Consider the following 57671-nt stretch of genomic DNA (forward strand, 5'->3'; position numbering starts at 1 on the left):
GCTTATGGCAACGGGTGGCACCGGTGGCACCTACTATCCCTTGGGCGGCGCTATGGCCGAAACTTGGAGCAACCATATCGAAGGTTTAAAAGTAACTGTCCAATCCACTGGCGCTTCTGTGGAAAACATACGTTTGCTTAGTAACAAGCAAACCGAGTTGGCTATGGCTATGAACGGACCTGCCCAAGCAGCCGTACAGGGCCTAGGTGATTTTAAGGAAAAAGTTACTAATGTCGCTGCGATCGGCGTGATTTATCCGGAGGTTATGCAGGTAGTTACCCCACAAGCAAGTGGTGTTCAAACCATCGCCGACCTTAAGGGCAAACGCGTTTCCATTGGCCCTCCCGGCAGCGGCACAGCATCCGCTGCAGTAAAAATCTTAGCGGCTTACGGTATTGACGCTGATAAGGACATCACTAAGTTCCAAGATACTTTCGCGGACGCTGCCGACAAACTGAAAGATGGTCAACTGGATGCAGCTTTCGCCGTGTTGGCGGTACCCGCTGCAAATATCATTGAGATTTCCACCGCCACCCCGGTAGACATTGTAGATATCGATGGTGACGGATTGCAAAAGCTACTTGACAGTGAGCCTGCATTTGCGCCTTACGAAATTCCTGCCGGCACCTATGAGGGCCAAGATGAATTAGGTAAAACTGTTGCACAATGGGCTGTTCTCTACACCCAAAAAGAACTGTCTGACGACTTAGCATACAATCTGGCCAAGGTAATGTATGAAAATACCGATGAAATCGCTGCCGGTCACGCCCGGGGTAACCAAATCACTCTGGATAACGCCATCAAGGGTATCAAACCGGTACCATTCCATCCGGGTGCAGTGAAGTATTACAAAGAAAAGGGCATTTCTGTAGAGTAACATGCAGAGGAACTTGGATAAGAACTTAATGAGCACCCTTCGTGGTGCTCATTCTCTTAAAACCGCCATTTTACTAATTTTGGTACTATTGGCTCCGCTTTACTTCACTCTATCCCAATATACGGTTTTTTCTATACGTAACCATGATACCGGCAAAATAATTTATCAAAAGGCGCTCAGAATCTCTGACGTTTTTAGACTACACTACATTCATTCCGTTACTAATCAACCAGTTGACGAATACTTTTATGTTAAAAACCACCATACCCTCGGTATGAAGGAAATGCATTACGACTCATTTGGTGCTAACCTGCCGGTGGGTCCGGAAAAATTAAGAAATGAAACCACCCATTTCAGCAAGGAAGAAGATTACTATAAGGTTACTTATGAGAACAGAGAGTTTGAACTTGTACCGCTGCGGGTTGGGCAGGTGGTGGCAAACCATACACTGATATTTTCCGACCAGCATCGAATGCCCTTTTTAGATATTGCACCGGGTGGTGCTTATGTAGAATTCTATGTTTCACCATTTTAGATTAATTTTTGAAGAAAGGGGGAGAAGGCTTGACTTCTAAGGACAATGAAACGAACGTTGAACAACCCATCAACCAAATATCGCCAAACAACATCGAAGAGGAAGTGCCGGATGTCCAAGCAATTCTGGAGAAAGTCGATACTGCGAGCCAATTTCGAAAAGAGCTGCCAACTATTGCTCGATGGCTCGTCTTTGTGCTGGGCGTCACACTAAGTTTATTTCAGCTCTATACAGCATATTTCGGTACGCTAATCACTAACCAGCAACGGGGATTTCATGTAGCGTTTGCCTTGGCGCTAGTCTTCCTATTATATCCTGGAAACAAAAAAATAGGCGCAAAGGTAACGTGGAGTAGTTGGGCATATACATTAGTATTTGTGGCTATATCAATTTACCTTTATTTAGCCGAAGAAATGACTTTACTGATTACCGGCAGTGTCATTATTGTCTTGTTATTAGTACAGTTTTCCAAGTACTTTGATAGAAAATACCGTGGCATTCCCCTCCCGGACCTGATTTTAGCAGCGTTGGGTATGGCAGTGGGTATGTATCAGTTCTTCTTTTACGAAAGTATTATTGACCGGGTTGGTATTTATAACAACACCGATTATCTATTTTCCATATTAGGAGTACTGTTGGTGATGATAGCAGCTGAGAGGGTGATAGGTGCGCCGATTTCCGTCTTGGCAGCGGCCATGTTGGCTTACGCCTATCTTGGTAATCATATGCCCCAAGGATTTCTGTCTCATCGCGGTTTTGGTATTGAAAGGATATTTACACATTCATTCCTGAGTATGGAAGGAATCTTTGGTATTCCCATCGCTATTTCTGCTCAGTTCATCTATCTATACTTAATGTTAGGAGTAATTCTTAGCAAGACGGGATTGGAAGAATATTTTACCGACCTGGCCATGTCCATGACCGGTTGGATGGTTGGCGGTACTGCCAAGGTAGGCATTTTAACAAGCGTGTTTTCCGGCATGATTACCGGTAGTTCCGTAGCAAATACAGTGGGTAATGGCGCCTTTACCATACCAATGATGAAACGGTCAGGCTACCGGCCCGCTTTTGCAGCCGCAGTAGAGGCTGCATCGTCAACCGGCGGTCAGATTACACCGCCAATTATGGGGGCCGCAGCATTCCTAATGATAGAATTTACAGGACTAAGCTATTATGAGATTATCAAAGCGGCGACCATCCCGGCTATGTTGTTTTTTATTGCACAATTTATCGTAATCCATTACGAATCAAAACGGCTCAACATACTTGGTGTAGACCGGGGTGATCTACCTAGTGTCGTGTCACTGATTTTAACCAGGGGTTACCTACTACTTCCCATTATTGTGATTTTTGTAATCTTGGGCATCGGTCAGTCAGCAATGCGGGCTGCCTTAATGGGAATTTTTGCAGCGTTGGCCATGAATATTATCACCATGATTGTGGCCTACTTTTTAAGCCGCTATGGACAATTAAAGTATAAAGTGACCATACCAATATTTTTTGAAATAATGGAAGAGTCCGCCCGTACTGCCTTGCCGGTAATTGCGGCCTGTGCCGCAGCTGGTATAATTGCCGGTGTAGTAACCCTGACCGGTTTGGGCCTTAATGTTACCGGCGCCATTCTGGATTTGGCCCGTAATAATCTGTTATTAACCATGTTTTTTGCCATGATTGCCAGCATCGTACTGGGAATGGGTCTACCCACCACAGCCACCTATGTAATTACGGCAACTATGACTGCCCCGGCACTGTTGGCCTTTGACAGTGTACCGCTGATCGCGGCACATATGTTTGTATTCTATTTTGGCATTATGGCAGACATTACACCACCAATTGCTCTGGCATCTTATGCCGGTGCCGGATTAGCTAATGCAAACCCTTTTGATACCGGCATTCAGTCAGTTCGCATAGCCATCGGCGGTTTCCTAGTACCTTATATGTTTGTACTATCACCTGAGCTGGTCATGGAACATGCCTCCATCGGAGCATTAGTGCTGTCGCTGGCTACCGCTATTTTAGGGATGTACTGCATTGGTATCGCATCTATCGGATATATTGAGAAGCGGGTCAATGTACCGGTAAGAATACTGTTAGGCGCCGCAGGTTTAAGCCTCCTCTACTCAGGTTGGTTCACTGACTCGTTTGGTCTAATAGTTTTAGCTTCAGTTTTTATTCACCAAAAGGTAAGCACCAGAGAAGTGCGACGTCAAAAGAAACTGCAAAAACAAGAAAAACAAATTCCCGGATTATAATAAAACTCACTTGATAAAAAAATCGTCTATTCTCCTTTGGTTTTTGGAAAAGCAGCAGTTTAACGTTAAACTGCTGCTTTTATTTGTCTTATATCAGCTACTCCTACTGTATAAGTAAAACTTAAGCTTCCTTGTTGGGCTTTATTAAAATAAAAAAGGACACCCCCGAGGCAGGAGCGTCAAAGTGTTTTATATGTTATTCCCACTATTATTATTACTATTTTTACTGATATTATGTGAAATATATCACATTTAGCGAAGAATTGTAAAAATAAAATTCCCCAGCATAAGCTGAGGAATTGTTTTGTAATATCCAGTTGTGAACACTAGAACGTTGTGATACATCTAATTAACTTATTTGGTCGGGGTGATAGGATTTGAACCTACGGCCTCTGCGTCCCGAACGCAGCGCTCTACCAAACTGAGCCACACCCCGGCAGAAGTTACGCAATTTATTATAATGGATGCTGCCGTTAAAGTCAATGTAAGGTTATGGGCATTAAATCAATGACATTAGAAGAAATGGTGTGAAAGAGCTATTTGTGCTCCCACTTCAATCAAGCCAAAGGAATAATAAGGCGCAGCCGTCACCAATCCTTATTTCATCCCCGGAAATCCGTTTTGGCGCAATGCTTCAAAAAGAAATACCGATACGGCATTAGCCAAGTTCATGGAACGAGCATCATTCGCCATCGGTATACGAATACAATGCTCCGTATTAGCATTAATAATTTCTTGGGGCAATCCCTTTGTTTCCTTACCGAAAACCAAAAAGTCATCCCAGCGGTATCGCATATCCGTATGATATTTACTGCCTTTTGTAGTTGCATAAAAGAAGCGGCCTTGAGGAAATTTTTCCTGCAGTTCAGCAAAACTATCGTAATAAAATATGTCCATAAGGTGCCAATAATCCAATCCTGCCCTTCTTAAATGTTTATCATCAGTAGAGAAGCCCAAAGGTCGCACTAAATGCAATACAGAATCGGTAACCGCACACGTACGGGAGATGTTACCGGTATTCTGAGGTATTTCCGGTTCAACTAAAACAATATTCATTGCAAAAACTCCTTTGTTAGCTAAAGAATTTCCGTACTAACTTTTATACATTCCAGTCCCTGATGGCTATCTACAAAATTTGTTACATTAGAAAGGACCGAATGAATATGTGCGGTACTGTTGGCCACCACACAAACGGCGATGGTAGCATGTTGTTTAACGTCTTGGTGCTCAATCTCGGATGCCGAAACGTTAAACCTTGAACGCAGACGATTCAGCAGGCTTGACAGCACCCTTCTCTTGTCCTTAAGACCGAAAGCGCCGGCAATACGCAATTCAAATACTGCCACCCCTATTACCATATAGCTTATCCCCCATTAATATTTTTCTAGTATAACATAGTTTTATCATAAATTGGTTATATATGTCTCCGACAACAATCAAACAAAAGCCGGTTTCTTTACTTTAAGGTTATCGCTTTTAGGGATTGCCTCCCATCAAATTCTGGCAAACTTTGCTAAAAATACCTCTTTGCTGCCAGAACACATAGGGATATGGAACGTAAAGGCTACTGCCATAGCTGCATATTACTTTGCGCATCTCAATTTGACTCCCCTCGCTGTTTCTGATACATTTATAAACAAACTGAGAAGAAACGAGGGAGCTGAATGGGAAAGAGTGCAGCAGAAAAGATAATTTCCCGGCACCTAGTAACAGGTAATCCTGTTGCCGGAGAACAGATTGCCATTAAGATCGATCAAACATTAACACAAGATGCAACAGGTACTATGGCTTACTTACAATTTGAAGCAATGGGAATTCCACAAGTAAAAACCGACCTATCGGTTAGCTATATTGACCATAATACTTTACAATCAGGCTTCGAGAATGCTGACGATCATTTATATCTACAAACGGTGGCAGCCAAACACGGGGTGTATTTCTCCCGCCCGGGTAATGGCATCTGCCATCAAGTCCATCTGGAGCGGTTTGGCAAACCGGGTCACACGCTGCTGGGTTCAGACAGCCATACACCTACCGGCGGCGGGCTCGGGATGCTTGCCATAGGTGCCGGGGGACTGGATGTCGCCGTAGCTATGGCCGGCGGGCCTTTTTATCTAACTATGCCGGAAATCATAAAAGTGGAACTTACCGGCGGGCTTTCACCGTGGGTAACCGCTAAAGATATTATCCTTGAAGTATTAAGACGTTTATCCGTCAAGGGCGGCGTTGGTAAAATTATCGAATACGCCGGTGACGGTGTCAAAACTCTTTCAGTACCAGAACGCGCCACTATCACCAACATGGGCGCGGAATTAGGGGCAACTACCTCAATATTTCCAAGTGATGAAGTTACCAAGGAATTTCTAAAAGCACAAGGCCGCGAAGAATGCTGGCAGGAGATATTGGCCGACGAAGATGCGGCTTATGCATCAAGTGTTACCATTGATTTGGGTACCCTCGAGCCCTTGGCGGCCCAACCCCATAGCCCCGATGCTGTAACCACAGTGGCTGAGTTAAGTAACATTAATGTACGACAGGTCGCCATCGGCAGCTGCACCAACTCATCCTTTGTAGACTTAATGCGTGTAGCTTTAATACTTAAAGGAAAGACCATACACCCTGATGTAAGCTTGGTAATTTCGCCCGGGTCACGACAGGTGTTCCATATGCTGGCCGATAATGGCGCTCTTAACCACCTGATAAATGCCGGTGCCCGCATTCTTGAATCTGCCTGCGGTCCTTGCATAGGCATGGGACAGTCCCCACCATCGGGTTCAGTTTCGGTACGTACCTTTAATCGCAACTTTAAGGGTCGAAGCGGCACAGCTGATGCAACTATATATCTTGTCAGTCCCGAGACCGCGGCAGCTACCGCATTGACAGGGCATTTAACTGACCCACGTACTCTCGGTGAAGCAATAGAAGTCGAACAACCTCATAGTTATCCCGCAGACGATACTATGGTTCTACCGCCCCAGGCTGACCCTAATAAAGTAAGTGTTCGGCGGGGACCCAATATCAAACCTGTACCGGTCAAGGAACCCCTATCCAACCAGACCAGCGGAAAAGTGGTCCTGAAAACCGGTGATAACATTACCACTGACGATATTATGCCCGCAGGCGCTAAAGTACTGCCGCTGCGTTCAAATATCCCTGCGATATCGGAGTATGTCTTTAGTGGGATAGATCCTGACTTTTCCAAGCGAACTAAAGAGCTTGGCGGTGGTATAATCATCGGCGGTACTAATTATGGTCAAGGTTCCAGTCGAGAGCACGCAGCATTAGCTCCCATGTATCTGGGTATTAAAGCTGTAATAGCCAAATCATTTGCCCGTATTCATAAGGCAAACTTGGTTAACTTTGGTATTCTTCCCTTAACCTTTACCGACGAAAATGATTATGATGACATTAATCCCAACGATACCGTATTAATAGAAGATATCCACCAACTCAAACCCGGTGTCCCGATAACCGCAGCAGTAACTGAAACAGGAAAAGAAATAAGACTGGCCCACGACTTGGACAGTAGGTCTATAGAAATAGTATTGGCCGGCGGCCTGTTAAATTACACGAAAAACCGCGAAAAAGAGACTTCACAAAATAACTAAGACAAGCACCGGACCTTATAAGGTCCGGTGCCTGTCTTAAAATAAGCAACTAAATCACATGAATGAAACTAGTGTTCGAAATATGGCCTTAAAAACACCGCTTCTTTCCGAAGATAACAGACTGCGTTCCCTTTTTGTCCGTACGGTTTCTGCCCCGCTCAGTTCCTGATAATACTTAACCACTGCAGGGCCATCCAGACCAATATAGTCCGCATAGTTCTTTAAGAAGCTTTTCAGATAAAACTGTCCTCCAGGAATTTGCCTAAAGTCACCCTTTTCCATGCAATGCAAATAATGCGTGGCAATTTTGGTGCCCTCCTGCGCTTCCCAGACTGTGATACCCATAATCTCTCTTTGCTTTTTTAAAATTCGTCCTAATTGATGCAAAGTCCCCGCCTCCCGCCAACGGATAACTTTATCAATTATTTCGACAAAAGGACGGCAATTCCTGCAAAATTTCTAGATATTGTTTGTATTTTTTATGGTTTCTACCATATATGGTCTAATTCACCATTTAATACATCGATGATTCTATTCTTTTCCCTCGCCAAAGGTTTGCCTTCAAATACGGTTACCGGCATAATTCCCATTAACGAATTAGTAAGAAATATTTCCTGCGCCGAGGATAATTCCCCGGGTTCAGCTAACACCTGTTGGACTGGTATTGTCAACTTCGCAGCAGTTTCCATAATCTTAGCCCGGGCAATTCCAGGTAGTATGCCGGCAGATATCGAGGGAGTCTTCAATACCTTTCCGTCATACCAGAAAATATTGCTGACAGTGCCCTCTGCTGTAAACCCATCGGTATTAAGCAGCAAACCCTCATCTGCTCCTTTTGCCGCGACCTCACTCCTGGCAAGGATATTTTCACCAAAGTTTAAACTTTTAAGCCCAACAAAAGGCGAAAGGGGGTTACGCCGCAGAAGGGAAACAATAGCGACGGAAAATCCTTTCCGTCGTTGTTCATGAGAATAAGGAATGCCCTTTTTGACGGTAACAAACACATTATCCGGTCTGCCGGGACCGTAACCGCTGGTCATTATTTTTACACTTCCCATTTCCAGTCGAGTAGCCCTAATCACTTCTGGCACAGCACTAGACAATTCACCGTCAAGGCCCGCTGGAGATATATGCAGCACTTCTAGGCCGGCCTGCAGTCTAGATATATGTTCTTCAAGCCATATTGGTTTACCATGATTGATTTTAACGGTTTCAAATAGCCCCAAGCCATATTGAAAGCCTAAGTCAGCGACATCTATTATGAGTTCTTCTCTAGGCAAAATATTGCCGTTATGATAGCCGTAATCCATCATCCTAACCCCCAATTTTACCTAAAGAGTCCAACAACGCCTTGGCCTTATCCAATGTTTCCTGATACTCGGCTTCCGGGCTTGAGTCGGCTACTATTCCCCCACCAACCTGGAAATAAGCTGTGCCATTCTTAATAACAAAGGTACGGATAACTATATTCGAGTCTGCGTCACCCGAAAAATCTATATAACCGATGGAACCGGTATAAATTCCACGTTTGGTGGGTTCTAATTCCTCAATAATCTCCATAGCACGGATTTTCGGTGCTCCGGTGATGGAACCGCCCGGAAAGGACGCTGTAATCAAATCGCAGATATCTAGCGCCGGGGACAGGGTTCCCTCTACAGTCGATACCAGGTGAAATACCGTGGCGTATTCCTCCAGGCGAAACACCCGGGGAACTTTCACCGTTCCTACCCGGCATACCCTCCCCAAATCGTTTCTTGCCAAATCTACTATCATCACCAGCTCTGCACGGTCCTTGGCACTATTAATAAGTTCCTCTCGCAACCTTTCATCTTCGATAGGATTGCAGCCGCGAGGCCGGGTCCCTTTAATGGGGCGAGTCTCTACCCGATCCCCCTGCAGACGCATAAACCGTTCCGGTGACGCACTGACCACAGCCGCCGGTTGAAAATCAAGGAATGCTGCAAAAGGAGCAGGATTAAGCTTCGCAAGACGAAGATAAAGCTGCCAAGGGGAGATATAAAGCGGCACCTGCAGCCGTTGTGACAGGTTAACCTGAAAAATATCTCCGGCAGCGATATATTCCTTCCCTTGGCGCACCATATTCAAATACTGGTCACGCGTAAAATTACTGCTCAAATCTCCGGCTGCTATTTCATTGGTAATTTGCTCGAGTGATGGATGCTCACTTCTTAACATCTTTAAAAGCTCGTCTATACGCATCTCCGCTCTTGACTCACCTTCCCCATCAGTCAGCGGAAAACCATGACTAAAAACTAGAGTCTCCTTTTTAAAATGATCTACTACTATAACGCGGTCATAAAAGGGCAGATAAAAATCCGGCAGCTTTAAATCATCATCGGTGGCATGAGGAAGTTCTTCAAATAACCAGCCCAAATCATATGCAAAATAACCCACAGCACCACCGGTAAATGGTACCGCTGCCGTAAGGGGACGGTAAAAACGCTGTAATATCTTTCGCAGTTCCCGGATAGGATTACCCTCAATCAGCTTCTCACTATTTCCTTCGGTTATAGTGACCTTTTCATCCTTTGCTTGCAGCACAAGAAATGGATCGCACCCTAAGAAAGAATAGCGACCTATTTCCTCTGTAACCAACCCGGAATGCAGCAGAAACTTATCTTTCCCGCATAATTTTGCCATTAATTCCAATGGGTCTTGGTAAGCCATTCTTTTAACCAACGGCAGCCTAGCCAACCTGATCACCCCTTACCCCACAGGGCATCTCCAAGAAATTCTGTAATAGTTTGTGCCCCCCTTGGGTGAGAATTGCTTCCGGGTGAAATTGAACTCCAACCACCGGGAAATCCCGATGAGCCAAAGCCATTATTTCCTTTCTTTCCGTCTCCGCAATTATTTCCAGGCAATCCGGGACGCTGCACCGCTCAACAATTAATGAATGATATCTGGCAGCAATAAAGGGATTTGGTAACCCTGACAAAAGGGGGTGCCCCTGATGAATTATTTCAGACGTCTTACCATGCATCTGTCTATCAGCACGAACTACTTTTCCCCCAAATGCCTGCACAATAGCTTGATGACCCAGGCATACGCCCAAGATGGGCAGCTTGCCGGCAAAATATCGTACCAGTTCTAACGAAATACCCGCTTCATCTGGCGAACAAGGCCCAGGTGATAAAATAATTCTTTCCGGTGCCATGACCTCAATTTGGCTCAGATTAATTCTGTCGTTGCGCACCACCTTTACTTCCTGTCGCAGCTCTCCAAGATATTGCACCAGATTGAACACAAAAGAATCGTAGTTGTCAATCATCAGTATCAACTGCAGTACCTCCTAATTTTGGATAAATAACAAAATCTTTGACGAAATTCAAGAAAGATTTTGTTGATGTCAGAAATCATGCTTTCAAATTTTCCGATTTTACTTAAAAGCATAATTTCCTACGACATTAAAAAACACCAGCCTAAATAGACCGGTGCTCACCCCGTTTTCTCCGAGTCGTCTCTGCTAAACCTGCCCTCTTCTCATCAAACTAAACTCAACTGTAATTGTTACCAAATATTCTATCATAAGCTCCTATTTGTTGTAAAGTTAGCTGGCAGATGGTATATTAAAAGGTGTCATTTTTCCACTTATTGTCTACAGTAGGTTCGCTTTTGGAGAGGGGATTATCTAACAGTGTTTTTTTGGTTTGCGATTATATTTGGATCACTTTTTGTCGGTATTTTTATTGGCGCCGGCAGCCTACTTCCACATGGATTGTATCGCCGCACCTCCACTATAACCAGCGGCGGACTTTTACTGCTTTTATGGGCTATGGGTGCACAAATAGGTGCGGATAAGGACCTTCTTGTCAAATTAAATACCCTGGGGATAAAGGCCTTCGTGCTAGCACTCGCCAGTGTCCTCACCAGCGTATTGGTACTCCACTGGGGAGTTAAACTGCTGATTGAAAAAAAACTCCCCCAAGAAAAGGAGAGACAACTATGACACTATTGGTATTAGCAGCGGTTATTGGTGGTATCGTATCCGGTGTTTTCTTACCCCCGTCCAGCGTAGGCCTACTGGATAACTTAACCACCGTTGCCCTGACCATCCTATTGGTGGGCATCGGCATCGACTTAGGACAAAATAAAGATACTATTTTAAAAGATTTAAAAAAGCTAGGCTGGCACATATTATATATTCCCATACTGGTGGCGCTAGGTAGTATTCTCGGAACAGCAGTTAGCGGGGTTATTATTGGTATCCCTTTAAATGAAGCCGCAGCTATTGGAGCAGGCTTTGGCTGGTACAGCTTATCCGGGGTACTGTTGGCAAAGCTTCATAGCGTAGAAACCGGCGCGCTGGCCTTTCTTACTAATGTTTCTCGGGAAGTGATCGCGCTGCTGCTAATCCCACTGATAGCGAATCGGTTTGGCTTTCTCACCAGCATCGCTCCAGGTGGTGCTACAACGATGGATACAACCTTGCCTTTAATTGCTAAATCTACCGACCGCAATACCGCCGTCATTGCTTTCGTAAACGGCTTGGTATTGTCGGCATTAGTGCCCATATTAGTGCCCCTGCTTATCCATCTTTAACTTTATTTCCTATATCGGAAAAGCGGCCTATCCCCAGTGCTGTAACATCGACCTGGGGTTTCTCGCCGGTAACTACCTGGGAAACTAACTTACCTGTAATGGGAGCCAGCGCAATACCATCACCTTCATGACCCGCAGCGACAAATAGTCCTTCGATACCGTGCACCCAGTCCAATATCGGTAGACCGTCAGGGGTATAGGGCCTTAGCCCAGCAAATGTGCGAATAAGATTAACACCGGCCAACGCAGGTACAAAGCGCACCGCATTTCTGGCGACAGCTGCAATTCCCTGGGGAGTACTTCTCGTATCGTAGCCCACAAATTCCCGGGTCGCCCCGATGATAAAGTTTCCACTGCGCATTTGGCCCAAAGACAACCCTACACCAAGCTGAGTATAAACATCATCTCCGTTTTCCGCCAAAGTCGGATTATACTTAGCTGCGATATATCCGGCACTGAGAATATCACCCCTAATCAAACGCGGCTTAGCCTCGGTGATAAGCAGTTGGCCTTTCCGGGGCCGGATCGGGAGACTCACCCCCAACCGGGTAAACAATCCAGGCGCCCATGCCCCTGCTGCATTGATAACTAGTGGCGCTGCTATCGAACCTCGGGAAGTAACTACTGACTTTACCCTGCCACCGTCAGTCTTAATAGCAGTCGCCTCAGTATGAAGCAGATACTGCGCTCCATTTTGCCTAGCCTTTTTCGCCAACTGCAAGGTGATGTTTATTGGATTGACTTCGGCATCATCAGGATGATAGGTGCATCCGAGGATATGCTCTGCCAAAGCCGGCTGCACTTCTCTTGTCTCCTTTTTATCCAGCATCTTTACATTTAATCCTATTTGCCGCTGCCGTGCGGCAAAGTTTTCCATGGCCTCCCACTGTTCAGAATTCTCAATTACAATCATGCCGCCATCCTTGGCATATTCAATTTCCGGACCTAATTCACTATCCAGTTCCTGATAAAGTGCGGCGCTGGCCAAAGCCAACTGCAAATGGAGCCCCGGGTTTTTTGATGAGAGAATTATCGCTTTATCGCAAGCACCGGATGCACCGGTAGCTAAGTCATTTCTTTCAATTACTACCGGTTTCACCCCGCTTTGGGTTAAAAAATAGGCAATACTGTTGCCAATAATGCCGCCGCCGATGATCACTGCTTCTGCTGCATTAATCAAGGTCACCCTCCTCCTTGACAATAGATAAGGGTAATGTACGCACCGGCGGACGAGAAGTGTGGGGAATTAAGTTGGCAGGGCTCTGGCCCGTCTCCTTAGCAATTATTGTCAAAATCAATCTGCCGCAGGTACGCCCCTGGCACAAGCCCATCCCGGCCCTAGTCCGCCTTTTAACTCCGTCCACAGTTTCTGCACCGTCGGCAATGGCTGTAAGAACCTCTTCCTCAGTAATCTCTTCGCAACGGCAGATTAGTTTCTTCGGTGCCATCTTCTCCCTCCTTAATACTGCGCACAATATCTGCTAATTCCTTTTTCACTTCAACCGAGACTATAGCAGTATTATCATACTTTTCCATACGTTTTACGGAATGCACCAATCCCCTGCCCACAGGCTGCCCATCGCGGTCAGTGACAGTAACTGCCGCACCCTCTTTAGGCAGCGGCAGGTATTCATACGGCATAGCCACTATGGCAGTCTCATCGCCCCTACTAAGGTCTATATTAAAAATAGCTAGGCCCGGGCACGCTGCAATACAAATACCGCACCCGGTGCATTTATGCTCACTTAATTTGGGTAAATTGGTCAGCGGCTGACCCACTTGGATTGCGCCAACGGGACATGCGCCCTCGCAGGGATTGCAAGGAATTTCCTCGATACATTCAATCACCGCAACCGGCCCGCTTTCCATCCGCCGGGCCGAAGGCCTGCCGGTACCACTGTAGCCGGTGTCCTTACCCGTAACCATCCTTTATATCCACTCCTTTACCAGAGTCTCTTTTAACGACTTTCTTTTAGCACCGAAAGGCCCGGTTCGAAGCTGGTCTAAACGGCTTCTGATTGCTTCCTTTTTGACTTTAGCCTGCTCAAAGGAAAGATAACCTAGTCTTTCGGCAATAGCCGTTCCGGCTAAGCGGCCTTCCTCAAGAGCAGTAGATGCTTCTTCCACTCCGGCAATATCCCCGGCAATGTAAATACCGGGAGAAGTGGTAAGCATGTTCTGATTGTGCACCGGTATATGCCCGCCTAACCCCGGCAGATATTTAAACCGGCAGCCGCCCATCCAAGCCAGTTCGGTTAAGGGTGATAATCCCACAGCCAGGCAAACCGTATCCACAGATAAAATTTCGTCAGACCCCTTAATGGGATTGAAATTTTCATCTACCTCGGCCACCACGGCCCTTTCAACCGTTTCCTTACCTCGTACCTCCACAATAGTATGCCTCAATCTAAGCGGTACACCTGCCCGCCTCAATTTGGCAGCATGGACAGCGTACCCGCCCAACCGGGGTGCTGCATCCACCAATGCCACTACCCGCGCCCCTGCCTGCAGCAGCTGGTAGGCTACAATTAACCCAACGTTACCTGTTCCAACCATCAGAACCTTTTTGCCAGGTAGTACCCGGTGCACATTGGCCATAGTCTGAGCCGCCCCGGCACTCATTACCCCCGGTAAAGTGGAACCCGGAAAGCTCAATGTGTTTTCTGCAGCCCCGGTTGCCAATAGAATAGCCTCTGCCTGGTACAACCTCTTTACCCCCTGATGAACGATGCCAATCTGCCGGTCAGAAAATAGGCCATAGACTACAGCTCCCAGTTTGACATCTATATCCAGCTCAGCGGCCTGGGCCAGCAATTCTGCCCCAATGCGAAAACCCCGGATTCCTGCCAAGTGCTCCTTTGAACCAAAAAACTTGTGTATTTGTTTAAATAACTGCCCGCCGGGCTTATTGTTCTCATCAAATACCACAACCCGCACACCGTGACCCGCCGCCTCTACCGCGGCGCCAAGGCCGGCCGGTCCAGCACCAATCACCGCCATCTCAATCTGCTTCATTGGTATCACTCCAATATCCCAGTCCTTTTTGCCGCTCCACCACCATGCCATCCTCTACAATAGTAATACAAGTACGCACATTGGTCACACCATTGACAATCATCATGCAATCGGTACAGCGCCCAATGCCGCAAAACAGACTGCGGGGTTCATTAAATCGCTTAGTATATCTAAATACCTTAATACCCGCAGCGTAAAGGACAGCCGCGATAGGTTCTCCCGGTCGCGCTTTAAGGTGCTTACCTTCAAAGCTAATAGTAATCTCTGCTTCATCCTTTAATGGCCCAAGTATGGGATGGTCCTTCACCCGCATCATGTCTGACCTCCACTATCTGATTAATCCTTTATTATAATTCTACCAATTCTAACAGTTTACTCAAACTCCAATAATTAACATACGGGGGCATGCCCTCTTGATACCCTCCCGTTGTTTACCACAAGTGCTCCCACTTTCTAAAAAATAAAAAAAATGAGAGCAGCCAGTCCCGGTAGAACTGCAGTTCCCAAAGCTTAACCCTATCCTAAATATAATTGACACCACATATTGACACAACAGTCACTAGAGAGGCTTTCGGGCCTTACAGGTGTTGCGCCCGTGATAAATCAGCCAATGATGCGCTCTCCCCCAATCATCCCGGGGAATTACACGACACAGTTCTTTTTCAGTTCCAAGTACTGTTGAGTTGGCCACAAGCCCCAGCCGATTGGCAACCCGAAAAACATGGGTATCCACAGCAATGGCAGGCTCATTGAAAACGTTGCTGAGCATCACATTGGCAGTTTTGCGGCCTACCCCCGGCAATAATAGCAGTTCTGCCATGGTACCCGGTACCCGGCCGTCGTATTCCGCCACCAATTTTTTAGCAGCAGCCACAATGTTTTTGCTTTTATTCCGAAACAAACCACAGCTTTTGACCCACGGTTCCAGCTGTTGTGGGTTCAAATTTGCAAAATCAGCAGCAGTAGGAAACTGTCGAAACAATGTTTCTGTAACTTTATTTACCCTTTCATCCGTACATTGAGCAGAAAGGATTACGGCAACCAGCAGCTGAAACGGAGTTTGGAACTTTAGTGCCGTTACCGCTTGGGGATACATTCTCTCTAACCCCTTTAATATTTCCCCCGTGAACCTATTGTTCATGACCTCTTAGCCACCACTACTGTTGCCGGACTTTCCGCATCGTGAGGTCTGCCGTCGAACCCACCGCAAACTGCCTCTAAATGGAAACCGCAAGCAGATAACAAATTACGCATTTTGCCTACCAAGAGCGGACGCAGCACCACCGTATTGTTAAAATTACCCTCCGGAATTTCCAAAACCGTACGAAAATCCAAGAGACCGTCCTCTCTAAAGTCGTAATACCGTTTAAAGACCAACTGCACTTTATCATTTTTAACCGGCGGCAGTTGAGTTACGTGAAATTTAAGAATGCGATCATAGTTCACTGTTTGCATGATAAGTACCCCGGCTTTACCAAGCCTTTCGCGAATCGACTTTAAGGCCTGTTTCATGTCCTGGTCATTAAGTAAGTGCACAAAAGAATTACCCAAACAAAAGACGCCTTGATAATGCCCACCTATATCAGAAAGGTGCCGCATGTCCCCCGGCAGAAAGGCGACATCCTCTATCTCCACTGCCTTTTCCCTCGCCAAATCGACCATTCTCTCACTAAGGTCAACTCCGGTTACATTATTGCCCTGCCTGGCCATAGCTAACGTATAGTTACCACTGCCGCAGGCTACGTCCAAAAGACGTTGAGGTGGTTCGCCAAAGTTATCCGCTAAAAACTTGACTGTCTGGTCCGCTGCAGGAAAAATATAATCGTAATAAACACTCAGTTGGTCATAGAATTCCATCGTAGACACCTCCGGTTAATTTTCTCCAAGCAGAGCCGCAAATTCTAAGCTAATATCGCCCCACCTGCTTGTTTTTCCGAATCAACATAGACTTCATCCCGGATGGACTTTGTAATACTATTATACCAAACAAAACCAATACTGCTCCAATCAATTGCACTTCATTGATTTGCTCTTCCAATAAAATAAATGATAATAACATGGTCATGGGAAGCTCAAAGGTACTAATAATAGCACTCCTAGCCGCCCCCAGCATTTTAATGCCATGAAGCAGCAGGAAAAAAGGAACTATGGAAGTAACTATTGCCAGCAATGCTCCTACAAACCATGCTTCAACATCACCGGTAAATAACATTGTCGTAACACCGGGTCTGATAACCACCAACGCCCCGGTAGAGGCAAACTGAGTTATGGCAGTGACGGTAAACGGGTCATGATGTGACAACGTAACTTCACCCATGACGTTATAAAATGCATAGGTTATCCCTGAAAGTAAACCCAGTAATACACCTACCGTAGACCATCCCGTTAAATTCACTGAAAAAATATTTAGTACCAGCAGCGTCCCCGCGACAGTACATAAGATCGCCAAAAGCTGCCTGAGACTCACCGGTTTTTTTAAAAACAGCATGCTGCCCAACGTCACAAAGACCGGATATGTATAAAGTAAAACACTGGCTAAAGAAGCATTGATAAACTGCAGTGACATAAAAAACGCCAAAGAAGTAACAAATGCCCCTACCACGCCTTGTAACATCAAGGGCAGAAATCTATTCCAGGATAAACTTGCCCTACGCGGACGGACATACATGATAACGGCCAAAATCATAGATGCCATAAAAGATTGAAACCACAATACCTGCCAAACCGATAGGTCCATATCATAAGCAAACTTGATAATAATTGCCGCAGTGGCAAAACAACTGGCAGATAAAAGTACAACTGCGCTTCCCAAAATATGTTTATTCATTTTGCCGGTTCCCCCATTTCCCCAATACTACTTTAACTTTAGCAAGCGAATATTATCCAAGTAATCATGCACTTTCTCAAAAAGAAGCCCGGCAGCAAACCAAGCGGGAGCATAATCCAATCGTATCAATCCGTTCACATGCAGCGATGTCTTTAGGCTATAGTCCCAGGGAATCTGGCCAATTACCAACGAAATCAGCCATCCCGAGGTATACTCTAACGACCAGATCAGCATCAGCCATGTTAACCCACGTAAAGGCCAGGGCCAGCCTCGAACCCGGTCATGAACAGGCTCAAAAAAGACAACTGTACCGTAAATCGGAAGCATCCACAGATAGCTGTGCCCCCGCAGTACCCACTGCCCCCTCAGCATAGAGCCAAGTCCGGTCCAAATTATTTCTATTATCCAACCCATTATGCCGTAAAAAAAGAATTTTTGCCACATGGACTTAGTTTCCCCGACCAGCTAATGTATATGAAATTGCAATAGTTAATTTTATAAGATCTTGGCACACTAAAAGAAAGGAGGTGCTACATGAAAAACAAGTCCAAACAAACCAAAAAGAAACCCTATCAAATGGAAGTCAGTGAAATTTATGTTGAGCCTAAAATCAAAAGCATGGAAGAAATCAGAGAAATTGATAAGAAACGAAAAAGTTAGTGTTATTTATCAGCTTGACACAGGCCGGAGGCAATCTCAGCCCCGGTCTCTCTTACGATTTCTTCCGGACTTGTGAAAATAAGCTTTGTCATAGGTGTTTCCTACTAGATTAACAAAAGCCGGGCAGAGCCCGACTAGTTATTTCATCCACTTGCGTTTTTCCTTGTTAGATGTTACTGGTGCATCCTTTTCCGTTATCTTGTCGCCGCCCATTTCCCTGCCAAACTGATCCAAATGGTCAGGCTTACTGCGAGGTTTTTCCTTGTCCTTCATCAAATCACTCTCCTAGGTAGTTTTGGCTTGATTATTTAAGTAGTCTACCTTGGAAGGCAGCGTATTATCCCGCAAAAAATAGTTGGTACCCCAGACACCCAAAATTATCATACTTCCTCCCAACAAATGAAACCAATAGAATTTCTCCTTTAAAATTAATACCCCGGCCAATATGGATATAACAGTGGTTAAATTTGCAAAAACCGCTGCCTGAGCAGCCTCAATTTGCGAGAGGCTGAAATTTAACAAGAAAAATGCCAATACTGAGGAAAGTACAGCCAGATAAAGTACTGCAAAATAAGCTCGGGGGTCCGTTAACGCATGAAAATATTCAACAATAGGCACTCCATCCAATAATGCCCGCCCTAAGCCAATAGTATTAAATGCCACAGCACCCACCCACATCATTAGATAGGTTATCTCCACCGGTGTAAACTTCAGTGAATTGGCCCGGGATAGAATATTAAAAACAGCCGCCGCCAACACAGCCCCCATTAAAATCAAAACGCCGGTAAAATCACTCCCTGATTGAGTGCTGCCGCGCATATAAATAATGAAAATAACTCCTACAACAGATAGAATAATAAAACTAAATTGCAGCATGCTGGGGCGCTCTTTTAAAAATATTGCCCCCAGCACTGCTGCTAATATAGGAATTACCGCTATCATCATCCCCGCTTCACTGGCGCTGGTCAATTTTACCCCAATGGTTTCACAGGTGAAATAAAACAACGGTTGGAAGGCCGTTAGCAGCAAGAGCTTGCCCAGTTTTTTTCCCCGGTAATCCACCTTTATCAAACCTGCAATGCGCAGTAGTGTCAACAGCAACACAGCAGATGCAAACCTAAAACCTAATAGTTGAAAAGGGGCCAGTACATTCAGTGCCTCTTTAGTAAACATAAAAGAAAAACCAAAAATTACAGCTACGGTAAGACTGGCAATATACGGCAAGTATTTCTTCATTGTTATCATCTCCGCTTTACACTACAAATTCCAAACAACTATAATCATACCATATCTTACAACCCTAAGTTTAATTATAGCCCCAAATATATAACACCTTAAGTCAATAAGATAAATACCCTTCCTAATAAACAAACCATACAATTTCTTATAAACAATACCATACAATTTTTTCAAACCCCGGCAAAGATTAATCTGTCTAGACTGTTGACTATCATTCAAATCCATGATATGGTATTATCAGTAATTATTACCATTAGTAGGCATGCTCCCTAATTAGCGGCAGTATGCCTACTTTCCCCGGAAATTAAAATAATGAGGAGTGGCCAAGTTGTCAAAAAAAGAAGTTTTTCTCAAAAACTCTATGGAAGACCAAGTGTGGACTTTACTAGACAGCACATTGGCTAAATCGCCGGAAATGTGCAGCTGCGAGGTATGTCGCCACGATATTGCTGCCTTGGCATTAAATTTACTTCCCCCCAGGTACGTGGTCCGGGATAAAGGGGAAATCCTTTCTCGTCTAAATCAAATGGAAACCCAGCATAACACTAATATAGTGACTGCTTTAACAAAGGCCATGATAATTGTTAAAGAATCACCACGGCATGCAAGCAATAAGTAACGCTCCTCCGAAATGGTCTTCTAGGATAACAATTGGCTAACATAAGGAAGGCAATCATCACCTTCCCTGTACCTGGGGCAGCACACCGCATCTCACTTCGGGCAAATATGGCATCTACTAGTAATTCTCTATCGCCCGCCCAACAGACAAACATCCATTGTATACTCAATGGATGTTTGTTTGTTAGTATTAAACTATACAAGTAAATATCAGCGGTAATTTTCTTGAGCAGCACCTACTGCTTTGATAACTTTATCATTAAATGGGACAATACTTTCTGCTCACTTTCATTAGCTGCTTCCCATAGCTCTTTTACCGATTTGTTTTCGGGTACATCAGGATTAATATTTGCCGCTAAAAAATCACCAAACTCTGCGGCGAATTCTTCCATCATATTATTGGATATTCCCAGCTGTTCCGCCTGCTTCACCATGTTACCCAAAGATTTTTTCCAGCTCTCCCAAGAGCTTGCATCTAATTGACCAAGCATTTGATTTAATTGATCTGGCATACCAAACACTCCCTTTTACTAATATTGAACTCCGTCGTTTGCAGCATTATATTTTAGACTATCACCCGTAACAACTCTCACCTCCTCTTTGGTCCCAAATATTAAATAGTCCATACATATAAGGAGCCCGCCAATGCCTTGCGATTAATTTGCCTCCATTTTAGTATACCCATGGGTCATTAAAAAAAACGCCGGGAGGCCTCAAAATGGTTTTGTTGCCTGTCCGCCTTACGGCGACGCTGCCATGGCACCAAATTGAACCGGAGTTTAAAGCAAAGAACCAACAGCTATGAAATTTATCCTTCACACAAAACCTTTGCTAACATTGACTGTTTAATCCCAGTGCCGATAAAAACCACCCTGCTGAAATCTGACCGGGGAAATTCTACTATTGAATACCGGGTTTTAGTAAAGTCAAAACGAAACCAACCCCGGTGCGTATGCACCAGTCCCTTCGCCCTAATAATCTGCCCAAATTCACCTGATGCCAATGACTGCCCCAAGTATTCTATAGACTGAGTACTGATAACGGTGCCGGGGCGTATTACCACAGTTTCCAACGAAGAATGGAAATCAAATTTGGCCGTCGGTTGGTGGTGGTCACCAGGAGGAAGTGATACTTTACAATGTTTCGTCCTGAAAAGTACTGCCGCAGGATTCAGCCTGCCAATTTCATCCTCCACTCTCTTCAGCAATTTCTCTGAAATTAAATCAATCTTATTAATCAATAAAATATCAGAATTCTTTATCTGGTCCTTGTAAAAAGGGCCAAACATATGGGCATCTTCCAGATACACAGCCGCATCAATCACACCTACTACTGCCTCCACTGCCACCAAGGGACCCAATTCATCAAGAACCCCCAGAATTCCTACCGCTATGCCCGATGGCTCAATGTATAGCTTTTCCGGGTTGAACTTGTCTTTGATATCTTTGATTGCTTCAGCCAGGTTACTACGCAGTGAACAGCAGATACAACCGCCCGGCAGCTGCACGATATCCACGCTACTGGTACTAGCCAGAAAACTGCCGTCTAGGCCCAATTCACCCATATCATTGACCAGCACCGCCACATTGTCCTCTGCTTTGGTTAAGATATTTTGAATTAGTGTTGTTTTGCCTGCGCCTAAGAAGCCGCAGACCACCTGGACACGCATGTTACCCCACCCCTCCAATTACTCCTGCATCCCGTTCCGGTCTTACGTCTAGAGCAGCAGTTACCAACTCTGTAAAATGATACAGCTTAATGGTTGAATCAGAAGCGTCTATTCCCTTTTTTAAACCTGAATAGCATGAAGGGCAGGGAGTAACTACCGCCTCCGCACCAGTTTTCTCCGCATCATGAATTCGTTCCACACTCATTTCGGTCTGCAGCTCGGGAAAAGCCATTTTCAGCCCGCCGCCAACACCGCAGCAGCGGGAGTTCTGCCTAATACGCTCCATTTCAATCAATTGAATACCCGGCAGTGCCTTGATGACATCACGGGGCGCGTCGTAAATTCTATTGTGCCTCCCAAGGTGGCAGGGGTCATGATATGTGACGCTTAAATCCATTGGTTGAGTAAATTTAATTTTTCCCTGATCATAAAGCTGCTGCACATATTCCGTCAGGTGATAGATTTTAAAGTTTAACTGCTTAAGCTTGGTGTAATCCTGCTTAATGGTTTTGTAACAGCCGGGACACGAAATCACAACAGTATCAATATTTAAACTATTAAGCATCTCAATGTTTTCCAAGGCATACTCTCTCCACGCCGGGTCACCAACGCGCCGCAGCTTACCGCGGCAGCACGGTTCATTTTCGCCCAATACGCCGAAGTCAACCTCTGCCGCCTGTAAAAGATTAATGGTTTGCTGTGCAGTAGCATTGATTTTCTCATCATATGCCGCTGTACAACCTACAAAATACAGTACCGATGCTTCTTCCTTCAATATGTTTTTTGGCCTTTTTTCAATCAAATTTTCTGTTAGGGCTTTGTTCATCCATGCATAGCGAAGATCATTGGGATGATTCCATGGGTTATCGCTTTCTTTAATCGCCTTTGCCATTTCCCACTGCCCTTTAGGAAGATGGACCCCGCCAGCAACCAGCATTTCCCTCACTGCCTCCCACAATTCTACTGTATCTATTCGTACCGGACACACATAATGGCACTGACCGCAGACGGAACACTGGGTAATAATCTGCATCAACTGTTGATCAATAGGAAACTTGGTTTTACCCTTTGAAAAAAGTTTGGTGAAGACAGAATACTCTTCCTTAACAGCGGATTTCAGACGTAACAGCTTGGCCCGAGGGGTGATTTCCTCCCTGGAATCTTTTGCATAAACGGGACACCAATTTAGACACTCTCCACATCTGGTGCAGGCCTGCAGTTCCAATAGTTGTCTACTGCTTAGTACTTCCAGCGGTAGTTTTTTTTCTTTCAATATAAGTCACTCCTTAAGCCGTCCTCAGAGGCATTCACTGCAATCTCCAATGGTGCGCTAAAAATGTGCATGAATTTGCTAAAAGGAATGTAGGCAATAAATCCAGCACTGAATAAACCGTGTGCCACCCAAAGAACGGACAGGTATAGCTGCTTATTTTGAACACCCGCCAGCAGTTCTGCTGCCCACCCACCAACAAATGCATAATTAGGGCCCACTGTTCCGGTGATAGAAGCAAACCTTATCCCCTCAATGGCAAACCCACTCACTAACAACCCCAATAATATCCAAAGTATATTTGTATCCATGGCTAGGGTATTTAGTTGTTCCACTTGAATTAATTTTCGCCGGAACAGGGCTGTCAGCACACCAATAAGCATAACCAGGCCGCCTACATCCCCCCAGACGTCAATGACTTGGACACCACTGCCCGCCAGCCAGTACTGCCTAAATACCTCCGGGAGTACGGACCCATCAGCTATTACTGACAGCAGGGTGGTTAGTAAAAGTAAACTAATAAATCCCCAAAAAATTGCCATATGCATCAACCATCTCACTTTGGACTGACGCCACAACTGTCGTTGAAAAACAACCTCCATGAATATCCCATGGGCCGCGTGATAGATTTTAAATGGGTTATATAAATTTCTTCGCTTGCCTCGCAGCATGATAGCGACATGGTCCCACATTCCTAGTGTGAAAATTATTAAAGCGGCTAGATGCAGCACCCAAAAAATTGGCCAAGGCTTATAGTAATAAACTTGGTAGAAATCCGCCGGCACGATTAATCCTCCCCATTTTGTATTTGCTCCAGACGATAGATCAGATTATCCACTGTTTGGGCTACAGGTGAATACGGCCAATTCAAAGATGGTGTATAACAAGTCTCCGCCAATGAAATCTCACTGAGAGATATCTGTTCAGTCATAGCAAGGGCCAAACGGTCAAGATCCGCTATTCCCACCGGGTCCTCAGAAATTAGCTGAACACCAATTAAGCGGTAGGACTCCGATTCTGCTGCTAATTTTATATGAATTGGTTTGCCGTTAACATATGGTGGTTTGACAGTAGCCCTATGGGAAGCCGTAGCAACTTGAGGACTATCCGGCAGCAGCATTCCCCTGGCGGTTTCATTATATCCTGCGGTACCGATATACAAACCCGCCAGCTTAATGGCAAAAGTGTGAACAGTGCCGTTATATGCCACCATTTTCTCAGAAACCATATTCTGCGCCGCCACTTTTGCAGTACGCACCGCATTACTGCCCATCATAGACAGTGTGGGTCTACCAGAAATCAAGTCCGTGGTTTGGGCCACATCTCCAACGGCGAAAATATTAGGGTCACTAGTCCGCAAAAATTGATCCACTTTTATTCCGCCTGTTTCCCCTATCTCTAAGCCACACCGCCGCGCCAATTCATTTCGGGGTCTAAACCCTGTGCAGTAGACTATACAATCTGCCTTTACGGAAGAATCATCAATAACTGCAATCTTCTGTCCCTCTTCGGTTCTTATTTCACTAACCTGGGCATTAAACAAAAAGTTAACACCTTGACCGGCCAACCTGTCCTGTACTATTTGCGCCATTTCCCTATCAAGGAATTTGGGAAGAATTTGGTTAGCAGCTTCAACTACCCAAACGTCTTCATAGTTACGGTTAACCAGTGCCTCTGCCGCCTCTAACCCAACCGGCCCCGCGCCTATAATCACTGCTGATTTAAACTGTGGTAATGCCTTGAGAAAGTTTTCCGCATAAACCATATCCGTGCCCAAGGTAAACTCGTTTGTGCCATCTGCACCGGGAATAGGCGGAATAAATGGCTCCGATCCGGTAGCAATTACCAGCCGATCATATCTAACCTTTTCACCCTTAACTGTAACGTATTGCTGTTGAGGCTCAATTTCCGTAACCGCCGTCTCCATATGATAAAAAATATTGTTTTTTGCCATACCGGCGGGGTCGAAGTTAATCATGGTTTCAAAGCTAGGAATTTCCCCACCGAGAACATAGGTCAGTTCACAAGGGCGATATCCGGCAACCTTACGCTTAGTGTACACTTGTACCTGGGCCCTAGGCATATATTTTTTTACCGTTCTCGCCGTAACTGCCGAAGAACCGCCGCCGCCAATAATTAAAATGTCCATAACACTCACCTCCGATTAAATAAATATATATCAGACTGTTGACAAACTCTGCCCGAGATTTTGTCAACAAGCTGAAACATATACTAATTTGCCATTAAAGATAATATCTGCTCACGGAGCTTAACAAAAGGTAACGAAGTTCTCTGCCGCGGCCTGGGCAGCTTCACTAGAAACTCCTGCCTGTTTCCTGCTGGCCTGCCGGTGAGTACCAGTACCCGGTCAGCTAAATAGAGTGCTTCGTCAATATTATGCGTAACAAACACTATAGTCAGCTTTTCATGTTCCCATAGCTCTATAAGCTGCTGCTGCATGTAATTTCTTGTCTGAGCATCCAATGCCGCAAATGGTTCATCCATCAGCACCACCTTCGGCTTGTATGCCAACGCCCGAGCAACCGCAACTCTTTGTTTCATCCCACCGGATAACTGGTGCGGGTAATGACCGCCGAACTGCTGTAAGTTTGTCAGTCGGAGAAAATAGGCCGCTAATTCTTCTCGTTTTTCACGCTTCATACCGGAAAGTTCTAACGGAAATGTAATGTTCTTTTTGATAGTCAACCAGGGAAAGAGGGTATCCTCTTGAAATACAAAACCTATTTCCCTTCCCCCGGGGGAAGGACTGCTCCCATCTACGATAATCCGTCCGGTATCAGAACTTTCCAACCCCGCGATTAAGCGCAGCAATGTACTTTTTCCACAGCCGCTGGGCCCGGTAATACAGCAGAATTCGCCTTTCTCAACGGTTACTGAAAGGTTTCGAAGGATATTCAACTGCTGATAGTTTTTTCCCAGTTTTTCCACCACTAACGCCATGGCTGCAGCCTCTTTTCCATTACTAAAAATAATTTGTTCATCAGATAACCAATTAAACCGATAGTGATGGTGCCCGCTATAATTTCAGCCGAACGTCCGCCAATGCTGTATACGGACCAAATATAATAACCTATTCCCATTTTACCGCCAACAAATTCTGCGGCAATAACGCACATCCATCCCACGCCTAGCCCAATGCGAAGACCGGTAACCATATGGGAAATCGATGCGGGAAACAATACTTTACTGATAATTTGCCACCTGGTGGCACCGCAGGTAATAGCGGCGTTTATAAAACGTTTTTCCACCGACTTAATCCCCTGGGTAGTATTCAGCAAGACAGGGAAAAACGCACCCACAAATACCACAAAAATTTGCACATAAGTAGTAGGTGAGGAAAAATCCTGGAACAATATATAAGCTAGAGGTATCCAAGCCAGCGGTGGAATGGGTCTAAACATTTCCAGTAAAATGCCAGCGAATTGTTCAAAAAATCGAAAAGTGCCCAGCATCATCCCCAATGGTATTGCCGTCACCATGCTTAGAAAGCATCCCTTTAGCACTATCATCAGGCTGGCAAAAGTCATCTGCTGCAGCGTTTTTCCATAAACCGGGTCACCGGAAACTATCAGGCGTATTAGTGTAGCCGTCACCACCCCCGGAGTAGGCAGCGAAAGCCATTGCTTAACCGCTGCCACCTGCCAGAAAATTATAAACATGGCTATGGTGAACACCGACATACCCCATCTTCTTAGCTTATCGTCTACATTCAACAGCTTACCCGGTATAATAGTTTGCTTTTCAGCTTCGTAGTTGTTCATTTGGGAGGGCAAGAATGTATCATCTCCTTCTGTACCGGGAAGGCGCACTTACTTAACCTGAGTTTTCAGGTTACTGTCGTTTAATGCTTTTTCTAATAGGTAATACTGCACAGTTCCTATGGCAGGTATCGCAATAGTCTTACCTTTTAAGTCGGAGAAATCATCTATCCCCGCATCGGGGCGTACCACAATAGCAGAACCTTCCTCGTTAGCACCGGCAATAACTTTAATGCCGATATCGTCATTAATTCGCTTTAATGTTGCCGGGGCGCCTCCTAAATAGGAAATGTCCACATCATTATTTTTAAAACCTTCCATAGCTGCTACGCCGTTGGTAAAGTTGACAAACTCCAGATTAGCGCCAGGTATTAAACCTACGTCCTGATAAAAACCCTCTTTTTGTGCCACGTAAACAGCAAACTCATGTAAGTCTTTTGTTAAAAAGCCTAAGTGCAACTGGACCTGGCTGTTTACCTTTTGTGGTACCCACTGAGAGTCTTTTTTAAGTTGCTTTGATACTTCTTGGTAGTAACTGTCCACAAAAAAGTTGGAGAAAAATTCTTCTTTTTCACTATAGCCAATATCAGCGAAATCTTTCGTCAAAAGGCCTCCGGCCTTCAACTGCGAGTAATATGCTTCAAATTCGTCCACGTTAGGGTACTCCACAAAGTGGATGGTCTTTAACGCCTCCACCACTACCTCCCTGTTCTTAGCTGTAAACTCCATGGCGTACTCAATTACCCGCTCTTTGTTCTCTGGGTTATTAATAAAACGAGTGGCCTTGACGTGGGCCCAGGTTACGGCAGATAACACTTTATCATCCTGGTAGTCAATATTAGCGGCCAATATACAGCAGGGGTGGTTCGGCCATATTTCTCCCGACATCGCTAAATACTTACCATCCTGCCCCAATACCGCTTCGGCATTAAATGGTTCCCAGGCTACAAACCCGTCTATTTCCTTTGCGCCCAACTGACTAAGCATGTTGGCCGGCCCGGTTTGGGTAATATAAACTACATCTTCCTGTTGCTGAGATCCACTATTGCACCCCGTTACTGCCACCAGTAGAAGGATCAGCACCCCGATAATCACTATTACCTTTTCACTACAAGTTCTTTTAATGTTCATGACAGACACCTCCAAGTCGATAAAGTACCCAGCCGTTCCTAACCACCCCTACCATAGACACCCATTCAAACATATACTTGAAAGAAACAGCAAGAGGTAAAGCGGAAAAACCGCTTTACCTTTTTACTGTTTATCTATTCCTTCGCGCCCATTTCTCCGCACCATATTTCTTAACCGCACCGGTCATTGCCTTTAAATTTACTACCGGCGCCTCCGGCCATATGTCACAACTGGGCCAAATAGCATCAACACCGCCTTCGATAGCCGCCAGCACAGCTTCTTCTACCTGCTCCGGCGTACCGCTGACCAGCACGTTAAATGCATCAATATTGCCAAATATCAGTGCATCCTCGCCCACAGCAGCTCTACTGCTTTGTAGGTCATTTTTCTGTTCTACGCTCAATGCTCCCGCACCGGTTTCCTGCATGATATCCATAATTTTGTTGGTACCGCCACAAATATGCAAAATATGGGGTTTATTTAGATTATTAAATATCTTTGTCAGATGCGGCTGAATAACTTTTTTAAATACCCGAGGGCTTAGCACATCCGTGGTAGCTCCCATCTCTCGAACACAGATATAGTCAGCACCAGCATCTTCATAGGCGTTGCCTACAGTTATGAGTACGTCTGCTAATCTATCCAGCATTTCATTTATCATATCCGGCTTCTTTAAGCATAACTTTACAACATCATTCAGATCCATTATTTGACCTGCCAAAGTGAATGGGCCAAGCACATAAGCGCCAATAGCAGCTTCACTGCCGATATCTTCCTTTAAACGTTTGATGGCATCCATTACTACTGGTACGCGACCGCGTTGTGCCAAATTATCCGGAATTTCAAATGTTGTCATTTCATCGGTGGAGTTTACTATTTTTTCTTTAATTGTAGGATATAAAAGCTGTTTAACATCTTCATAAGGGTTCATTACGCATCCCATAGCCTCGGCCTCCACACAAAGGTCAAATGGAACCACTGCACACTCAAAGTCAAATAAGCGATGCGAAGTAGCTGCCGCTTCCGCCATCTTCTTGCTATCCCCGTGTAATTGGGGAAAATTATATTCTAAACCCTGAAAACCTGCAGTTGTTACGTTACCCATACCACTAAAACATGGAATTCGGTCTATCTCTTCACCCTTTAACAGGCCGAGAATTCTTTCCTTCGGTGTCAATGACGTAACCAATATAAAAACCTCCTTGAATTTCCAAATATAACTTTTTCACTACTACTTAATGTGAAGTTATGCACCTTTTAGTGTATCTGCAAACTCACCAAACAATTTGTATAGCGGGTGATTTTCGTTGGACGGCAGTTCCTTGCGTTCGTGGTATGCAAGGGTACTCAGTATTAGGCTGGCACTGGCCATAGCAGGTAAGTACCTAGGCATAGCTACTATAGGACCGGTGAATAAAAAGTCGCTCCACAGCAGCGATGCAGCTGCCTGCCCTGCGCCATCCATGGCCTTGAAACCGTCACTACCGAATAAATCTCTGGCTTCTTTCCACATCCATGTACCATTTGATGCTGCCACACCCGCAGGCCAACCAAACTCTTCTTTTAACATTTTAGTAGCCAAAGCTGAAAAACCAATGGCAGGAAGGTTCATAACCGAAGTATCAATCATAATCGTCTCGAAGGTATCTTCACCAATCATTGCCATCATCTTACGAAAAGATTTAACTCTGCCTGCAGGTGACTGGTCCTGCTCATCAAAGACCTGAACAACCGCATGTTTTACTCCCATTTCTTTCAGCTGAGTCACCTGACCGGGAATATCCTTATCCCAAGGTGTAATGCTGTTATACAGCACCCGATCCTGGAGGCCCAGTTCGGCAATATATTTCATGGCTTCCAAACGCTGGTCCTGAACCCACATGTCTATTCCAAAAGGCTTGTCACTGATACTAGTCAAGAAGTCAATATAAGTTTTCATCTCGTCGACTTTGGTAGCCACCATGGCCACCATGGCGGGAATCCCCGTCTTCTCGGACAATTCCTCCTGCCGCAGGACATACTCTTTTGCCTTAGCTTTGTCAAACTTTCTTTCTTTGCGACTTTCCAATATTTTATCACTGTTATGAAACATAGAGGAAATCAGCAAAGGTGGGTTTTCCCCGGGCTGTCCACCGACACGGAAATCCCCAATGGTACAAGTCTTTTGTTCCTTGTCAAAACTAAACACATTATCACTCCTTAAAACACGCAATATTCAATAAATTTATTTTGAGGGAAAGATGGCAAGGGGTTAAGTTCTTTAAATAAAACGCCTAATTCTTTAAAATACTCCGTGATCCCACTTCGGCGGCGGCAGGTACTCCCACTCTTCGCCATTGATCATCTTTTGAGCTAATTCAACACACTTGGCAGCATATTCGAAAGCATAGGGGATACCGGGGCCTTCAGGCACAAAACCGGCTAAAATCATCCCGACGGATGCCGCTTCAAATACTTCTTCCACTGTAGCGCCGGCCTTAACAGCAGGATAAACGTGGATAATGCAGCGCGGTGACATGTAGGCTACACCGCCAGCCATGAAAATTAATTCTTTAACTTTCCGTGACAGCGCACCATCTTCCCAAATACTGTTATAGAAATCAGCAAATGTTACCCCTGCAGTAGGGTTCAGTTCATTAATAATTTTGAACATCCTGGGCGTAAACAGCATAGTATCTTGCATGTATTTATTTGCCTCTTCAGCTGTCCATTTCTTCTTGTCATCACTCACTTGAATTTCACCTCCGGTAAGATACTCAAAAAGTTTCTTAAGCATGAAACACTCTCCCTGTTCCAAAGCCATCTTCCCCTTAAAACCAATATCACCCAACAAAACACTGTGTTACAATTTTAATTTTTCCAGTCGTGAGCAGTTTGGACGAAAGCCTGAATATTTTCTAGAGGTACCGTGGGAGGAATATCGCATCCGGGCAACAGAACATACCCTCCGCCCTCATTAGCTTTCTTAATGCATTCAGTGGAAGCTTCTCTCACACGCTGCTGTGTACCCTGGGTTAAAGCATGGACAGGATCCACATTTCCGGCAATGCACTGCCGGTCGCCAATCTCTTCCTTGGCTTTGGCCATATCTACTTTATAATCAAATGCAAACAAATCTACTTCCGTTTCCGGTATTAACCCTAATCGGTCACTGGTATCGCCGCAGATATGCAAAAAATGCAGCCCGTTAAAGTTGTCATGCAAGCGCCTAGAGAAGTCCTTTAAGTAAGGCATAGCAAATGTTTCAAACTGCTTACGAGAAATCAGGTCTCCTGATGCTGTAGGGTCAGCAAGGGCCGCGCAAGTTATATAGCCAGCTTCAAACATGGGCCGGTAAAATTCGTAACAAAGCTCTGTTGAAAACTCTAAAATCGCATGCATGAACTCTTTCTGCTTGAAAGTGCCTCTCATCAGACGTTCCACACCATATAACTGACCAGCAATGGTAAACGGCCCCCAAGCCGTGGGGCCAACTAAGTACTTATCCCCGATTTTTTCATTAACAATCTCCGTCGCTTTCCAAATGGTGTTGATAACCTCGTCGTCCTTCAAACGGCTGATATCCAATTTATCCAAGTCCGCGGGTTCATTAATAAGGGGCGCTTCCAAATCCGGAGCACCAACCTCTCGATACTTTACTGTTCCTCCCAGAGCTGCAGCATGCAGGTTGTTAAAACCAGACCCCGGGAACACCATGTCTGACTGCACTTTCTCCGCCGTATCAATAATAAGCTGGGCATATTTTTCGGGCTCACCAACGTAATTATCGAACCTATTGCCGGAATTCTTCATTGTCCATACACCACCGCCGTAAATAACAACAGGAACGCGTTCGGCTAACTCCATATTGAATGCCTTAAGTACAGTCTCTTTAGGTGTTAACATATCTCCACCTCCAATCATATTTTCCACTTTCGACATCCGAATGTTACAGATTAACAGCCTTGCCTTGTTTATCCGCATTTGCTTTCAATACCTTCTCAAGGTTTGGAAACTCATCCTTAGAGTGGGGGAAACCCATAGCATCTGCGAACCGCTGCTGGAAGTCCGGCTCAACAGCTGTCTCCACAAATTCAACTTCTTTAGCCACTCTTTGGGCCTCGTCACGCTTGTCTTTATCCAGCAAAGCAACCTGGGCACCGTCCCCGGCAGCATTACCTACAGCTACTATCTTTTCTAATTCACAGTCCGGGAACATTCCGATAGCCAAAGCACTTTCGGTATTAATGTAGCTGCCAAAAGCTCCCGCCAGAGTAACACTATCGATCTTTTCTACACCTAATTTTTCCATCAGATACTTAGCACCTACATAAAGAGCCGATTTGGCCAGCTGCACCGCGCGTATATCACCTTGAGTAACGGTTATATCCTTACCGATGGAAGTCTCATCAGCCCAAGCCAGCACATACTCCATCTTACCGTCCGCACCTTTTCTAACCCGTGGTGTCTCAAGCTTCTTATTTATCCGTCCTGTCTTGCCAAAAATACCGGCTTTAAACATTTCGGCGATTACGTCAATAATTCCTGAGCCGCAGATACCCTTCGAATCGGTCTTTTTAATATCCGGGTACCACTCTTCTTTTCCAATTACCCTATATCTTGGTTCATAGGTTTGAGGATCAATCTCTACGTTTTCAATGGCCCCGGGGGCAGCGCGCATACCAAATTTTATCTGGGCACCCTCCAAAGCCGGACCGGTAGCACACGAAGTGCATAACATTTTATCCGAATTACCAAGATCAATTTCACCATTGGTACCAATATCGATCAACAATCTCATCTCATCTTTTTGCATGTACGGTTCTTCTGCAATCATAACTCCCATGTTATCAGGACCCACAAACCCTGCTTCTATGGGCAGCACATGGACGTTAGCAGCAGGGTTAACATTAATGCCCATATCCCTGGACTTAATGTTAAGGGATTGCTTAACCGCAGGCGCAAAGGGTGACCGCCCCATGTGTTTGGGTTCTAGACCTAGGGCAATATGGTGCATGGCAGTATTAAATACCAATACCACTTCCGCTACCTGTGCCGGTATGATTTCTGCTTCCCCAGTCATCTTTACAATTAAGTCGTTCAAGCCTTGGATGATAGCATCGTGCATTTTCTCCAGACCGTCTTCGTTCATCATGGAGTATGTTATTCTAGAAAGAACATCCTCACCATAGCGCACCTGGGGATTCATCATGGATTTCTTGCTGAGTAAAGCCCCACTCTTTAAATCCAGCAAATAAGCAGCCACAGTTGTAGTGCCAATGTCCACAGCCACTCCATATGCCTTTTCCACCAAGCCCGGATTAACGGAGATTACCTCCTTATCATTCCAGATGCTGGCGGTAATTTTCCAGTCCCCTTCTCTAAGTGAATTTGGCAGTGTTTTCAAAGCGAAGTAATCAATGGTTAATCCCCTGTCCAATTCGCCGTACTTTTCAGTGAGTGCCTGTTGCAGTCTTTCCCAGTCACCACGCTCATCTGCCAATGTAGCTTTTCCCATTTCAACATAATAGTTTTTGACTGCCGGATTTAGGTTAAAAACACGTTCCTTACCAGTTTCCAGTACTACCTGATTCGCACCCCTGCTCTCCTCAGGAACAAATACCAATACATCGCCATTAACTTTAGCATGGCAGGCAAAACGAATATTATCTTCTACCTGTTCTTCCGTCAGTTTTCTTTTTTCATGTGCAGAAAGATCGGATAAATTAGACATCTTTGAGTCTATATTAAACTTTTCAAAGTAACCTTCCTCAATTTTGACCATGCACTTTTTACAGGTCCCGGCACCGCCGCAGGTGTTTTCTATGTCAACCCCCAGCTCTCGAGATGCTTCCAAGAGAGTTTTGTCTTCCTCTATTTTCCCCCGCCGGCCGGAAGGTTGAAAAATTACATTATATTCCATAATGCACCTCCTCAATAATTCAATTACTGCTAGGATGAAATTTGATTAATGGCTAAAGTGGCATATCATAACCATTTAACCTTCAAAGAAACTTATTACTCTGCCAGTTCCATTTCTTTTAAGGAACTAAGCATGTTAATGGCATCTTTAAGAGCATTATTGGCATCTTCTGCATAACCATCCGCTCCCCATTTGCCGGCTATTTCTTCGTTTACCGGTGCACCGCCAATCATAATCTTTGCCTTGGGATTCTTTTCTTTGATCATCTTGATTACTTCAGGCATACCTACCATAGTGGTAGTCATCATAGCCGAAAGACAAACCAATTCTGAATCTGTCTTAAGCTGCTCTTCCACAAACTTTTCCAAAGGTACGTCCCTGCCTAAATCATGTATAATGAACCCGGATGCATCAAACAGCATTTTGACAATATTTTTACCGATGTCATGTACATCACCCTGTACAACACCCATAACCACTTGACCTTTACTGGTGTCCTGATCATTATCCATATGAGGCTTTAATATCTCCAAGCCGACATACATGGCGTCCGCACACATCAGAAGCTCCGGCACAAAATACTCCTGCTCTTCATAAAGCTGACCTACTGCTTCCATGCCCGGTACTAATCCTTCAAAAACGGCCTTATGCGGGTCTAATCCCTCATCAAGGGCGAGTTGAGCTGCTTTTTTAACATCGTCTTCCTCAAAATCTATCACACCCTGTTTTAATGCTTCTAAGATTTCTTTTTCTTTTTCTGGACTAACCATGAAAATACCTCCTCTTAATCTGTTAATTTAGAATATTTAGATAATTGATACTTGCTCGCTCTACCTTCTTTATTCTCGCTATGTTCCCCCCCCATGCCATATATTGATTGGATTTGGATTCCCCATTCCACCTCCCTTAAGGTTTTTACCCACTCCAATTGCAAAGTAACTTCACCAGATAAACCCACAGTATATGCTTTTTTCTCTATTACTAAACTTTTGTCTAAATTTTTGCTTTATTTTATATATTAAGCCAACACAGCTTTCCTGCCAAGATATAACCGCTTAAATACCTAATTTCTATATCGGGAGGTTGTATATCCCCTGTCAAAGGTTAGCGATTATTATTGGCTAACGTTAACAGTTATGCTATAATAATGTAAACTTTTTTCAAGGTGAAGCTATACTTTGAATTATCTAAAAAAAGGGGTTGTTTACAATTTTTTCAGGACAACGACTGCGAGAATTTCGTAAAGAACGTGATTACACTCTCAACCAACTTGCAGAACGTTTAAATGTTTCTCCCTCGTATCTCAGCAGTATTGAAAGGAATTTAAAAACTCCCTCCATACCGCTGCTTAAAGAAATCAGCAAAACCCTAAACATCTCTGTTAGTTATCTCTTTGACGACTATATTCCCGGCGAAATCGGGGAACGGCTAAAACTATTTCGGGAAGGTCGCGGTCTGATTCTTCAAGATCTTGCAGACCTAAGTAATATCGACGTTGAAATAATTGACGAAATCGAACAAGGTATTTCCGAACCAAACTTGGATCAAGCCGAGGCACTGGCTAAAGCATTGAATGTTTCAATGCGGTATTTTTACGAAAAGCTTAACAGCGACACCTCTTTAGGAAATAAGGTCAGGCAGGCTCGAATGAAAGCGGGATTAACTGGAGCAGATTTAGCAGCAAAGGCCGGAGTTTCTCCGCCATTAATCAGTCAAATTGAAAACAATCAGACTACTCCTCTGCTTGATACACTGGAACGTATTGGCAATGCCCTAGGTTTAACAGCCAGCTATTTCCTACTGGAACAGAAAGATATTGAAAGCTTACTTGCTTCGCTAAATCCAAAGATTGCTGAAATGCTGGGGGATCCCCAAGTTCAAACTTTTTTGCGGTCCATCAGTAACTTGAGTGCGGAAGAATTTACGTTTGTTTTAAAGTATGTAGAATTTTTTAAACATAACAAGTCACATCTGAAAATTTAATAGGTGTTATTTAGCAATTCATTCCTCGAATTGAATATAGGCATCTTTGGGAACAGCACCACCAATTTCTACTTGAATAGCCTTTATCACCGCACTGGGAACCGGGCAGTCAGTATGCTGCCTGAGTCTCTGATGTGCTGATTTGTATACTATTGAATCTAGTATCGGTGTAAATACCCCTTTCCTACAGTCAATAACCATCAAATCCTCATTCATATCCCTGACAAGTTTACAAGCACTGACAATTTTTAGGGATACCTTCAGATGACCTATTTGTTCCACTTTTATAACACTGCTAAAACCACAAACTCCGGCTGAGACTCTTACTCTGGTCATTTTTTCCTCCTGCTCTAAACGCTTATTATAATGTATAAAGTAACGTGTGTGAAAAGTGCTTATACCATGGTCTAAGGCGGTCACTAATTAGAATGTTTATTGAGCTCGCCAGCTATCTACCACAAACAATCATACAAATTCCACAAATACTATACCCCAACAACTCTTCATTTTGTTGTAAATACTGCCGACATAAGTCAACATCTATTAATGGTCCGTTGCTGTCTGCGCGGGCCCATTTTCTGTCGCCGATTGCACCGGAAGGGCATTTCTCCACGCATTTCCGACAGTCCCCGCACCGACTGTATTCAATGGGACTCTCACAAACTTCCAGGGGCGCATTGGTAAGCACCGTAGCCCAGCTCAAACGAGGCCCGCAGTTTTTGGTCACCAATAGCCCATTTTTCCCGATCCACCCCAATCCCGCACAAGTTGCGGCGGTTTTGTGGGGAAACAAAGGATACAATCTAGATATGAACTTTTTCGATTTCTTATGGGTATCCGGTGGTATAGGAAATGCCAAATACCCCTTTCTGCGAAGATATACCTTGATTCGTTCTTCAATAGTTAGGAGTTTCCGATCGATTGCACTACTCCGGTAATCATAAGCGATAGTAACCTGCGAATCAGTAACCAACCCATACGGAAGCGGCGGATGTTTGATAGCTATGGAAACTGCGTAAGGTAAATGTTCCAGCTGCCGGGGAAGGGCGTCACTCACATTTCCAAATCCCACCAGCTCAGCACCCCACGCATAAATAACGTTTTTAAGAGTATCTAAATCCGATTTAACCGATATCGCCCTATGTTCCACCTGACTCCCCCCTTAAGTGACGGTTAACTATTTTTTCACTTTTACTTAATTTTTGTTTACTGTAAACCCTATATTTGCATTTTAACGTTAATAAAGTAAAAAATCAAGAATAATGTTCATAAAATTCGGAAATTTTAAAAAAATTATTCTCGTTAGTTAAAATTGGGGATACCTGTAAAAAAATTCCTTAGCCTCTTTTATTAACTCACGCTATTTTCCCTCAATGATTATTGAGCCAATTTTCAAAATATATATTGACAGCGAAATGACCCGGCATTATAATGAAAAACAATAATTGGAGGGAGGCATAATCCATGAAAAGTGTTGTCGTCATTGATGCTGGAATTTGCGGACATAAGACAACGGTCACAGCGGTTTCCGAAGACAAAAAGCACTGCACTTTAGCAATTGAAACCGACTGTAAAAACATTGCCAGAATGGCCGAGGACCTTGATGAGGTCAATCCGTTATTTGAAATTGGTGTAAAGAGCAAGAACAGCAAAATTAGAAAAGGTTTTTTGGATTACGGCAGCCATGCCGCCTGCCCGGTGCCTGCCGGCCTGGTGAAAGCCGTTGAAGTTGCTAGCGGTCTAGCGGTGCCTAAGGATGCTATAATTACAGTTAGTAAGGGATAGACCTCTTTATCGGAACTCCGGGACCTGGTACCCTTTAGAAATCTGACAAATAAAACAAAACCGCCCTCTTGTGAGGACGGTTTTGTTTTATTTGCCTGTCCGCTTTAAGCACATACTGTCCGCCAACCTGACAACACCCGGTTGGTTTAAACCGCCGTTTTCTCCGTAAAAATTATTCTATCCTATCCGCCTTGCAACTAAGGCAGATTTTTCTACCTTCCACCTTACATATTTATCCATCTGGCGTTTTTTACTTTCATTTGGTGCTTACTTTGCAACACAATATAAAAAAGGACAGAGGAGGAAAAAAATGTACCCAACTTTAAAGGACATGTTTGAACAGACAGTTACCAAGTATCCTGACCGAGAAGCTCTGGTCTACCCACAGAAAAATCAGCGCTGGAGTTTTGAAACATTGAATGAAAAGGCCAACTGCTTGGCCAACTCATTTTTAAATGCCGGTTTACGAAAAGGTGATGTGGTATCAGTGTTTTTGTTCAACACCAGTGAATTTGTAGCCACCTATCTAGCCTGCATCAAGACCGGTATCCTATTCAATCCCATTAATTTTCGCCTGAGCGGTGAAGAATTGGCCTTTATTTTAAACGATGCGCAATCAAAAGCACTAATCTTCGAAGAAGCGGTGATACCCCAGGTAGAAAAGGCGAGAGAAAGAACAGATATTGCCCTCTACCTCTATACGGACGAAAATAACCAACCGCCTTGGGCCCAGTACTTCTATGACTTCATGGAAAGCGGCAGTGTTGCTACGCCGATTTCACAGCTAATTGACAGCGACCGCTACATTATCATGTATACCAGCGGTACAACAGGGAAGCCCAAAGGAGTAGTTCACCGGCATCGGGATATGATCGAACATACCCTGGCCATGTTGGCCTATTTACAAATCAGTCAAGAAGACCGCGGCTTGTCTGCAGCGCCACTGAATCACTCCGCCGAACTTCACTGCGTCCTCCTGCCTCGCATTAATATTGGTGCAACCTCCGTCTTGCTTCACCATTTTGAACCAAAAGCAGTGCTACAATGTATTCAAGATGAAAGAATCACCTTGATGTTCGGGGCCCCAACAATGTGGAACATGATGCTGCAGGAAAACCTATCACAATATGACCTATCTCACTTCAACAAAATACTTTACGGCGGGGCTGCCATGGCACCTGCTATGGTAATAAAATGCCAGGAAGCTTTCAATGCAGACCTTATCCAGGCCTACGGCATGACAGAAATGGGCCCCGCAGTAACAATGCTGATGCCCCAAGAACAACTACCAAAAGCAGGCTCAGCCGGGAAAGCAATCGTCAACCATGAGGTTAGAGTGGTAAGGCCCAAAGAAGGCAGCCCTTCAGACCCGGATGACCTTGTAGAACCAGGTGAAAAGGGCGAAATTGTCGTAAGGGGACCAGGCATAATGGAGCTTTATTATAACCGCCCTGATGACACAGAAAATGCGATGTACAAAGGTTGGTATCATTCAGGTGACATCGCTACCATTGACGAGGAAGGCTATATATGGGTCGCCGATAGGATAGATGACATGATCATTTCAGGCGGCGAAAACATCTACCCACGCGAAGTAGAGGATGTACTCTACGAACACCCGGATATAGTGGAATTGGCTGTTGTAGGATTGCCTGATGAAAACTGGGGGAAAGTAGTCACTGCATTCGTAGTGAGAAAAAACAACGACTTGTCATCTGAGGATCTGGACAAATACCTTTTAGGCAGCCAAAAACTTGCCAAATTCAAACGCCCTCGCCGCTACGAATTTGTAGATACACTGCCCAAGACAGCCAGTGGTAAAATCCAGAAGTTTGTACTCGTAGAAGATTATTCTTGATAGCCGTTTTTACGTTTTATAAGTGTTTTCTGCTTAACTCTTTAACCCTTTCAATTGGTGTAAAGTAATAAACAAGGCCTTTTCTTGGCACAATTTTTCTGACTCATAGGAACTCCTCCAGTATATGTTTGTTTTGTCCACTTACATCATAACTGGATCCTATGAGTCGTCATTTTCCCCTGCACTTTAATCACAAGAAGTGGTCTGTATTTCCTTAACCCTGCCTACAACTCCAGTCTCCAGCATCACTTTAATTCCATGGGGGTGAGTACGTGATTTGGTAAGGACTTTTTGAACTACGCCATCAGTTAATTTGCCAGAACGCTGGTCTTGTTTCTGTACAACCCGTACACTTATACCTACTTTTATATTTTCCCGCTCAGTTCCATTCATTACATCGTTCCCTCCTAGGGGTCAGGCTTGAATTATTCACTTATTCTCTCCTGGAATCTATGGATTATTTCTTGAACATAATCTGTTCTCTTGCTCACACCCGACTTTATCTTTGATATCATTGATAACGGTAAATTAAGCTTCTGAGCCAACAATGTATTTGTTACATCGCAATGCCTTTCGCTCAACAGCACTATCGCCTTTCGTATATCGGATACCTTCTGGATTCTTGTCTTTCTAATAATTTCATTAATACTCACTTTTTCTTGAAAACAGACTTTTTCTATTACCTCATCAATACTAATTCGCCCAAACTGTATCCCTCTGCCTGATTGAGATGGTATTTTCTCTTCAGGCTCGGATTCTCGAAAATCTCTAAGGGAAATTTCCTCCGATTTCTGTTCCATGAACTGCAAATATTCCTTTACTGCTTGCTTTCTATTCTCTGAAAACATCCTCAATATTTCATCCGTATCAGCTACTCCATCGTTTATTACACCGATATAGTTAGAATGACTGCTCCATTTATAATTTATACCTTTGCATATATTCGCTTTTGCGGGATTGTAGTGAATATATTTTATCAACTGCAGTAAGTAGTTTTCTTTGTTACAAAGCAATGCTTTATATCTTTGCTGAAATACATGCCCTGTCCTACCGTATCTACGGTTGAACCACTGGGTGTATACCTGCTGTATTCGCTGCATTATTTCGGATAATGGAGTATTATTTACCTGTATCAGCAGATGTGCGTGGTTATCCATAATACAGTATGCAAATAACTTGAAGAAGAACTGTTCCTTGTACTTGGACAGTCTCGTGATATATTCTCTTTTATGAAATTCCGCAGCAAATATTTTCTGCCCATTATTGCCTCGGACCATTACATGATATAAAGCTCCAGGATAATGGACTCGTGGCTTCCTCGCCATCATTTATCACCTGGATAATTATACCATTAATTAGTGAATAATTCAAGCCTGACCCCATCTGGCATTTATCTTTTCGTCAAGTATCACGCCATTCTTTATAATAATTGCATCTTTTATTGTATTATTACTTTCCATATTGCCCTCTATCATATCATCAATATATCTAACAACCTCATTACCAAATGCTTTTGATGCTGTACGATATACTATAGTTGGCGTATGGTCACCCACATAATGCAGGATGCCTTCAGAATAATACGCTGGATCCTCCATGGTTGTCGGGACACTACTTTCAATACAACCAGCCTTATCGCAACTAACGTCAATAATCATTGCATTTTTTTTCATTCGCTTTAGATCTTTATGATAAATTATGTGATCTTGCCTACTAGTATCCCATAAAACACAATTTACAATTACATCATAATCAGCAATCTCTTTCCTTAATAAACTTTCCATTTTTCTGTCATAGACCACTATTTCGGCTCCTAATGAAGACAATATTCTACTTGCTCCATGCGCAATATTTCCCCTGCCAATTATTGCAACTTTACATTCATAAGGCATGCTTCCATAGATTGTGAACGCATGCATGATAGCGGCTTCTCCTGCAAGTTCATTATTTCTCCAAAAAACATGTCTTCCGCTATCGTACATTTCCTCCCACGCTATTGCGGTTATAGATTTCTCAACTATTATATCAGTAATATCTCTATTTTGAACTGCATGTATATAACCAAAAATAACTTGATGGTCTTTTAACTCTGAAAGATAGTCTGCATCTCCTATCTTAGGATCGCAAATTATATCTTTTGTTATAATTTCCTCTTTGGGTAATATGTTAGCTCCTTGCTTAATATATTCATCATCTGCATATCCTATTTCTTCTCCATAACCTCTCTCAAAATATAGGTAGTTTTTGTTTTTAATTCTACTTATTTGTTCCGGCAGTAATGCTCGCCTTTTTTCATTTTCTTTTGTACTTAGTAAGAATCCCACAGATTTCATAATTTCCCTCTTTCCCTTTTTAGGACTGTTTCACAATCCAAGCTTTCATTAGCTCTTGCATCATAAGTTCTTGTAACCAAAAACGACCAGGCTCAAATATAAACACGCCATCATTCTCAGTATAGCGACCAGAAACACCATTTATCATAAGTTGTTCACAAGACTCAATCCCAATAAAGATAGATGTTTCAATAATATAATAATTTTCGTCTCGTTTGTCTTGAAGAAAGTCAACGGCCAGTAAATATGATTTCGGCAAACATTCTCGTGCCTTTTTGGCCAATACCATAACATCTTGTGGCAACATTTTTTTCTCAATAATACCAGAGCCAGAAGCTTTGTAATCACCATTATTAGGATAACGGTAATATCCGAAATACGAATTTCCAATCATAATGATGCGCAAATCAAAACCATAGTTAGGCACGAACTCTTGAAAATACACATAATCTTTTTGTCGCGTATAGGATTCATTGGTTTTCTGTCCAGACGAAAATATCTTATTGCACAATGCTTTTGCCTGTCGTTTATTTTTAATAAGATGGACGCCATTTGAGCTAGCACATGTTTTATCTTTTGAAATAAACGGGTATACACAATGCTCTATATAGTGCATAACTTCATCTTTAGAATGTGAAATGAAGGTTTTGATTGCAGGCAGATTATTTATCTCGAAAAGATATTGTTCCCTTACCTTGTCCTCATCCATCCATAAGGATTCACAAGTTGGTAAAATCATTTTCCCTAGATGATTTTGGATAATTTCCACCTTGTCTGCGGCTTCCCAATGCTTAGCGTAGGATGTCTCCGTGCGCCAAACTACAATGTCATATTTCATGCCTTCTTTTATAAAATCAGACTTGTTAATCTCGTATTCTTTATAAGGAATATTGTTCACTTTTAGAAAACGCTCGAATTTAGGCCAACTGGCATTATTTTCTAATTTAGCTTCGTTCTTCACAAGGCCTACAAATGGCTTTGAAACATTATCCGGCCAGTCCATATATAACTTTAGCGGGTTTTCAAGTTGCTCATTTTCAGGAATTACCCTACGAGATCCCATACTATCCCCTGATTTGGTAAACAAATTTAAAAAGCTAATCGGCTTTAGCGAATCGTATATTTTATTTCTGATACTTTTAACTCTCATCACAACCTCCATCTAGGTCGTCCGCTCCTCTGCTTTATATATTATAAATCACAGGCACTTACGATTCAGCCGGATATTTAGTGTCCTCGGCTAAATCGTAAGTGCCTGGAGTCAAGGTAATCCCACCAAACTTAGTGGGAGTGCTATTGACAGGCAGTATTCCGTCGACGCCCTTATCAAAATAAATTTGTGTGAATACCTTTTCCGCTAATAAATCTATTTGGCTTTGTTCTTCGGAATCTCACTATGCTAGATTTACTTTATATCACTTCTTAAATGGTCAATGGCGTATCTTTTCCTATTTCCTTCCTTTGGTAAAGACTCAATAACCTTTGCAATATCTTTTTCCTCAAGACTTTCCAAATACTCAATAAACACTGAAAGCCTTTCATATTCAGTAATAGAAAACAATACTGCATCCGGTTGGTTGTTTTTCAAAACAAATATTTTACCGAAACTTTCTGCCTTTTCCCTGCAAGTTTTATAGTTTTTTATCATTTCAGAGTTTGAAACGATTGCTTTTGTTGAAATATTCATTTAAGATATCCTCGCTTTTCTTTAATATATAAATATATTTTACCTTAATAAGAAAGGTTTGTAAACAAATAATTTATAATATCTTTCGAATTATATTTATAATTATTTTTTGAATTATATTTGTAACTCCTTTTATTTCTAAAGGAGAGTAACCCCATTAGCCTAAAAACTTTAATACTGTTCTAATATGCATAGCAACCCCTATTGATAAAGCATCTTCATCTATATCAAAATCTGAGCTATGATCCGAAAGTTCAATATTACTTTTGGGGTCCTTACAACCTAACCTCCAAAAAGCCCCTGGGACTTCTTGAACATAATAAGCAAAATCTTCAGCACCCAAACGAGGTTTTTGGATATTGATAATGTTTTCGCACCCAATAATTTCTTTAGCAGCACTTTCAACCAACTCCACCATTTCACTGTGATTATACAATGGAGGATATCCTCGGTTAATCTTTAGTATGAAATTACCTCCCATACTTTCTGTTATTCCTTCTAAGAGTTTTTTAATTTTACTTGATATTATATCGCTTAAACCAAGAGAAAATGTCCTTATTGTACCCGTCATATATACTTTATCGCTAATTATATTACTTTGCGTGCCACCATTTATCGTTCCTACAGTTAATAAGGCATTTTCAGTTGGATCTATTTGTCGGGTTATTACTGTTTGAAGACCATTTATCACTCTTGCTGAAATTATTATGGCATCAATACCTAGATGAGGAGTAGCTCCATGAGTTGATTTCCCATCAATTTCTATTTCAAATTCATTAGAAGAAGCATTCGAAATCCCATGTTTTACGCCGATTTTTCCTGTCTCAATATCTGATGCCATATGAAGTCCAAATATGGCATCAACTTTAGGGTTTTTTAAAACTCCTTCTTTAATCATAGGCGCTGCTCCACCTACTGTCTCCTCAGCAGGCTGAAATATAAATAATACATTACCTAGCAACTTATCTCTCATCTTGGACAAAATCATTGCTGTGCCCAAAAGAATAGCAGTATGTGCGTCATGTCCGCATGCATGCATTTTCCCTGATATCGTAGAAGCATATTCCACACCTTTTGCATCTTCTATAGGAAGAGCGTCTATGTCCGCTCTAAGCGCAATGGTTTTCCCCTTCATTTCCCCTTCTAGTAACCCTACTACACCAGTATTTGCAACATTTCTTTGAACTTTTATTCCCAGGTTTTCAAGGATGTCGCCAATTATTTTTGATGTTCTATGTTCCTCCATGCCTAATTCCGGATGCATGTGAAAATCTCTTCGTAGACTTATCAGATCGCTTTTTATGCTTTCTGTTAGTTCCAGTATGCTTCTATCTTTAATATAATCCAACCCGCTTCACCTCCTGTCTAGTTAAGTGCCACTGTTTAACCCACGTTTGGCCTTTATATTAGTAGTTCACTTCAAATCCTCACTAATGATTCCTAAAGCATCTTTAGGGTCTGTATACTCTAATGAAAATTTCATTGCCGTTTCTTTTAATGTTAATTTTCCTTTGTAAAAACACAAACCTTTTCTAAAATATTCGTTTTCACTTAAAGCTTTTTTTACTCCATTATTTGCTATCTTTAAAGCGTAGGGAAGTGTAATATTGCAAAGGGATTGGGTGGCGGTACGTGAAAAAGCTGCCGGGATATTATCCACTACATAATGTTGTATTCCTTCTTCTTCATACACAGGTTTTTCATGTGAAGTAGGCCTCGATGTTTCAATAGCTCCTTTTTCATCACAAGATACATCCACAATCAAAGATCCGGGTTTCATAAGTTTTAGATCATTTCTGTAAATTAAATGGCCCTTGGCATTTTTGTTCCACAATATACAGTTAATCATCACATCTGCTTCTTTTAATGTTTCTACTAGATTGCTTCTGCTGGAATGTAACAATTCTACATTTAAAGGCAGTTTAAACTTTGCTTCTTCTAATTTATCCATGTCTATATCCAAAATCACAACCCTATTTCCCATGGCGCTTGCTAGTTCCGCTGCACCCAGACCTGATCTCCCTGCACCGATGATGGCCACGGTGGGTGTTTTAACTCCATGAACCCTTGTAAGCATTAAGCCATTTCCTGAATGGATGCTCTGGGAAAAATTCAGGGCCGCTATAAATCCACCCTTTCCTGCAAGTTCACTCATGGGCTTTAAGAGAGGAAACATGCCGTCTTCATCTTCAATGTCTTCGTAGGAAATGGCCACCACTTTACTGTTTAACAAAACATCCGTCATTTCTTGATTTCCATTAGAATGCAAGTATGTAAAGATAATCAAATTTTCCTTCATATATGCATATTCTGGTGGTAGAATTTCTTTTACCTTATAGATCATTTCCGCCTTTTCATAAACATCAGCTGCATCTGTGATGATGGCACCCGCTTCCTTATATGCCTCATCAAAATAGCCGCTGCCTTTCCCTGCATTTTTTTCAATAAATACGTCATGGCCGCTTCTGACGAATTGTTCAACTCCCCTTGGCGTTAGCGCAACCCGGTATTCATTTTTTTTAATTTCTTTTGGCACTCCAATCCTCACGATAATCCCCCTTTTAATTTTATCTATATGTATAGCAATTTGTATGCAAATACATTAAGGTATTTTGTCCGTAGTTTTAATGAAAGCTATACTCTTTATTGTCCATTTTTTTCTTCTCTCCTGCTAAGTGTCGCTAATTATTGGCTTAGAAATTCAAAAGCACCCTTTTCGGGTGCTTAAGGTTATTGGACCAGCCAATAACCTTGCCTGTAGTCGGACTTACCGTCACAGATGGTTCTTTCCCATTGTAACTATAACCCCTTTTTAAGCTTTGGAGTTTGAATGGTACTCAATCTTTTCCAAGTACAACCCACATGCATCTGCAATACTACCAGCTTGGTTCCGTTCTCTTGAATTTATAATGCTCGGTATATCTTTACCCTCTACTTCATTTAACCCAACTTCTATCAACGTTCCAACAATTCTTCTAACCATATTATAAAGAAATCCATTGGCTCTCACCCTAACTTGCATAAAACCGGCATTTTCTTTTATATCAATAGAATTTATTTTACGTACCATGGACTTTTTCTTAGACTTGGCCTTTGAAAAAGCAGTAAAATCATGTTCACCTATAAAGTATGGACATGCTTTTTTCATTATCGTGATATTCAACGGTTTCTCAACATGCATACTGTACTTACGCATGAAGGGGTTTGTATATTCCTTATTCCAGATCTTATACAAATAGGTTATATCCTTGGCATTATACCGGGCATGAAAACTTTCAGGAACTAAGACAACCTCCTTAATGCTAATATCTTGAGGTAAATATTTATTCAAATAACTCTTGATTTCCAATTCAGTCAGCTTCTTACTGATCTTAAAATTGGCTGTTTGAGCTAGAGCATGTACACCGGCATCCGTTGTGATGCCTCCAATAACTTCGATTTTTGTCGCTGCCAGCTCTGATAGTACATTTTCTATTTTTCCTTGGATTGTATTTTCACCATTACCGAGCCGCTGCCAGCCCTTATATCGACCGCCATCGTATTGAATTGTCAACCTATAATTATTCATTGAGTTTTCTCCTTTTATCTTGGCATTTTATAGTTTATAAATACGGTTATTGCTAATATGTTTCCCATACTAAGACTTGCGAATCCTGCTTTTAACCTTCGCTACTGCATACCTTCCCGGAAACATTCGAAACTTCCTTAATCGTCATGGTTGGATTTTTACAATCAACACTTTCCAATACGACTTTAATGTTGCCAATATCTTTTCTTTTAGCCGTTACTTCTATAACATATCTCTTGTTCCCGTGGATCCCATAAGTGACCATGGTATTTACGGAGAATCCTGCTTCTCTTAACCGATCAGAGATAGTAATCATCCGATCCTTATCACTTACCATGATATCAGCCTCGATCAATCCTATAGCAATCTTTCCCTCGATTGCTCCCCCTAAGAAAACCCCAAGCATTTTTCCTACTGCAAAAGCCAATATATATAAATATTCGCCACCTGAAGTCACTTTAGTAATTACGGTCGCAAAGATAATAGCATCGACAAATACTATGATATAAACAGGTCTAAAATATTTTTTCGCTGTAAAAATAGTCTTCAGAGTTCCTATGGTATTACTTACAATCATAACTAAGACAACCAAAAGTAACTCTCCAAATAAATTCATTTTATTAACACCTCCTCTTAAATCTTGTAAATTTCTGCACATGCATTCGCATTTTTATATAAAAAGACCCCTCTTATCAATTAGAAGAGGAGCCGCTTTTTAACATACTTCTTCATTTTCGATAACTACATTTATTTGTAAATACTTCTAAAATAAAATTATAACATATAACTTTATAACATTCAAGAAAAAAAACAAGCCCTCACTCTTCAAGGCCTTGTTCATAAAAAATTCTATGCCTTTCTCCGTAAGAAAAGGGTACCCGTAATGCACTTAAACTTTAAGCATGCAAACGCTCCAGGTATTCATCATAAGTCATTTTCATGTCAATCACCCCGGAAGGTGTGATCTCAATAATTCTGTTAGCAATAGTTTGTATAAGTTGGTGGTCGTGAGAGATAAATAATACATTACTTGTATAATCCCTCAAACCATTATTCAGGGCAGTAATAGCTTCCAAATCTAAATGGTTTGTTGGCTGATCTAAGATCAATGCGTTGGCATTGCTTAACATCATCATGGAAAGAATACATCTCACCCTCTCCCCGCCAGACAGAACCTCTACTTTCTTTAATGCATCGTCCCCCGAAAAGAGCATCCGACCCAGGAAACCTCGCAAGTAGTTTTCCGACTGTTCCACGGAAAACTGACGCAGCCAATCAATTAGATTTAGGTCAACACCATCAAAAAATCCTGAGTTGTCCTTAGGAAAATAGCCCTTAGTAATGGTAACTCCCCACTTATAGGAACCGCCATCAGGCTCCATTTCACCGCTAATAATTTTAAATAACGTGGTATTAACAATCTCATTAGGTCCCACAAAGGCAATTTTATCCCCTTTGGTAACGGTAAAACTAACATTATCCAAAACCTTCTCTCCGTCGACGGTTTTAGTAAGGTTTGTCACCGTTAGAATATCATTTCCCACTTCCCTCTCTGGCTTAAAGCCAACGTATGGGAATTTTCTGCTGGATGGTTCAATATCGTCGAGGGTGATTTTCTCCAGCATTTTTTTCCGGGAGGTAGCCTGTTTAGACTTGGATGCATTAGCGCTAAACCGAGCGACAAATTCCTGTAGTTGCTTGATTTTCTCTTCTTTTTTCTTGTTTTGGTCCTTGGACATCTGTAGAGCTAATTGGCTGGACTCATACCAGAAATCATAATTGCCTACATATAGCTTGATTTTGCCGAAATCCACATCAGCTATATGAGTACAAACTTTGTTTAAGAAATGTCTATCATGGGATACCACGATAACTATACCGTCAAAGTTAATTAAGAACTCCTGCAGCCAGCTAATTGACTTGATGTCCAAGTTGTTGGTGGGTTCGTCTAAAATCAGGACTCCAGGCTTACCAAAAAGGGCTTGGGCTAGAAGCACCTTTACCTTTTCAGCGCCCTGTAATTCAACCATTTTTTTATCGTGAAGCTCAGTAGCAATACCTAAACCTTGCAAAAGGGCAGAAGCATCGGATTCGGCTTCCCAACCATCGATTTCAGCAAACTCACACTCCAATTCTGCCACTCGTATGCCTTCTTCATCACTAAAATCCGCTTTGGCGTAAAGGGCATCCTTCTCTGCCATAATTTCCCTCAATCTTGCGTTCCCCATAATGACAGTCTCTAATACTTGAATGTCATCATATTGATAATGATCCTGTTTTAAAACGGAAACACGAACATTTGAGGAAATACTAACTTCCCCAGTATTAGCTTCTATTTCCCCCGATAAAATCCTGAGAAAAGTACTTTTGCCGGAGCCATTAGCTCCAATGATACCATAGCAATTTCCTGGGGTGAACTTTAGATTAACATTCTCAAACAGCTTTTGCTCTCCGTACCTTAAGCCAACATTTGTTACTGTAATCACTTTATTACCTGCCTCTACTAAAATTTGATGACCTTGGGTATTATAACATAAGTTTAGATTAATTTCATTTGCCAGGAAGGCAGCAGTCAATATTAAATATAAAGTGACCATCCTTCAACTTGCTGGCGTATTAACTACTAAAAAAAGCCAGTTAGAGTGAGGTAATTTCACTCTAACTGGCACGCGATTTTTTTGCTCATCAGATGCGTATTTCGGCCGCATCCGGACACCCAGTTCGGAAACATCCAGATAGACACCAAAGAAGCTGTGCTTTAAGATAATCTTCTAACGAATAAAATTTGTAGCTACTTTGTTTTCTCTTTCCGGAGGCTCAACTGACCCGTTTCCGTTGTCAACTAATTTGAGGAGCCATGCCATATTTTTACCAAGGACTCTCATGATTTGCACTCCTTCTTCATCTTGTAACGCTTCACCAGGCCTGGTGCCGTGAATAACATTCCAATAATTTGAGGTTGGTATCATCATTTCGGAATAAGTAATATAGTGATTTAGTTGGTCAAAGGCCGGCAGCCCCCCTGAACGTCTTACAGCAACAATAGCTGCACCAACCTTATGTCTAAATATTCCGCCATTGTTACCAGCAACATAAAACGCCCTATCTAAGAAGGCTTTCATTGTGGCACCAATTGACGAATAATGCACAGGTGATCCTAGAATTATACCGTCCGCTTCTTTCATTTTTTGAATCCATTTGTTCACTTCATCATCCGCAATACACTTCTCATCTCTTTTCTTTCTGCATTGACCACATGCTAAACACCCTCTAATGGTCTTATTTCCTACATGAATAATTTCCGTTCCTATACCTTCTTTTTCTAGTTCTTCTGTAACTATTCTTGCTGCATGGTAAGTATTCCCTTCCTTATTCGGACTGCCGTTAAAAGCTACAACTTTCATTGATCTTTCCCCCTTAGAAAAATTATTTTGGCCGGGTCGGTTATCTCTTTTTGCTATTATTCTCTTTCCTCAATAGGGATAAATTCATTTAAATAGTCACCTACATAGATGGCTCGAGGCCGGAAAATACGGTTTTTCTTAAGATATTCAACTACATGGGCAGTCCAACCAGAAATACGAGATACAGCAAAAATGGGAGTATAGTATTCTGAGTCAATTCCCAAAGATTTATATACAATTCCAGAGTAAAAGTCAACATTGGGAAAAATCTTTTGCTCTTGACCCATATCCTCCTGGACCTCTGTTTCTATGCTTTTTGCAATATTGTACATTTCCTGCATTTGGGGCTTGTCATTTACCAGTAATTTTGCCATAGGCTCTAAAATCCTTGCCCTTGGATCATATGCCTTATAAACTCGATGGCCGAATCCCATTACTTTGCCATTTTCTTCCTTGAGTTTTTTATACCATGGCTTAACATTATCTACTGACTTGATTTCTTCTAAAGTTTTGACAACTTCTTCATTTGCACCACCATGTAATGGACCACTTAAAGCGGCAATACCTGCCCCTACCGAAGAGTATATATCGGATAAAGTAGAAGCTACAACCATTGTAGCAAAAGTACTAGCGTTAATACCATGTTCGGCGTGGAGAATAAGGCATATATCCATAACCCGCTCTTCCAAAGGCGTAGGTTTTTTCCCACTCATCATATACAATAAATTGGCGGCAAAGCCCAAATTCGGATCAGGCTCTAATGCTAGATGGCCAGCACGTAATCTAACAATGGCACCCATAATACTTGATAGTCCTGCTATGCATTGATAACAACTATCAACCAACTCTTCTTCATCACTTTCAAATTCATAAGTTGCCCTTTCTCCTCCTGTGGGCTCTATTTCCATGGAAATAGAATCTTCATCCGCAGAAATACCTCCATATAAGAGCTGTACCTGTTCCTCAATACGGTGACTTAGCTGCTGCCTCATTAATTCACTACCTAATCGTACAGAAGCCATAGGACTCATTTCTTCTATATTAAAACTGTCCAGTTGTCTAATAGTTTGGGGAATATTTCGATAAAGGTTAAGCTTTTGCTTAAAAGATACTAATTCATCTTTTGAAGGTAATTTTCCATGAAATAATAAATAAGACACTTCTTCAAAAGATGAATAAGCACAAAGATCAAAAATATCATAACCTTGATAAATTAACCACCCCTTTGAACCATTAACATAGCCAATCTTGGTATCACACACTATAGCTCCCTCAAGACCGGGACCAATAGTACAATTCATAGGCCATTTTACGTTTGGAGTGAATTCTGGCTTTGGTTCCCAACTGGTTTCTTGGTGAGCTTTTTCCTTAGCCTCTAATATCAATTGTGTTACTTGCTTTAAATCGTTATCTTTAACCATTTATGTACTCTCCTTTAAATATTTTCTATACGACGGCAACAACCTCACAACTTATCACTTATTATAATTTCTCTATATGGATGCGCTGTCCCTCTTTTAAATTAATTCCATTAAACCCTAATCCATATGCACATTAGATGTTTCTGCGTAAGCGCGACCCACTCACTAAATTAGGTTTGATATTACATTCACAGGGCCTTTCTAATAAAAAATTAAAGGAAAAGTAAATGTAACAAAAGCTGCCCAAAGTCCGTAGACCGGCAAATACTTAGTAACGGCATCTTGGATCGTTGAAGGTCCAGTTTTGTTTTGTAGAAAACGCATATAGGAGAGCATAATCCAAATTAGATTGGCCCAGATAAGTATGTTTACGCCTAAAACAGCAAGTCTGTTGGGCGTAATCCCATAAGAAGAAAGCCTGAACACTATGGCTGATAAAGCCACACTGTCAATGATAAGAGCAAGAACAATTAGGGCAAAATTTATATAATCAGAAATGTTCTTTTTCTCGTCTGTGCCGCTTTCTGTGATGGAGAATATGGTGACGGCCAATACACTAAGGAGTACTCCGTTGAAGGATATGAGGAAATTGCGGTCCAAGAATGGATTTTTCCCCACCCAAATAACCGTTATAAGATAGACCAACAATGTGGCCAGTACAAGAGGACTAAAAATTTTGGCTATATATGGTGCAATATTTTTAGCAAGTTTAAGGTTCCTTGATACCAGGTATGTGGCCACAATAGCGAGAGCGGCAGCACCAAATAAAACGACATTTCGAAAATAGAATTCTTCAATATCCATGCCGACAAATCCAAATAATTGCATGGTTAATGCCGCTAGCAGCATTCCGCTGATTGCCATGCTGGCGTAGAGTATGCAAAATTCCCCATTAAATTTGAGATAGGCTAATCTTGTGCTGCCTTTTGGATATTCATTTCCTGTAAATGCGAGCCCTAATAATACCCATAAGAAAATGGGAAGGTGTAGATAAGCTAGGATAATACTATCCTTTTGCTCTAGTGGCAGCATATTAAGATAAAATCCGGAGATTAGGAATAACGATGCAATGATGTAAAGAACATTTTTTTTGGGGGTATTATTGTAAACAAAATAGGCGGCAATAAAGGGAAGTATACCAAAAACAAGGTTAATGGGGGCTATTGCTTGCTGTTCGGCAAAATGCAAAATTATCCTGGTGCTTATCCCGGCCAGAATTGCTAAAATGCCCATGGATAAGAAATCTTTCTGAAGCAAGGAACCTTTTTCTGTATTTGCCGCCTCCTTGAAATGCAATCTTTCATACCAAACGGCAAGAACCTGCGAATCAGGGTTTTGTTCCCAGGCGTATGAGAATGACTTTTTAAAAGCTTCGGGGTCTTTTCTAAACATTCTCTCCAGCTCATGGGGGTTAGCAATATTTTCAATAATCAGTTTGTTAATGTCCATGGATATCCCTCCCCTAATAATTGTCATATTAAGTCCTACTTTCCTCCAAATGTTTATTAACCAAACTTTATTATCCTTGACGGTCTTCGTCACTTTTGTATTCTAAAATATCTCCGGGCTGACATTCTAAAGCCTTACAAATCGCCTCTAGAGTTGCTAATCGTATCGCTTTTGCCTTTCCATTTTTCAATATAGAAAGATTAGCCATCGTTATTCCAACCCTCCCCGAAAGTTCTGTTACGCTCATTTTCCTTTTAGCCAACATCACATCAATATTGATTATAATCGCCATTGTTTTCACCTCAAACCGTTAAATCATTTTCTGATTTTATATCGATAGCATTTTTTAATAGCTTTTGAAGAACAGCGGCAAAGACTGCGATGACCCAGCAACCAAAGATAATGATCATTCCGATTAGTATAATACCCGGGGCATCGTCTACCTCTGCCATGAGATATAAAAGTGGCATAAATATCACATACAAGGCACTGATGGTGATGGCACAGTATTTAATATTCTTTAAAGCCTTTACAGATAATTCCGAAAAAGCTTGGTTCTTGTCAATATAGCTTAAAAGTTTTAAAGTCTGGTACAATGCAACGAAAAATACTATCGCTGTTACATACAACCCGATTAAAAAGGGATATTGCAAAAAACCTAACGTTGGATTTAATTCTGCAAAATATTCAGCTATCCCAGGTAACAAAAATATACACAAAGCAAGGATAGGAAGTCCCATAAGAACAACAACGAACTTTAAAAAGAATGTTTCACGTTTCATAAAAAGCACCTCACTGATATATTGTTGATTTGATTTTAGCTCATATTTTATCGTTTTACAATATATTATTATCAAATCTAATTATATTTTTATTGTCCTGAAAGAGGTAGTATTGTTTTTAATGATTGAACCCATGCGAATTTTCAAAGAACAGTCTTAATACCTTGTAATATTGGCAAAACATTACTAAATCAATATCGGTTTCCCAAGAATAAAAGCGGACAGCATATGGAAAAATAAAATATTATAAAAATAAAGGAATGATAATCCATGTTCAAGATTAAAGACCGTATCCTATTAGGGACTGTGGCGGGTTTGGCTGGGGATATTGCTAAAAATGTTATCGATGAAATATCCCACAAGAATAAACTATCCCAACGTTCATTTCGCGAGACGGCAGCTGGTGTTTGGGTAAAGAAAAACAGTGAGGCTAAGTCTTTACAAGGTCAAATTCTTGGTGGTTTGCTTGATTTAGGCATGAGCATCGCGGGCGGTGTTGGCATAGTTTATTTGTTGACTGAGACAGGTAGAGATCGGCTTATTACCAAGGGGCTGATATCAGGGGTCGGATTGGGTTCAATGATTAACTTTATGATAGGTGCGCTGCCCCAAAACAAGATAAAGCCCACAGATGCCACCAGCAACTTATCCTACATGGTAAGTCATGCTGCTTATGGGCTCATAACAACTGCTATGGTAGCGAAACTTGGTCATCCTTCTTTATTTGACAAACAGCCAATCAATGACTATCTGGAACCAACGGAACTCACTACCGAGCAGCAAAGCCAAAAACAATAAAATAATTGATTGGCGAAGAACTGCGTGTGCTGTGTTCCAAATGGCAACAAAAAAAACGCCTTAAAGCGCATTTACTAAGCCTTTTCGGCGGTTATTACGTTATTTTCTTATTTAGCTTTTAAGGCCTTAAAATTGGTCTGCCTCCCGGTTTCCAAAAATTCACTTCATTCTTCGATATCACTTTCCTGCATAATATCGGAAAAAGTAACAGCTTCAATTTTCTCTGCCTTCCTGCCTTTGATATTGTACACGCTGCACCTCCTTAACTCGGACTAAGTGATTATAGGCTATGTTAAAACTCTAACTCATTCAGCAGGTCCCGTAGCTTCTTCAGTTCTTCCGCTGACAGGGTAACCCCTTTACCCATTTTGGCATGTTCCGGTGCCCAGTCACGCAGGTCGTACTTGGGAACCCGGTCATTCCAGCTGATTAGGTTCAATTCCTTTGACCAACCTTTAGACGACTCTGATAAGATACCAATCATCTGTTTGATTTCGTATTTAACTTCTGCCACTAAAATCATCTCCTTACTCAAATTTACTAAGACCACTTACTGCTTTCATATATCAAACCATTCAGCTCATCTCGAATGCTCCTCCAATTTGGAAGAAATTTATCCATATACGCTTTGAACCGATCATTATGACTTCTTTCTAATAAATGGACCATTTCATGAACAATAATAAACTCTAGACACCGAGGATTCGTCTTAGCGAGTTCTAAGTTTAACCAAATCCTTTGAGCCATTGTATTGCATGTGCCCCATCTGGTCTTCATCAGCTTAACGCCCCAATCTTTAACAGATACGCCAATGACTTCTTCCCATTTAATTATATATTCTGGAATTATGCTTTTAAGCTGTTCCCTATACCATGCTGTCATCACTTTTTCGCGTTTTTCTTTTGTACTGTTTGGCCTTATATATAAATCGATGTACTTCTTATTTCTTAACTCCACGTGTTGCTTGCCGGAAGTCTCCACGACATTTAACAAATACCTGGTTCCAAAAAAGTAATGGCTTTCCCCGGATAAAAATTTTCTGATAGATTGCCTATCCTGCAAATCAAACTTTCCTCTTTGTTTTTTGATCCATGACAGTTTAGATATAGCAAAAAGCTTTATTGCTTCTTCGTCCATTTTTTCAGGCACTGCCAGCCTAACTCGACCATCAGGTGGATGGACTGAAAGATTAATATTTTTTATTTTTTTCCTGATTACCTCAATAGCTATATTGCTTATCATTATACTATTCATTCTAATATTCACCTTGATTCTTCACGTTTCAAAAATCTCTTCCAACTTTTCTTCATCTGCAATATGTCGGCCAATCGTGTATTTTCTTGGCTTTCAAAGTCTTCAACTACCACGAGTCCCTTATAAGTTTTCAGCAGAAGTCCCGCAATCCGCTGGGCTAGGGGTTGGATAGCATGCTATCAACAACCACATGGGTGTTATGCAGAATATGTCAACAGGTAGGACCTTTCCTGTCCTCAAATCTCCTTCGATGTTTAAGAATCATTGAAGCTTAGGTGCTCATTTTAGCCAGGTATAGCCCTGGCGGCAATCCACCACGTAGTCGATATACACTGTATCCTCCTTAATTTTATAAATCAGCAAATACCTCTTATCCACGAGCAGTTTTTTGTACTTGTCTCTCGGCAATAACGGTCCGTTAAGCCAAGAGCCTCTCTCTGGAAACTCCCGCAGGGTTTTTGCCGCCTCAATGATATCTACTGTGAGCTTGTCTGCTGTCTGAGTGCTAACTTGCGCCAGAAACCGGGTATGCTGTACGAGCATTTCATTCGCTCTTTCCGAGACAATCACATGATACCGTTCATTCACCGCGCTCACCGGTAGCCTCATGGATGGCTTTCCTCATTTTCTCTTCCACTTCTTCAAGGGTGTAGCCCTTTCTACCCATCAATCTATCCTCCTCGGCTGCGATAAGTTGTTCTCGCAGCTTCAGCATACTTTCACGTCTTGAATAGGTGTCGATATCCATGACCACCAAATCGCCTTCACCGTTTTTGGTTAAAAAAACTGGCTCTTTCGTTATCTTACAGAGTGCCGATATTTCATTGTAATTTTTGCGTATTGCCGCAGATGGTTTTATGTTCATCATAAACGCCCCTTATAATAGTAATATGATATGCTTATCATATGCTTATTCTACTACTATTATATCCAAAAGTCCAGCTTCCTCCTCTGGAACTGGACCTTTAATCCAACTATGTATTTGTTTATGGTGGCTTGTCATCCCTTTATTTGCTTCGGTGTAGCGGTATGTTAAGCTAAGAAATGTCAGGGTGGTTTTAACATATTTGTGAATTAATGTCGTTGATCAAGGTAGTTTTCACATGCAACGGTAAACCTGACATATATGTGGTTTATCGGAGTTAACCCCGAGGACGATCTTCCGGACCCAATCCCGCTTCTTAGTTCAGAACCCAAAGGCTTTCTATTAATTTCATAAGCGACTGAATATACGGTGCCTCCCAGTTGCTTAGCATTTTTCGTGCTTTTGGCATACTCAACCTCCTCGTATCTGTTCATTTATATTAGGCGTTTGCAAAACGCCGCAACCCTTGCAAATTCTATCTTTTTTCTTGCTTAGTTATATAGAACTCCTCACTTGTCTTGTGTAAAATATAGTTAACA

At 42.5% G+C, this 57671-nt stretch carries 64 protein-coding genes and 1 tRNA gene (1 of these 65 running past the window's edge); 12 read left to right on the forward strand and 53 right to left on the reverse strand.

What is annotated here, in order from left to right:
* The 3 genes in view from MFMK1_RS16220 to MFMK1_RS16230 are tightly spaced (at most 29 nt apart) and all read left to right on the forward strand, a layout consistent with a single transcriptional unit that may run on beyond the window.
* Positions 1-877, forward strand: the 3' portion of a protein-coding gene (locus MFMK1_RS16220) for a TAXI family TRAP transporter solute-binding subunit (RefSeq protein ID WP_366922723.1). The gene continues 167 nt to the left of window position 1, outside the view; the window shows 877 of its 1044 coding nt (coding positions 168-1044); its start codon lies off the left edge, out of view; it ends in the stop codon at positions 875-877.
* Between the two features lie 13 nt (positions 878-890).
* Complete coding sequence (locus MFMK1_RS16225; protein ID WP_366922724.1) at positions 891-1412, forward strand: DUF1850 domain-containing protein; 522 nt, start codon at positions 891-893, stop codon at positions 1410-1412.
* Positions 1413-1441: 29 nt separating this feature from the next.
* On the forward strand, positions 1442-3664 hold the full coding sequence (locus tag MFMK1_RS16230; RefSeq protein ID WP_366922725.1) for a TRAP transporter permease: 2223 nt from the start codon (positions 1442-1444) through the stop codon (positions 3662-3664).
* A 359-nt stretch (positions 3665-4023) separates the two neighbouring features.
* Here the strand turns inward: MFMK1_RS16230 and MFMK1_RS16235 are convergent.
* The 3 genes from MFMK1_RS16235 to MFMK1_RS16245 all read right to left on the reverse strand — a co-directional run bounded on the left by MFMK1_RS16235 (position 4024) and on the right by MFMK1_RS16245 (position 5022).
* Positions 4024-4100: transfer RNA gene (locus MFMK1_RS16235), tRNA-Pro, on the reverse strand.
* A gap of 161 nt (positions 4101-4261) precedes the next feature.
* Positions 4262-4720 carry a tRNA (uridine(34)/cytosine(34)/5-carboxymethylaminomethyluridine(34)-2'-O)-methyltransferase TrmL gene (gene trmL / locus MFMK1_RS16240; protein ID WP_366922726.1) on the reverse strand — a complete coding sequence of 153 codons (459 nt, stop codon included), beginning with the start codon at positions 4718-4720 and terminating at the stop codon, positions 4262-4264.
* A 20-nt stretch (positions 4721-4740) separates the two neighbouring features.
* The gene (locus MFMK1_RS16245; protein WP_366922727.1) at positions 4741-5022 is read right to left on the reverse strand and encodes a DUF503 domain-containing protein; all 282 of its coding nucleotides are present in this window, start codon (positions 5020-5022) and stop codon (positions 4741-4743) included.
* A gap of 306 nt (positions 5023-5328) precedes the next feature.
* Here MFMK1_RS16245 and MFMK1_RS16250 point away from each other — a divergent pair, with 306 nt between their 5' ends.
* The gene (locus tag MFMK1_RS16250; RefSeq protein ID WP_366922728.1) at positions 5329-7272 is read left to right on the forward strand and encodes an aconitate hydratase; all 1944 of its coding nucleotides are present in this window, start codon (positions 5329-5331) and stop codon (positions 7270-7272) included.
* A 54-nt stretch (positions 7273-7326) separates the two neighbouring features.
* Here MFMK1_RS16250 and MFMK1_RS16255 read toward each other — a convergent pair whose 3' ends face one another.
* The 4 genes from MFMK1_RS16255 to MFMK1_RS16270 form a co-directional block, all read right to left on the reverse strand.
* Positions 7327-7659 carry a helix-turn-helix domain-containing protein gene (locus MFMK1_RS16255; RefSeq protein WP_366922729.1) on the reverse strand — a complete coding sequence of 111 codons (333 nt, stop codon included), beginning with the start codon at positions 7657-7659 and terminating at the stop codon, positions 7327-7329.
* A gap of 101 nt (positions 7660-7760) precedes the next feature.
* Positions 7761-8582 (reverse strand): aminotransferase class IV, encoded by an 822-nt coding sequence (locus tag MFMK1_RS16260; RefSeq protein WP_366922730.1) that lies wholly within the window; start codon positions 8580-8582, stop codon positions 7761-7763.
* Between the two features lie 4 nt (positions 8583-8586).
* A complete protein-coding gene (pabB, locus tag MFMK1_RS16265) occupies positions 8587-9987 on the reverse strand; it encodes an aminodeoxychorismate synthase component I (RefSeq protein WP_366922731.1) in 1401 nt (466 codons plus the stop codon).
* Complete coding sequence (locus MFMK1_RS16270; RefSeq protein ID WP_366922732.1) at positions 9980-10573, reverse strand: anthranilate synthase component II; 594 nt, start codon at positions 10571-10573, stop codon at positions 9980-9982. The genes pabB and MFMK1_RS16270 overlap by 8 nt, the downstream gene beginning before the upstream one ends.
* A 357-nt stretch (positions 10574-10930) precedes the next feature.
* Between MFMK1_RS16270 and MFMK1_RS16275 the strand changes: the two genes are divergently transcribed.
* Together MFMK1_RS16275 and MFMK1_RS16280 are read left to right on the forward strand one after the other, a co-directional pair.
* Positions 10931-11242, forward strand: coding sequence for a LysO family transporter (locus MFMK1_RS16275; RefSeq protein ID WP_366922733.1), 312 nt, complete (start codon positions 10931-10933; stop codon positions 11240-11242).
* On the forward strand, positions 11239-11835 hold the full coding sequence (locus MFMK1_RS16280) for a LysO family transporter (RefSeq protein ID WP_366922734.1): 597 nt from the start codon (positions 11239-11241) through the stop codon (positions 11833-11835). The genes MFMK1_RS16275 and MFMK1_RS16280 overlap by 4 nt, the downstream gene beginning before the upstream one ends.
* Here MFMK1_RS16280 and MFMK1_RS16285 read toward each other — a convergent pair.
* The 9 genes from MFMK1_RS16285 to MFMK1_RS16325 form a co-directional block, all read right to left on the reverse strand.
* Positions 11822-13015 (reverse strand): NAD(P)/FAD-dependent oxidoreductase, encoded by a 1194-nt coding sequence (locus MFMK1_RS16285; RefSeq protein ID WP_366922735.1) that lies wholly within the window; start codon positions 13013-13015, stop codon positions 11822-11824. The two genes, MFMK1_RS16280 and MFMK1_RS16285, sit on opposite strands and share 14 nt — an antisense overlap.
* The gene (locus MFMK1_RS16290; protein ID WP_366922736.1) at positions 13008-13283 is read right to left on the reverse strand and encodes a (2Fe-2S)-binding protein; all 276 of its coding nucleotides are present in this window, start codon (positions 13281-13283) and stop codon (positions 13008-13010) included. Before MFMK1_RS16290 ends, MFMK1_RS16285 begins: the two co-directional genes overlap by 8 nt.
* Entirely contained in the window at positions 13240-13761 is a 522-nt protein-coding gene (locus MFMK1_RS16295) for a 4Fe-4S binding protein (RefSeq protein WP_366922737.1), read from the reverse strand. The genes MFMK1_RS16290 and MFMK1_RS16295 overlap by 44 nt, the downstream gene beginning before the upstream one ends.
* A 3-nt stretch (positions 13762-13764) precedes the next feature.
* Positions 13765-14850 (reverse strand): NAD(P)/FAD-dependent oxidoreductase, encoded by a 1086-nt coding sequence (locus tag MFMK1_RS16300; protein WP_366922738.1) that lies wholly within the window; start codon positions 14848-14850, stop codon positions 13765-13767.
* On the reverse strand, positions 14837-15166 hold the full coding sequence (locus MFMK1_RS16305) for a (2Fe-2S)-binding protein (protein ID WP_366922739.1): 330 nt from the start codon (positions 15164-15166) through the stop codon (positions 14837-14839). The genes MFMK1_RS16300 and MFMK1_RS16305 overlap by 14 nt, the downstream gene beginning before the upstream one ends.
* A gap of 243 nt (positions 15167-15409) precedes the next feature.
* Positions 15410-15991 carry an endonuclease III gene (nth, locus tag MFMK1_RS16310; protein WP_366922740.1) on the reverse strand — a complete coding sequence of 194 codons (582 nt, stop codon included), beginning with the start codon at positions 15989-15991 and terminating at the stop codon, positions 15410-15412.
* Complete coding sequence (locus MFMK1_RS16315) at positions 15988-16707, reverse strand: class I SAM-dependent methyltransferase (protein WP_366922741.1); 720 nt, start codon at positions 16705-16707, stop codon at positions 15988-15990. The genes nth and MFMK1_RS16315 overlap by 4 nt, the downstream gene beginning before the upstream one ends.
* A 49-nt stretch (positions 16708-16756) precedes the next feature.
* Positions 16757-17677 (reverse strand): DMT family transporter, encoded by a 921-nt coding sequence (locus MFMK1_RS16320; RefSeq protein ID WP_366922742.1) that lies wholly within the window; start codon positions 17675-17677, stop codon positions 16757-16759.
* A gap of 27 nt (positions 17678-17704) precedes the next feature.
* The gene (locus MFMK1_RS16325) at positions 17705-18121 is read right to left on the reverse strand and encodes a putative ABC transporter permease (protein WP_366922743.1); all 417 of its coding nucleotides are present in this window, start codon (positions 18119-18121) and stop codon (positions 17705-17707) included.
* A 90-nt stretch (positions 18122-18211) separates the two neighbouring features.
* Between MFMK1_RS16325 and MFMK1_RS16330 the strand changes: the two genes are divergently transcribed.
* Positions 18212-18337, forward strand: coding sequence for a hypothetical protein (locus MFMK1_RS16330; protein ID WP_366922744.1), 126 nt, complete (start codon positions 18212-18214; stop codon positions 18335-18337).
* A 138-nt stretch (positions 18338-18475) separates the two neighbouring features.
* On the opposite strand, the gene MFMK1_RS16335 is transcribed toward MFMK1_RS16330, so the two are convergent.
* Both MFMK1_RS16335 and MFMK1_RS16340 read right to left on the reverse strand, forming a co-directional pair.
* Positions 18476-18610, reverse strand: a complete 135-nt coding sequence (locus MFMK1_RS16335) for a hypothetical protein (protein WP_366922745.1) — start codon at positions 18608-18610, stop codon at positions 18476-18478.
* A 12-nt stretch (positions 18611-18622) separates the two neighbouring features.
* A complete protein-coding gene (locus tag MFMK1_RS16340) occupies positions 18623-19582 on the reverse strand; it encodes a DMT family transporter (protein WP_366922746.1) in 960 nt (319 codons plus the stop codon).
* A gap of 322 nt (positions 19583-19904) precedes the next feature.
* On the opposite strand from MFMK1_RS16340, the gene MFMK1_RS16345 reads away from it, so the two are divergent.
* On the forward strand, positions 19905-20195 hold the full coding sequence (locus MFMK1_RS16345; RefSeq protein ID WP_366922747.1) for a late competence development ComFB family protein: 291 nt from the start codon (positions 19905-19907) through the stop codon (positions 20193-20195).
* A gap of 235 nt (positions 20196-20430) precedes the next feature.
* On the opposite strand, the gene MFMK1_RS16350 is transcribed toward MFMK1_RS16345, so the two are convergent.
* The 14 genes from MFMK1_RS16350 to MFMK1_RS16415 form a co-directional block, all read right to left on the reverse strand.
* Positions 20431-20706, reverse strand: coding sequence for a DUF3243 family protein (locus tag MFMK1_RS16350; protein WP_366922748.1), 276 nt, complete (start codon positions 20704-20706; stop codon positions 20431-20433).
* A gap of 296 nt (positions 20707-21002) precedes the next feature.
* Complete coding sequence (locus MFMK1_RS16355; protein WP_366922749.1) at positions 21003-21863, reverse strand: CobW family GTP-binding protein; 861 nt, start codon at positions 21861-21863, stop codon at positions 21003-21005.
* 1 nt (position 21864) lies between these two features.
* Positions 21865-23136, reverse strand: coding sequence for a (Fe-S)-binding protein (locus tag MFMK1_RS16360; RefSeq protein ID WP_366922750.1), 1272 nt, complete (start codon positions 23134-23136; stop codon positions 21865-21867).
* The gene (locus tag MFMK1_RS16365; protein WP_366922751.1) at positions 23133-23918 is read right to left on the reverse strand and encodes a respiratory nitrate reductase subunit gamma; all 786 of its coding nucleotides are present in this window, start codon (positions 23916-23918) and stop codon (positions 23133-23135) included. The genes MFMK1_RS16360 and MFMK1_RS16365 overlap by 4 nt, the downstream gene beginning before the upstream one ends.
* Before the next feature lie 2 nt (positions 23919-23920).
* Positions 23921-25282, reverse strand: a complete 1362-nt coding sequence (locus tag MFMK1_RS16370; protein ID WP_366922752.1) for an NAD(P)/FAD-dependent oxidoreductase — start codon at positions 25280-25282, stop codon at positions 23921-23923.
* 83 nt (positions 25283-25365) lie between these two features.
* Entirely contained in the window at positions 25366-26094 is a 729-nt protein-coding gene (locus MFMK1_RS16375) for an ABC transporter ATP-binding protein (RefSeq protein ID WP_366922753.1), read from the reverse strand.
* On the reverse strand, positions 26085-26927 hold the full coding sequence (locus tag MFMK1_RS16380) for an ABC transporter permease (protein ID WP_366922754.1): 843 nt from the start codon (positions 26925-26927) through the stop codon (positions 26085-26087). Before MFMK1_RS16380 ends, MFMK1_RS16375 begins: the two co-directional genes overlap by 10 nt.
* Before the next feature lie 36 nt (positions 26928-26963).
* Complete coding sequence (locus MFMK1_RS16385; RefSeq protein WP_366922755.1) at positions 26964-28043, reverse strand: ABC transporter substrate-binding protein; 1080 nt, start codon at positions 28041-28043, stop codon at positions 26964-26966.
* Positions 28044-28173: 130 nt separating this feature from the next.
* Positions 28174-29232: an MtaA/CmuA family methyltransferase gene (locus tag MFMK1_RS16390; RefSeq protein WP_366922756.1), complete on the reverse strand. Its 1059-nt coding sequence runs from the start codon at positions 29230-29232 to the stop codon at positions 28174-28176.
* A 57-nt stretch (positions 29233-29289) separates the two neighbouring features.
* Complete coding sequence (locus MFMK1_RS16395) at positions 29290-30231, reverse strand: tetrahydromethanopterin S-methyltransferase subunit H family protein (RefSeq protein ID WP_366922757.1); 942 nt, start codon at positions 30229-30231, stop codon at positions 29290-29292.
* 93 nt (positions 30232-30324) lie between these two features.
* Positions 30325-30819: a carboxymuconolactone decarboxylase family protein gene (locus MFMK1_RS16400; protein ID WP_366922758.1), complete on the reverse strand. Its 495-nt coding sequence runs from the start codon at positions 30817-30819 to the stop codon at positions 30325-30327.
* 74 nt (positions 30820-30893) lie between these two features.
* The gene (locus MFMK1_RS16405) at positions 30894-31928 is read right to left on the reverse strand and encodes a uroporphyrinogen decarboxylase family protein (RefSeq protein ID WP_366922759.1); all 1035 of its coding nucleotides are present in this window, start codon (positions 31926-31928) and stop codon (positions 30894-30896) included.
* A gap of 43 nt (positions 31929-31971) precedes the next feature.
* Positions 31972-33945 (reverse strand): ASKHA domain-containing protein, encoded by a 1974-nt coding sequence (locus MFMK1_RS16410; RefSeq protein ID WP_366922760.1) that lies wholly within the window; start codon positions 33943-33945, stop codon positions 31972-31974.
* 95 nt (positions 33946-34040) lie between these two features.
* Positions 34041-34715, reverse strand: coding sequence for a corrinoid protein (locus tag MFMK1_RS16415; RefSeq protein ID WP_366922761.1), 675 nt, complete (start codon positions 34713-34715; stop codon positions 34041-34043).
* Between the two features lie 430 nt (positions 34716-35145).
* Between MFMK1_RS16415 and MFMK1_RS16420 the strand changes: the two genes are divergently transcribed.
* Positions 35146-35928 carry a helix-turn-helix domain-containing protein gene (locus tag MFMK1_RS16420; RefSeq protein WP_366922762.1) on the forward strand — a complete coding sequence of 261 codons (783 nt, stop codon included), beginning with the start codon at positions 35146-35148 and terminating at the stop codon, positions 35926-35928.
* 18 nt (positions 35929-35946) lie between these two features.
* Here the strand turns inward: MFMK1_RS16420 and MFMK1_RS16425 are convergent, their stop codons facing one another.
* Positions 35947-36264, reverse strand: coding sequence for a DUF6951 family protein (locus MFMK1_RS16425; RefSeq protein WP_366922763.1), 318 nt, complete (start codon positions 36262-36264; stop codon positions 35947-35949).
* 112 nt (positions 36265-36376) lie between these two features.
* Entirely contained in the window at positions 36377-37078 is a 702-nt protein-coding gene (locus MFMK1_RS16430) for a 4Fe-4S binding protein (protein WP_366922764.1), read from the reverse strand.
* Positions 37079-37392: 314 nt separating this feature from the next.
* Between MFMK1_RS16430 and MFMK1_RS16435 the strand changes: the two genes are divergently transcribed.
* Positions 37393-37713 carry a DUF6951 family protein gene (locus tag MFMK1_RS16435; RefSeq protein ID WP_366922765.1) on the forward strand — a complete coding sequence of 107 codons (321 nt, stop codon included), beginning with the start codon at positions 37393-37395 and terminating at the stop codon, positions 37711-37713.
* A 310-nt stretch (positions 37714-38023) separates the two neighbouring features.
* Positions 38024-39571 carry a long-chain-fatty-acid--CoA ligase gene (locus MFMK1_RS16440; protein ID WP_366922766.1) on the forward strand — a complete coding sequence of 516 codons (1548 nt, stop codon included), beginning with the start codon at positions 38024-38026 and terminating at the stop codon, positions 39569-39571.
* A 186-nt stretch (positions 39572-39757) separates the two neighbouring features.
* On the opposite strand, the gene MFMK1_RS16445 is transcribed toward MFMK1_RS16440, so the two are convergent.
* From MFMK1_RS16445 to MFMK1_RS16515, 15 genes are all read right to left on the reverse strand, one after another.
* Positions 39758-39964: a YwbE family protein gene (locus MFMK1_RS16445; protein ID WP_366922767.1), complete on the reverse strand. Its 207-nt coding sequence runs from the start codon at positions 39962-39964 to the stop codon at positions 39758-39760.
* 32 nt (positions 39965-39996) lie between these two features.
* Complete coding sequence (locus MFMK1_RS16450) at positions 39997-40848, reverse strand: transposase (protein WP_366922768.1); 852 nt, start codon at positions 40846-40848, stop codon at positions 39997-39999.
* A gap of 90 nt (positions 40849-40938) precedes the next feature.
* Positions 40939-41904, reverse strand: coding sequence for a N(5)-(carboxyethyl)ornithine synthase (locus tag MFMK1_RS16455; protein ID WP_366922769.1), 966 nt, complete (start codon positions 41902-41904; stop codon positions 40939-40941).
* Positions 41905-41923: 19 nt separating this feature from the next.
* Entirely contained in the window at positions 41924-43054 is a 1131-nt protein-coding gene (locus MFMK1_RS16460) for an ATP-grasp domain-containing protein (protein ID WP_366922770.1), read from the reverse strand.
* A gap of 255 nt (positions 43055-43309) precedes the next feature.
* A complete protein-coding gene (locus tag MFMK1_RS16465) occupies positions 43310-43591 on the reverse strand; it encodes a hypothetical protein (RefSeq protein WP_366922771.1) in 282 nt (93 codons plus the stop codon).
* Positions 43592-43748: 157 nt separating this feature from the next.
* Complete coding sequence (locus MFMK1_RS16470; RefSeq protein WP_366922772.1) at positions 43749-44939, reverse strand: M20 metallopeptidase family protein; 1191 nt, start codon at positions 44937-44939, stop codon at positions 43749-43751.
* A 66-nt stretch (positions 44940-45005) separates the two neighbouring features.
* On the reverse strand, positions 45006-46139 hold the full coding sequence (locus MFMK1_RS16475) for an alanine dehydrogenase (protein WP_366922773.1): 1134 nt from the start codon (positions 46137-46139) through the stop codon (positions 45006-45008).
* 264 nt (positions 46140-46403) lie between these two features.
* The gene (gene truA, locus MFMK1_RS16480) at positions 46404-47159 is read right to left on the reverse strand and encodes a tRNA pseudouridine(38-40) synthase TruA (protein ID WP_366922774.1); all 756 of its coding nucleotides are present in this window, start codon (positions 47157-47159) and stop codon (positions 46404-46406) included.
* A gap of 91 nt (positions 47160-47250) precedes the next feature.
* The gene (locus MFMK1_RS16485) at positions 47251-47775 is read right to left on the reverse strand and encodes a DUF5698 domain-containing protein (RefSeq protein WP_366922775.1); all 525 of its coding nucleotides are present in this window, start codon (positions 47773-47775) and stop codon (positions 47251-47253) included.
* Between the two features lie 280 nt (positions 47776-48055).
* Positions 48056-49645 carry an ABC-F family ATP-binding cassette domain-containing protein gene (locus tag MFMK1_RS16490; protein ID WP_366922776.1) on the reverse strand — a complete coding sequence of 530 codons (1590 nt, stop codon included), beginning with the start codon at positions 49643-49645 and terminating at the stop codon, positions 48056-48058.
* 285 nt (positions 49646-49930) lie between these two features.
* Entirely contained in the window at positions 49931-50563 is a 633-nt protein-coding gene (locus MFMK1_RS16495; RefSeq protein ID WP_366922777.1) for a flavodoxin family protein, read from the reverse strand.
* A 56-nt stretch (positions 50564-50619) separates the two neighbouring features.
* A complete protein-coding gene (locus MFMK1_RS16500; protein WP_366922778.1) occupies positions 50620-51984 on the reverse strand; it encodes a citrate/2-methylcitrate synthase in 1365 nt (454 codons plus the stop codon).
* Between the two features lie 201 nt (positions 51985-52185).
* Complete coding sequence (locus tag MFMK1_RS16505) at positions 52186-53433, reverse strand: DUF4153 domain-containing protein (RefSeq protein ID WP_366922779.1); 1248 nt, start codon at positions 53431-53433, stop codon at positions 52186-52188.
* A gap of 70 nt (positions 53434-53503) precedes the next feature.
* Positions 53504-53725, reverse strand: coding sequence for a helix-turn-helix domain-containing protein (locus MFMK1_RS16510; RefSeq protein ID WP_366922780.1), 222 nt, complete (start codon positions 53723-53725; stop codon positions 53504-53506).
* Between the two features lie 10 nt (positions 53726-53735).
* Positions 53736-54215, reverse strand: a complete 480-nt coding sequence (locus tag MFMK1_RS16515; protein WP_366922781.1) for a DUF2975 domain-containing protein — start codon at positions 54213-54215, stop codon at positions 53736-53738.
* A 270-nt stretch (positions 54216-54485) separates the two neighbouring features.
* Here MFMK1_RS16515 and MFMK1_RS16520 point away from each other — a divergent pair, with 270 nt between their 5' ends.
* Positions 54486-55013, forward strand: a complete 528-nt coding sequence (locus tag MFMK1_RS16520) for a hypothetical protein (protein ID WP_366922782.1) — start codon at positions 54486-54488, stop codon at positions 55011-55013.
* 292 nt (positions 55014-55305) lie between these two features.
* Here MFMK1_RS16520 and MFMK1_RS16525 read toward each other — a convergent pair whose 3' ends face one another.
* From MFMK1_RS16525 to MFMK1_RS16540, 4 genes are all read right to left on the reverse strand, one after another.
* Complete coding sequence (locus MFMK1_RS16525; protein WP_366922783.1) at positions 55306-55527, reverse strand: YdbC family protein; 222 nt, start codon at positions 55525-55527, stop codon at positions 55306-55308.
* A gap of 26 nt (positions 55528-55553) precedes the next feature.
* Positions 55554-56267 carry a M48 family metallopeptidase gene (locus MFMK1_RS16530; protein WP_366922784.1) on the reverse strand — a complete coding sequence of 238 codons (714 nt, stop codon included), beginning with the start codon at positions 56265-56267 and terminating at the stop codon, positions 55554-55556.
* Between the two features lie 279 nt (positions 56268-56546).
* Positions 56547-56864 (reverse strand): type II toxin-antitoxin system RelE/ParE family toxin, encoded by a 318-nt coding sequence (locus MFMK1_RS16535; protein WP_366922785.1) that lies wholly within the window; start codon positions 56862-56864, stop codon positions 56547-56549.
* Positions 56848-57132, reverse strand: a complete 285-nt coding sequence (locus MFMK1_RS16540) for a type II toxin-antitoxin system Phd/YefM family antitoxin (protein WP_366922786.1) — start codon at positions 57130-57132, stop codon at positions 56848-56850. The genes MFMK1_RS16535 and MFMK1_RS16540 overlap by 17 nt, the downstream gene beginning before the upstream one ends.
* Positions 57133-57671 lie beyond the last annotated feature (539 nt).

The sequence above is a fragment of the Metallumcola ferriviriculae genome (assembly GCF_035573695.1).
Taxonomy (GTDB): Bacteria; Bacillota; JADQBR01; order JADQBR01; family JADQBR01; genus Metallumcola; species Metallumcola ferriviriculae.

Coding starts and splice junctions, on each gene's coding strand:
- MFMK1_RS16460 (WP_366922770.1), bottom strand. CDS start 43,054: ATGAGAGTTAAAAGTATCAGAAATAAAATATACGATTCGCTAAAGCCG.
- MFMK1_RS16245 (WP_366922727.1), bottom strand. CDS start 5,022: ATGGTAATAGGGGTGGCAGTATTTGAATTGCGTATTGCCGGCGCTTTC.
- MFMK1_RS16505 (WP_366922779.1), bottom strand. CDS start 53,433: ATGGACATTAACAAACTGATTATTGAAAATATTGCTAACCCCCATGAG.
- MFMK1_RS16250 (WP_366922728.1), top strand. CDS start 5,329: ATGGGAAAGAGTGCAGCAGAAAAGATAATTTCCCGGCACCTAGTAACA.
- MFMK1_RS16355 (WP_366922749.1), bottom strand. CDS start 21,863: ATGCGTGTCCAGGTGGTCTGCGGCTTCTTAGGCGCAGGCAAAACAACA.
- MFMK1_RS16340 (WP_366922746.1), bottom strand. CDS start 19,582: ATGATAACAATGAAGAAATACTTGCCGTATATTGCCAGTCTTACCGTA.
- MFMK1_RS16260 (WP_366922730.1), bottom strand. CDS start 8,582: ATGGATTACGGCTATCATAACGGCAATATTTTGCCTAGAGAAGAACTC.
- nth (WP_366922740.1), bottom strand. CDS start 15,991: ATGAACAATAGGTTCACGGGGGAAATATTAAAGGGGTTAGAGAGAATG.
- MFMK1_RS16320 (WP_366922742.1), bottom strand. CDS start 17,677: ATGAATAAACATATTTTGGGAAGCGCAGTTGTACTTTTATCTGCCAGT.
- MFMK1_RS16485 (WP_366922775.1), bottom strand. CDS start 47,775: ATGAATTTATTTGGAGAGTTACTTTTGGTTGTCTTAGTTATGATTGTA.
- MFMK1_RS16300 (WP_366922738.1), bottom strand. CDS start 14,850: ATGAAGCAGATTGAGATGGCGGTGATTGGTGCTGGACCGGCCGGCCTT.
- MFMK1_RS16375 (WP_366922753.1), bottom strand. CDS start 26,094: ATGGCGTTAGTGGTGGAAAAACTGGGAAAAAACTATCAGCAGTTGAAT.
- MFMK1_RS16515 (WP_366922781.1), bottom strand. CDS start 54,215: ATGAAACGTGAAACATTCTTTTTAAAGTTCGTTGTTGTTCTTATGGGA.
- MFMK1_RS16385 (WP_366922755.1), bottom strand. CDS start 28,043: ATGAACATTAAAAGAACTTGTAGTGAAAAGGTAATAGTGATTATCGGG.
- MFMK1_RS16280 (WP_366922734.1), top strand. CDS start 11,239: ATGACACTATTGGTATTAGCAGCGGTTATTGGTGGTATCGTATCCGGT.
- MFMK1_RS16415 (WP_366922761.1), bottom strand. CDS start 34,715: ATGGTTAGTCCAGAAAAAGAAAAAGAAATCTTAGAAGCATTAAAACAG.
- MFMK1_RS16450 (WP_366922768.1), bottom strand. CDS start 40,848: ATGGTCCGAGGCAATAATGGGCAGAAAATATTTGCTGCGGAATTTCAT.
- MFMK1_RS16400 (WP_366922758.1), bottom strand. CDS start 30,819: ATGCTTAAGAAACTTTTTGAGTATCTTACCGGAGGTGAAATTCAAGTG.
- MFMK1_RS16410 (WP_366922760.1), bottom strand. CDS start 33,945: ATGGAATATAATGTAATTTTTCAACCTTCCGGCCGGCGGGGGAAAATA.
- MFMK1_RS16540 (WP_366922786.1), bottom strand. CDS start 57,132: ATGAACATAAAACCATCTGCGGCAATACGCAAAAATTACAATGAAATA.
- MFMK1_RS16295 (WP_366922737.1), bottom strand. CDS start 13,761: ATGGTTACGGGTAAGGACACCGGCTACAGTGGTACCGGCAGGCCTTCG.
- MFMK1_RS16530 (WP_366922784.1), bottom strand. CDS start 56,267: ATGAATAGTATAATGATAAGCAATATAGCTATTGAGGTAATCAGGAAA.
- MFMK1_RS16455 (WP_366922769.1), bottom strand. CDS start 41,904: ATGAAATCTGTGGGATTCTTACTAAGTACAAAAGAAAATGAAAAAAGG.
- MFMK1_RS16370 (WP_366922752.1), bottom strand. CDS start 25,282: ATGGACATTTTAATTATTGGCGGCGGCGGTTCTTCGGCAGTTACGGCG.
- MFMK1_RS16315 (WP_366922741.1), bottom strand. CDS start 16,707: ATGGAATTCTATGACCAACTGAGTGTTTATTACGATTATATTTTTCCT.
- MFMK1_RS16465 (WP_366922771.1), bottom strand. CDS start 43,591: ATGAATATTTCAACAAAAGCAATCGTTTCAAACTCTGAAATGATAAAA.
- MFMK1_RS16325 (WP_366922743.1), bottom strand. CDS start 18,121: ATGTGGCAAAAATTCTTTTTTTACGGCATAATGGGTTGGATAATAGAA.
- MFMK1_RS16330 (WP_366922744.1), top strand. CDS start 18,212: ATGAAAAACAAGTCCAAACAAACCAAAAAGAAACCCTATCAAATGGAA.
- MFMK1_RS16350 (WP_366922748.1), bottom strand. CDS start 20,706: ATGCCAGATCAATTAAATCAAATGCTTGGTCAATTAGATGCAAGCTCT.
- MFMK1_RS16445 (WP_366922767.1), bottom strand. CDS start 39,964: ATGAATGGAACTGAGCGGGAAAATATAAAAGTAGGTATAAGTGTACGG.
- MFMK1_RS16500 (WP_366922778.1), bottom strand. CDS start 51,984: ATGGTTAAAGATAACGATTTAAAGCAAGTAACACAATTGATATTAGAG.
- MFMK1_RS16425 (WP_366922763.1), bottom strand. CDS start 36,264: ATGACCAGAGTAAGAGTCTCAGCCGGAGTTTGTGGTTTTAGCAGTGTT.
- MFMK1_RS16405 (WP_366922759.1), bottom strand. CDS start 31,928: ATGTTAACACCTAAAGAGACTGTACTTAAGGCATTCAATATGGAGTTA.
- MFMK1_RS16335 (WP_366922745.1), bottom strand. CDS start 18,610: ATGAAGGACAAGGAAAAACCTCGCAGTAAGCCTGACCATTTGGATCAG.
- MFMK1_RS16290 (WP_366922736.1), bottom strand. CDS start 13,283: ATGGCACCGAAGAAACTAATCTGCCGTTGCGAAGAGATTACTGAGGAA.
- MFMK1_RS16520 (WP_366922782.1), top strand. CDS start 54,486: ATGTTCAAGATTAAAGACCGTATCCTATTAGGGACTGTGGCGGGTTTG.
- MFMK1_RS16440 (WP_366922766.1), top strand. CDS start 38,024: ATGTACCCAACTTTAAAGGACATGTTTGAACAGACAGTTACCAAGTAT.
- MFMK1_RS16510 (WP_366922780.1), bottom strand. CDS start 53,725: ATGGCGATTATAATCAATATTGATGTGATGTTGGCTAAAAGGAAAATG.
- MFMK1_RS16305 (WP_366922739.1), bottom strand. CDS start 15,166: ATGATGCGGGTGAAGGACCATCCCATACTTGGGCCATTAAAGGATGAA.
- trmL (WP_366922726.1), bottom strand. CDS start 4,720: ATGAATATTGTTTTAGTTGAACCGGAAATACCTCAGAATACCGGTAAC.
- truA (WP_366922774.1), bottom strand. CDS start 47,159: ATGAATAATTATAGGTTGACAATTCAATACGATGGCGGTCGATATAAG.
- MFMK1_RS16435 (WP_366922765.1), top strand. CDS start 37,393: ATGAAAAGTGTTGTCGTCATTGATGCTGGAATTTGCGGACATAAGACA.
- MFMK1_RS16495 (WP_366922777.1), bottom strand. CDS start 50,563: ATGAAAGTTGTAGCTTTTAACGGCAGTCCGAATAAGGAAGGGAATACT.